45 protein-coding genes (2 of these 45 only partly in view) are annotated in these 57,671 nt (G+C 45.4%); 20 read left to right on the forward strand and 25 right to left on the reverse strand.

The window, feature by feature from the left end:
* Nucleotides 1–74, forward strand: partial view of a DEAD/DEAH box helicase gene (locus WG943_RS06055; protein ID WP_340407489.1) — the 3' portion only. Its footprint begins 1,273 nt before the window's first position; 74 of the gene's 1,347 nt are visible here — the last part of the coding sequence; its start codon lies beyond the left edge, outside the window; its stop codon occupies nt 72–74.
* Between the two features lie 298 nt (nt 75–372).
* Here the strand turns inward: WG943_RS06055 and WG943_RS06060 are convergent, their stop codons facing one another.
* Nucleotides 373–648 carry a YMGG-like glycine zipper-containing protein gene (locus tag WG943_RS06060; protein ID WP_340407490.1) on the reverse strand — a complete coding sequence of 92 codons (276 nt, stop codon included), beginning with the start codon at nt 646–648 and terminating at the stop codon, nt 373–375.
* Between the two features lie 289 nt (nt 649–937).
* Between WG943_RS06060 and WG943_RS06065 the strand changes: the two genes are divergently transcribed.
* The 3 genes from WG943_RS06065 (at nt 938) to WG943_RS06075 (ending at nt 3,948) form a co-directional block, all read left to right on the forward strand.
* A complete protein-coding gene (locus tag WG943_RS06065) occupies nt 938–1,462 on the forward strand; it encodes a GNAT family N-acetyltransferase (RefSeq protein WP_340407492.1) in 525 nt (174 codons plus the stop codon).
* A gap of 228 nt (nt 1,463–1,690) precedes the next feature.
* Nucleotides 1,691–2,899, forward strand: coding sequence for a multidrug effflux MFS transporter (locus tag WG943_RS06070; protein WP_340407493.1), 1,209 nt, complete (start codon nt 1,691–1,693; stop codon nt 2,897–2,899).
* Between the two features lie 68 nt (nt 2,900–2,967).
* On the forward strand, nt 2,968–3,948 hold the full coding sequence (locus tag WG943_RS06075) for a YpdA family putative bacillithiol disulfide reductase (protein WP_340407495.1): 981 nt from the start codon (nt 2,968–2,970) through the stop codon (nt 3,946–3,948).
* Here the strand turns inward: WG943_RS06075 and WG943_RS06080 are convergent.
* A complete protein-coding gene (locus WG943_RS06080; protein ID WP_340407496.1) occupies nt 3,945–4,850 on the reverse strand; it encodes a DMT family transporter in 906 nt (301 codons plus the stop codon). The two genes, WG943_RS06075 and WG943_RS06080, sit on opposite strands and share 4 nt — an antisense overlap.
* Before the next feature lie 182 nt (nt 4,851–5,032).
* On the opposite strand from WG943_RS06080, the gene WG943_RS06085 reads away from it, so the two are divergent.
* The 6 genes from WG943_RS06085 to WG943_RS06110 all read left to right on the forward strand — a co-directional run bounded on the left by WG943_RS06085 (nt 5,033) and on the right by WG943_RS06110 (nt 16,484).
* Nucleotides 5,033–6,076, forward strand: a complete 1,044-nt coding sequence (locus WG943_RS06085) for an AI-2E family transporter (protein ID WP_340407497.1) — start codon at nt 5,033–5,035, stop codon at nt 6,074–6,076.
* Between the two features lie 214 nt (nt 6,077–6,290).
* Entirely contained in the window at nt 6,291–11,822 is a 5,532-nt protein-coding gene (locus tag WG943_RS06090; protein ID WP_340407498.1) for an MBG domain-containing protein, read from the forward strand.
* A gap of 117 nt (nt 11,823–11,939) precedes the next feature.
* On the forward strand, nt 11,940–13,208 hold the full coding sequence (locus tag WG943_RS06095; protein WP_340407499.1) for a replication-associated recombination protein A: 1,269 nt from the start codon (nt 11,940–11,942) through the stop codon (nt 13,206–13,208).
* A 22-nt stretch (nt 13,209–13,230) separates the two neighbouring features.
* Nucleotides 13,231–13,434 carry a hypothetical protein gene (locus WG943_RS06100; protein WP_340407500.1) on the forward strand — a complete coding sequence of 68 codons (204 nt, stop codon included), beginning with the start codon at nt 13,231–13,233 and terminating at the stop codon, nt 13,432–13,434.
* A gap of 175 nt (nt 13,435–13,609) precedes the next feature.
* Nucleotides 13,610–15,370 carry a signal peptide peptidase SppA gene (sppA, locus tag WG943_RS06105; RefSeq protein WP_340407502.1) on the forward strand — a complete coding sequence of 587 codons (1,761 nt, stop codon included), beginning with the start codon at nt 13,610–13,612 and terminating at the stop codon, nt 15,368–15,370.
* A 298-nt stretch (nt 15,371–15,668) separates the two neighbouring features.
* Nucleotides 15,669–16,484: a purine-nucleoside phosphorylase gene (locus tag WG943_RS06110; RefSeq protein WP_340407503.1), complete on the forward strand. Its 816-nt coding sequence runs from the start codon at nt 15,669–15,671 to the stop codon at nt 16,482–16,484.
* Between the two features lie 107 nt (nt 16,485–16,591).
* Here WG943_RS06110 and WG943_RS06115 read toward each other — a convergent pair whose 3' ends face one another.
* The 9 genes from WG943_RS06115 to WG943_RS06155 all read right to left on the reverse strand — a co-directional run bounded on the left by WG943_RS06115 (nt 16,592) and on the right by WG943_RS06155 (nt 29,560).
* Nucleotides 16,592–17,401 (reverse strand): DUF4249 domain-containing protein, encoded by an 810-nt coding sequence (locus WG943_RS06115; protein ID WP_340407505.1) that lies wholly within the window; start codon nt 17,399–17,401, stop codon nt 16,592–16,594.
* Nucleotides 17,401–19,722 carry a TonB-dependent receptor gene (locus WG943_RS06120; protein ID WP_340407506.1) on the reverse strand — a complete coding sequence of 774 codons (2,322 nt, stop codon included), beginning with the start codon at nt 19,720–19,722 and terminating at the stop codon, nt 17,401–17,403. Before WG943_RS06120 ends, WG943_RS06115 begins: the two co-directional genes overlap by 1 nt.
* Nucleotides 19,723–19,898: 176 nt before the next feature.
* A complete protein-coding gene (locus WG943_RS06125) occupies nt 19,899–21,251 on the reverse strand; it encodes a TolC family protein (protein WP_340407508.1) in 1,353 nt (450 codons plus the stop codon).
* A 30-nt stretch (nt 21,252–21,281) separates the two neighbouring features.
* Nucleotides 21,282–23,156, reverse strand: coding sequence for a M61 family metallopeptidase (locus WG943_RS06130; RefSeq protein ID WP_340407510.1), 1,875 nt, complete (start codon nt 23,154–23,156; stop codon nt 21,282–21,284).
* A gap of 16 nt (nt 23,157–23,172) precedes the next feature.
* Complete coding sequence (locus tag WG943_RS06135; protein ID WP_340407511.1) at nt 23,173–23,628, reverse strand: DoxX family protein; 456 nt, start codon at nt 23,626–23,628, stop codon at nt 23,173–23,175.
* Nucleotides 23,629–23,768: 140 nt separating this feature from the next.
* The gene (locus WG943_RS06140; RefSeq protein ID WP_340407512.1) at nt 23,769–24,971 is read right to left on the reverse strand and encodes a hypothetical protein; all 1,203 of its coding nucleotides are present in this window, start codon (nt 24,969–24,971) and stop codon (nt 23,769–23,771) included.
* A 116-nt stretch (nt 24,972–25,087) separates the two neighbouring features.
* Nucleotides 25,088–27,508 (reverse strand): ABC transporter permease, encoded by a 2,421-nt coding sequence (locus WG943_RS06145; protein ID WP_340407513.1) that lies wholly within the window; start codon nt 27,506–27,508, stop codon nt 25,088–25,090.
* Nucleotides 27,477–28,190 carry an ABC transporter ATP-binding protein gene (locus WG943_RS06150; protein ID WP_340407515.1) on the reverse strand — a complete coding sequence of 238 codons (714 nt, stop codon included), beginning with the start codon at nt 28,188–28,190 and terminating at the stop codon, nt 27,477–27,479. Before WG943_RS06150 ends, WG943_RS06145 begins: the two co-directional genes overlap by 32 nt.
* 119 nt (nt 28,191–28,309) lie before the next feature.
* A complete protein-coding gene (locus WG943_RS06155) occupies nt 28,310–29,560 on the reverse strand; it encodes an efflux RND transporter periplasmic adaptor subunit (protein ID WP_340407517.1) in 1,251 nt (416 codons plus the stop codon).
* Nucleotides 29,561–29,865: 305 nt separating this feature from the next.
* On the opposite strand from WG943_RS06155, the gene WG943_RS06160 reads away from it, so the two are divergent.
* Both WG943_RS06160 and WG943_RS06165 read left to right on the forward strand, forming a co-directional pair.
* Nucleotides 29,866–31,251: a sigma-54-dependent transcriptional regulator gene (locus tag WG943_RS06160; RefSeq protein WP_340407518.1), complete on the forward strand. Its 1,386-nt coding sequence runs from the start codon at nt 29,866–29,868 to the stop codon at nt 31,249–31,251.
* Complete coding sequence (locus tag WG943_RS06165; protein ID WP_340407520.1) at nt 31,241–32,617, forward strand: sensor histidine kinase; 1,377 nt, start codon at nt 31,241–31,243, stop codon at nt 32,615–32,617. The genes WG943_RS06160 and WG943_RS06165 overlap by 11 nt, the downstream gene beginning before the upstream one ends.
* Before the next feature lie 150 nt (nt 32,618–32,767).
* Here WG943_RS06165 and trxA read toward each other — a convergent pair whose 3' ends face one another.
* The gene (gene trxA / locus WG943_RS06170; RefSeq protein ID WP_340407522.1) at nt 32,768–33,073 is read right to left on the reverse strand and encodes a thioredoxin; all 306 of its coding nucleotides are present in this window, start codon (nt 33,071–33,073) and stop codon (nt 32,768–32,770) included.
* A gap of 154 nt (nt 33,074–33,227) precedes the next feature.
* Complete coding sequence (locus WG943_RS06175) at nt 33,228–34,037, reverse strand: class I SAM-dependent methyltransferase (RefSeq protein ID WP_340407523.1); 810 nt, start codon at nt 34,035–34,037, stop codon at nt 33,228–33,230.
* Nucleotides 34,038–34,144: 107 nt separating this feature from the next.
* Between WG943_RS06175 and WG943_RS06180 the strand changes: the two genes are divergently transcribed.
* The 7 genes from WG943_RS06180 (at nt 34,145) to WG943_RS06210 (ending at nt 39,101) form a co-directional block, all read left to right on the forward strand.
* Nucleotides 34,145–34,471 (forward strand): hypothetical protein, encoded by a 327-nt coding sequence (locus WG943_RS06180; RefSeq protein ID WP_340407524.1) that lies wholly within the window; start codon nt 34,145–34,147, stop codon nt 34,469–34,471.
* Nucleotides 34,471–35,133 (forward strand): hypothetical protein, encoded by a 663-nt coding sequence (locus tag WG943_RS06185; RefSeq protein WP_340407525.1) that lies wholly within the window; start codon nt 34,471–34,473, stop codon nt 35,131–35,133. The genes WG943_RS06180 and WG943_RS06185 overlap by 1 nt, the downstream gene beginning before the upstream one ends.
* Entirely contained in the window at nt 35,130–35,909 is a 780-nt protein-coding gene (locus tag WG943_RS06190; RefSeq protein ID WP_340407526.1) for a sensor histidine kinase, read from the forward strand. Before WG943_RS06185 ends, WG943_RS06190 begins: the two co-directional genes overlap by 4 nt.
* Nucleotides 35,910–35,936: 27 nt before the next feature.
* Complete coding sequence (locus WG943_RS06195) at nt 35,937–36,356, forward strand: response regulator (RefSeq protein WP_340407527.1); 420 nt, start codon at nt 35,937–35,939, stop codon at nt 36,354–36,356.
* A 236-nt stretch (nt 36,357–36,592) separates the two neighbouring features.
* Nucleotides 36,593–36,892, forward strand: a complete 300-nt coding sequence (locus WG943_RS06200) for an HNH endonuclease (protein ID WP_340407528.1) — start codon at nt 36,593–36,595, stop codon at nt 36,890–36,892.
* 153 nt (nt 36,893–37,045) lie between these two features.
* Nucleotides 37,046–38,113, forward strand: a complete 1,068-nt coding sequence (locus tag WG943_RS06205) for a DUF6687 family protein (protein WP_340407529.1) — start codon at nt 37,046–37,048, stop codon at nt 38,111–38,113.
* Nucleotides 38,114–38,249: 136 nt separating this feature from the next.
* Nucleotides 38,250–39,101: a universal stress protein gene (locus tag WG943_RS06210; RefSeq protein WP_340407530.1), complete on the forward strand. Its 852-nt coding sequence runs from the start codon at nt 38,250–38,252 to the stop codon at nt 39,099–39,101.
* 89 nt (nt 39,102–39,190) lie between these two features.
* On the opposite strand, the gene WG943_RS06215 is transcribed toward WG943_RS06210, so the two are convergent.
* The 12 genes from WG943_RS06215 to WG943_RS06270 all read right to left on the reverse strand — a co-directional run bounded on the left by WG943_RS06215 (nt 39,191) and on the right by WG943_RS06270 (nt 55,711).
* Nucleotides 39,191–39,571, reverse strand: a complete 381-nt coding sequence (locus tag WG943_RS06215) for a hypothetical protein (protein WP_340407531.1) — start codon at nt 39,569–39,571, stop codon at nt 39,191–39,193.
* A gap of 60 nt (nt 39,572–39,631) precedes the next feature.
* Entirely contained in the window at nt 39,632–40,480 is an 849-nt protein-coding gene (locus WG943_RS06220) for a thermonuclease family protein (RefSeq protein ID WP_340407533.1), read from the reverse strand.
* Nucleotides 40,481–40,617: 137 nt separating this feature from the next.
* Nucleotides 40,618–44,040, reverse strand: a complete 3,423-nt coding sequence (locus WG943_RS06225) for an amidohydrolase family protein (RefSeq protein WP_340407535.1) — start codon at nt 44,038–44,040, stop codon at nt 40,618–40,620.
* 339 nt (nt 44,041–44,379) lie between these two features.
* The gene (locus WG943_RS06230) at nt 44,380–44,889 is read right to left on the reverse strand and encodes a hypothetical protein (protein WP_340407537.1); all 510 of its coding nucleotides are present in this window, start codon (nt 44,887–44,889) and stop codon (nt 44,380–44,382) included.
* Nucleotides 44,890–45,085: 196 nt separating this feature from the next.
* Nucleotides 45,086–48,739, reverse strand: coding sequence for an AAA family ATPase (locus WG943_RS06235; RefSeq protein WP_340407538.1), 3,654 nt, complete (start codon nt 48,737–48,739; stop codon nt 45,086–45,088).
* A 241-nt stretch (nt 48,740–48,980) separates the two neighbouring features.
* Complete coding sequence (locus WG943_RS06240; protein WP_340407539.1) at nt 48,981–50,210, reverse strand: exonuclease SbcCD subunit D C-terminal domain-containing protein; 1,230 nt, start codon at nt 50,208–50,210, stop codon at nt 48,981–48,983.
* Between the two features lie 118 nt (nt 50,211–50,328).
* Nucleotides 50,329–50,733: a hypothetical protein gene (locus tag WG943_RS06245; RefSeq protein ID WP_340407540.1), complete on the reverse strand. Its 405-nt coding sequence runs from the start codon at nt 50,731–50,733 to the stop codon at nt 50,329–50,331.
* 134 nt (nt 50,734–50,867) lie between these two features.
* On the reverse strand, nt 50,868–51,266 hold the full coding sequence (locus WG943_RS06250; RefSeq protein ID WP_340407541.1) for a rhodanese-like domain-containing protein: 399 nt from the start codon (nt 51,264–51,266) through the stop codon (nt 50,868–50,870).
* A 102-nt stretch (nt 51,267–51,368) separates the two neighbouring features.
* On the reverse strand, nt 51,369–51,674 hold the full coding sequence (locus tag WG943_RS06255; RefSeq protein ID WP_340407543.1) for an ArsR/SmtB family transcription factor: 306 nt from the start codon (nt 51,672–51,674) through the stop codon (nt 51,369–51,371).
* Between the two features lie 178 nt (nt 51,675–51,852).
* Nucleotides 51,853–53,361, reverse strand: coding sequence for a catalase (locus WG943_RS06260; protein ID WP_340407544.1), 1,509 nt, complete (start codon nt 53,359–53,361; stop codon nt 51,853–51,855).
* Nucleotides 53,362–53,569: 208 nt separating this feature from the next.
* Nucleotides 53,570–54,520, reverse strand: coding sequence for a YeiH family protein (locus tag WG943_RS06265; RefSeq protein ID WP_340407545.1), 951 nt, complete (start codon nt 54,518–54,520; stop codon nt 53,570–53,572).
* A 66-nt stretch (nt 54,521–54,586) separates the two neighbouring features.
* Entirely contained in the window at nt 54,587–55,711 is a 1,125-nt protein-coding gene (locus tag WG943_RS06270; protein ID WP_340407547.1) for a BamA/TamA family outer membrane protein, read from the reverse strand.
* 306 nt (nt 55,712–56,017) lie between these two features.
* On the opposite strand from WG943_RS06270, the gene WG943_RS06275 reads away from it, so the two are divergent.
* Nucleotides 56,018–57,671, forward strand: the 5' portion of a protein-coding gene (locus tag WG943_RS06275; RefSeq protein WP_340407549.1) for an amidohydrolase family protein. The gene runs 1,370 nt beyond the window's last position; only the first 1,654 of its 3,024 coding nucleotides appear in the window; the start codon lies at nt 56,018–56,020; the stop codon falls past the right edge of the window.

A 57,671-nucleotide genomic window follows, 5' to 3' on the forward strand; every position in this document is an offset into this window, starting at 1 on the left:
GACCCCGTAATGGTGGTGGCAACAGTGGCGGTAACCGTCGCTGGAACAATAGCAAGCCGAAAGCGAAAGTATAACTTGCTTTAAGTATAAATAAGAAGTCCTGCCGGTGCAAACTGGCAGGACTTTTTTGTCTGTCTAAATCAGAATTAGCAGGATTAGAAATGACGAACAGGATGGTTGGACCCCGCAGCATGCGCAGCTCCTGCGAGTGTCTGCGCTAACGGTCGTAGATGTATAGCAAATCAGACTCTTTCAGGTTTGTTAAATGCTGTTTGTTCATAAAAAAAAACTGCGCATCTTTCTAAATCCTGATTTATAAAAAGAAAAGAGACGCAGAATGTTGCGTCTCTATATTACTGATCTTAGTTTTTATTACCTGTTATTGCCTTGTTCTTTGTTTCTGTATTTGTCGTAACGTTTTTTATCCTTCTTTTTGTCTTTTTTGCGCCCAATAGCTCCGCCAGCCACTGTACCGGCTGCGGCACCTACTACAGCACCTTCAGTACCACCCACAGCGGCTCCGGTTGCAGCCCCGGCAGCGCCTCCTATGGCAGCGCCTTTTGCTTTACGGCTCCAACCTTCTCCTGTACAACTACCTAGTAGAAATACAGTAATCAGCATGTATGCTAATACTTTTATTTGATTCATAGTTTTAATGTATGGTTATATATAGTACGAGGTGTAACTTGTTGCATTTTTAGGAGTTATAGTGCGTGCTGCGCCTTTATAGTATAGTTGTATATATGATTATCTGTAGAAAAGGTTTGTTTGGAATTGTGGTAAAGGATGCAAATTGTTAAGTAATCAGTGCAACTACTTTATCCGGTTGCTTTGTACAGAATTAGCTAACTTGCAGCTACCTTTCAACGCATCAGCAGATAACCATTTTATGATTGCAGTTGAGCATTAATTTTTCTTAAAGCTTACTTCAGGCCCCATGCCAACAGTCAAAATCACAGCCTGCACCACCGCAGATATTCATATTTTACAAGATATCGCCATCAATTCCTACGGCGATCATTATTTATACTTGTGGCACGACGGCGGCATGTGGTATATAAACCGCTGCTTCAGCGATGATGCTCTAAAAAAAGAACTGGAAGACGAAAACGCTGCTTTCTTTCTGATTTATGCGGAGGAGGAACTGGTTGGTTTTCTGAAGCTAAACCTGCACAAAGAGATGGATAGCTATACTGCAGCGGAAGCAATGGAACTGGAGCGTATTTACCTGCTCAAAAGCGCCTCCGGTAAAGGTTTGGGCCGTATGGTACTAAACTTTACAAGGCAGTATGCACAAAAACTAGGCAAAAAAGTTATCTGGCTAAAGGCGATGGACAGCAGCAAATCAGTAGATTTTTACGAGCAGAATGGCTTTACGAAATGCGGCACTTACACACTAGACTTTGAGGCCATGAAAGAGGAATATCGGGGCATGTATGTGATGAAGCTGGAGTTAGACTAAACTATACTTTGCTTTCAGCCGCTGCATCAAAAATATTACAATGGTTAAACATTTAATGTATATACATTGTTAACTTTGATGTGCCTAAACTATCTGCTACAGAAATAGTAAAGGAGTTTGGGTAATCAATATAATATTAATGAATTGACCTGTAATATGTTACTTAAGCAGACCATAGTTACACTTTGGTCTGCTTTGTTTTTAGCCTTTAGCCAGGCTGTTTAATAAATGACTAAGAAACAACAAAACATTATCATACTTATACTTGGCGCCTTAGCTGCGCTGGGTCCTTTTGCCATAGACATGTACCTGCCGGGCTTCCCGGCAATCGCCAAAGACCTCCGCACCGATATATCGCATGTGGGCTTTTCGCTTACAAGTTACTTCATAGGTATTTCGGTGGGGCAGCTTATTTATGGCCCGTTGGTGGATAGATTTGGACGGAAGAAACCGTTACTTTTCGGGCTTACCTTATTTGTGGTGGCTGCCGTTGGCTGCGCCTTTGTACCAACAGTTGAATGGCTGATTGCCCTGCGCTTGCTGCTTGCCTTAGGAGGCTGTGTGGGCATGGTGGCAAGCCGTGCTGTAGTGCGCGATGTTTTTGCGGTGGAGGATATACCTAAGGCTTTTTCTATGTTGATGCTGGTGATGGGAGTAGCGCCTATTATCGCACCTACAATAGGAGGCTTTGTTACGGCACATTTTGGCTGGAGGTACATATTTGTGGTGCTTGCCTCCATTGGCCTGGCCGTGCTGATCCTGATCGTATTTATGTTACCCGAAAGTCGTGGCGCAGATAAAAGCATTTCGCTTAAACCTAAAAGTGTGCTAGGTGAATTTATGGCAGTGCTGAAGAATCCTGTTTTCCTGGCCTATGCGTTTGCTGTAAGTACGGCGCAGGCAGGTATGTTTGCATATATTTCAGGCTCTCCGTTTGTGTTTATGGAGATTTTCGGGTTAAACGAGACGCAATTTGGCTGGGCATTCGGGATGAACGCTTTTGGTTTTATTGCCGGTAGCCAGTTCAACAACCTGATGCTTCGAAAAAGAACTTCAGCCCAGATAACACTGAGTGCGGGTTCAATTCAGTTTGTAGTGGGAATGGTGCTGCTGTTAGGCAATTATTTTGGCTATCTGAGTGCCCCAGGCTCGCTTATACTTATCTTTAGCTACATGTTTTGCCTGGGTGTGTTGGGGCCAAATGCATCTGCACTGGCACTGGCACCGTTTGCCCGAAATGCAGGCAGTGCAAGCGCTTTAATGGGAAGTGCCCAAATGGCAACAGGAGCTATTGCATCTGTAATAGTAAGTACGTTCCACAACAACACTGCCATGCCTATGATGGGCGTTATGGCGGGCGCAACCGTTATAAGCTTAAGTCTGTTGATAGGGTTTAAACGTTACTCACGGCGTACGCTAAGTATAACTCAGGCATAAAGACACATTTTAGTAAGACTTAGCTGCACAAGGCAGGCGGTACAGGTAACAGCATAAAGATTTATACTTTGGACGAGACACTAGACATATTGATAGTAGGCGGCGGACCGATAGGGTTAGCCTGTGGTATTGAGGCGAAAAAAGCTGGTTTAAGCTACGTGATTATTGAGAAAGGCTGCCTTGTAAATTCTCTGTTCAACTATCCGCTGCACATGACTTTTTTCTCCACTGCCGACAGGCTGGAGATTGGTGGTTATCCGTTCCCGTCCATCCACCCGAAGCCAAACCGCATGGAGGCGCTGGAATACTACAGGCGTGTGTCCGATGTAAGTGAACTTAATATAGAGCTGTTTGAGGAGGTGCAAAGTATAAAACCAGTTGATGACGAAGTTTATAGCATAAGCACCAGCAAAGGAAAGTATAAAGCACGCCATATCATCATCGCAACCGGCTTTTACGATATACCAAACCTGCTGAACATCCCCGGCGAAGATCTGCCTAAGGTAAAGCACTATTACTACGACCCACACTACTTTTACAAGCAGAAAGTGCTGGTGGTAGGTGCCAATAACTCTGCTGCCGATGTGGCCCTGGAAACCTGGCGCAGAGGAGCCGAAGTGACCATGGTGATCAGGCAATCGGAGCTGCAAAGTATAAAATATTGGGTAAAACCCGATTTGCAGAACCGTATCGACGAAGGCTCCATTAAAGCATACTTTAACGCTACCTTAACAGAGATAAGAGAACAGGAGGTGGATGTACAAACACCTGAGGGTAAGGTAACTATTCCTAACGATTTTGTGATGGCCATGACGGGGTATCAGCCTAATTTTTCGTTTCTGGAAAAGATTGGAATTACGCTATCAGACGATGCCATGCGCCACCCCACACACAACCCCGAAACCATGGAAACAAACATGCCGCGCATGTACTTAGCCGGCGTGGTGTGCGGTGGTATGGATACCAGGGTATGGTTTATCGAGAACTCACGGGTGCACGCAGTTAAAATTGTGCAGCATATTCTGGAGCAGGAGCAGGTGAAAAGTTAGCTTTCCTGCTCTGTTAGCAGCTTTTGCTTTGTTCTGCTAACCAGATATACTCCCACAAAGATCATCAATGCATAAAAAGCCTTCTGAAGCGTAAACACATCTTTGCCAAAACCTACGGCAATAAGTATGGCTAGCACCGGCTGCAGGTAAATATACGCTCCCACCAACGATGGATTAGCGTAACGCAGTGCCCAGGTGTTAAACAGATAAGCAATAATAGTTACAGCCACTACCATAAAAAGTATGGCCAGCCAAATAGAATAAGGGAAGGCGCTATAATCCGGCTCCTGTAGCTGCTGCCACCCAAAAGGGATAACAATAATGGCTCCCACAGTAAAAATACGGCTGACAATGGTAATGGCTTTATACTTTTGCATCAGCGGCTTTACGAGCACCAGGTACATACCAAACGACATGGCATTCACAATGATCAGGATATCGCCCCAGATGTTGCCGGGTGTGCTGGCACTGCTGGAGGTGGAGATAAGCAGTAAGGCACCTACACACGACACAATAATGCCCGATACTTTTCGCCAGCCTACACGCTCTTTTAGAAGTATAGCCGAGAAGATTAGCACAATGACAGGCACTATTACCATCAGCAGAGCCGCGTTAATAGGAACGGTTAAGTTTAGGCCGGCAAAAAAGCACAGTTGGTTCACAGCGATGCCAGTAATGCCGCAAAGTATGGCACGCACATTATCTGCCCAACCCACAATTTTTTCCTTTACTACCATTCGGGCAAAAATTTCGAAAAAGATAGCCGCAGATACCACTCGTATTACAATCAGCCCAAAAGGCCCAACATACGCTGGCATTACCTCTTTGGCTATACTATAGTTACTTCCATAAATCAATGCCACTAAAAAAAGCGCCCCATGCACCTGCACCTGTCTGTTCATGGGGCAAAGGTACGTGCTAATTTGTTTTGCTCCGTATAAGGATGAAACTAATTGAGATAGCATCTAATATGGAATTTTTGAACAATATGCCGGTAACTGTAAGGCGTGCAATAGAGGTAATGGGCCTCTTTTTCCTTGGTTGGATAATAGTATTGGGCAATAATATTTTAGCGCCTATACTTATGGCATTCTTTATCAGTATTATGCTGTTGCCGCTTTATCGGTTCTTTTGCCGGCGACTTAAGTTTCCGGAGATGCTGGCTATTGCTGCAAGCTTGTTGGCTCTTATTATTGTTGGCGGATTAATTATTTGGTTTTTCTCATATCAGATCAGCAGCCTGGTTAAGGACTTCCCGACGATACAGAATAACGTAATGAACCACTTCACTGCACTCAGTGAGTGGGTTGGCCGGAACTCGCCATACTCTACAGAAGAGCAAATGGAGTTTATTAAAACACGTAGCAGTGGCTTGCTAAACTATGCAGGTGGACTTTTGAGTGGTGCAGCGCTTTCCGTAACCTCGGTGTTTGTTTTTGTGGCTTTACTGCCTATCTATATTTTCCTGATGCTGTTTTACCGTAACCTGCTGCTGCGCTTCGTGTTTTTTTGGTTTCCGGAGGAGTCTCACAGGCGTGTGGGGGAAGCATTGCATGAAATGCAGGCCATAATTAAAAGCTACCTGTTTGGCCTGCTGATACAGGTGAGTTACATGACCGTACTTCTAGGTGGCATATTGCTGATCATTGGCATTAAGCATGCTATACTCATCGGGTTAATCTTTGCATTCCTGAACCTGATACCATACGTGGGTGCCTTGCTTGGAAACATTATAGGCGTGTTGCTCACCCTGGCATCATCGGCGGAGCTTTGGCCAATTTTTGCTGTGCTGGGCACTATTGCCGGTGTGCAGTTCCTGGATAATAATATTCTGATGCCACGTATTGTAGGCTCTAAGGTTAAGATAAATGCACTGGCAACTATCGTAGGCGTTTTAGTTGGTGGAGAACTGGCAGGTATCGCAGGTATGTTTCTGTCGCTACCGATCATTGCCATCCTCAAGATCATCTTCGACCGCAGCAAAAGCTTTAGGCAATGGGGGGTACTGTTCGGCGACGAAAGACCAGACAAAAGCCCAATGAAGGTGCCGGCGCTGCGCAAGAAAAGCGAGGCGGTGCAGCAGCAGCTGCAAAGAGAGAACAAAGTTGAACCGCCTCATGAAGAGTGAAAACAAGTTAACAACATTAGCTGAAGACACAGGTTTGACATATGTTTTAAGCCGGGGCCTATGTACTTCTTGTATCATGTTATGTTGGTAGTATCCTCACTTTAAGTGTGATGTACGTTGCACTTTATGTGCTGTGACACCTGTTGTTATATTAAGATATTTATATATTTGTATGGATAACAATTTTATAATTCATACAAATAATGAGTAGCTTATGAAAACAACCTTTACACAGATTTTGAGGAGTATAAGGCCACTTCTGCTTTTATACTTTCTTTTTGCTTTTTCTTCTGCCCAGGCACAGTATAAGTACACTTATGCTGGCGAGATAGGAGCCATGCAGCAAGGCTTGGCTCAATTGAGTGGGCCAAGAGATGTGGCTGTAGATGCAAATGGGAACATTTTTATTGTAAATCATTCAAACCGAAGCATCTCAAAGTTTGATAGTAATGGTAAATTATTACTGTCTTTTGGAGGTTATGGAAGGCCTAATTACAGCGGTAGGGCTGAAGGTAAATTTGATAACTTAAACAGTATTGCTGTAGATCAGAATGGCTTTGTGTATGCAGCGGATGGTGCTAACAACCGGATACAAAAGTTTGATAATCAAGGTAACTTTATTCTGGAATTTGGAACTACGGGATCAGCACATGGGCAGTTTCAGCAGCCATTGGGTGTTTTTGTTGACAAAGGTGGCTTTTTATATGTTTCCGACTCTCAAAACAACCGAATCCAAAAATTTAATCTTCAGGGTAACTTTCTGCAAAGTATAGGAGGAACATCAGGAACAGATGGCTACTTAGACTTTCCTCAGGATGTAGCTGTTGATGCAGCTGGTAATATTTATGTAATGGGCGGTGGCTGGAATGCACATTGGGGGCATGTGAAGAAATTTGATAGCGCTGGTAATTTCCTGTCAAAAGTTGGAGAGGGTAGTTTTAGTGTTATCAAAAGCTTAGCTGTTGCTGCTGATGGTGCTCTTTTCGTTGGAGACGGGAGAGACAGTAATTTCCGTATTCAAAAGTTCGGCAGTGATGGCGCCTTTATCAAAAGTATAGTTGGGGTAACTCCTGATGCAACTTTTGGAAGCCCTGAAGGTATCACTCTAGACCCTTCTAACAACTTGTATGTAACGGATGTTGCGAGCAACAGGGTTTTAAAACTCAATCAGGATGGCCAATTAGGTTTGGTGTTGGGCGGTACCAATAATGGTAGTGGAAAGTTTGTCTATCCTGAAGGTATAACTGTAGATGCATCAGATGCCATCTATGTTACCGATAACAGCCTTGTTCAGAAGTTCGACAAAAACGGAAATTTTTTAATGCAGTTTGGTAGCCCTGGCACCGGTAACGGGCAGTTTAATCACGCTTCAGGAATTGCTGTAGATAAAAATGGTAATATCTATGTTGTAGATAGGTACAATAACAGAATTCAGAAGTTCAGCGCTACAGGTGTATATCTAAAACAATGGGGAAGTTATGGTACAGGTAATGGCCAATTAAATTTTCCAAGAGGAATTGCAGTTGATGCATCTAGTAACGTATATGTTGCAGATACGCAGAATGATAGAATACATAAATTTGACTCTGAAGGCAATCATATTATGTCTTTTGGCCAATTTGGTTCTAATAACGGCCAATTTGATGATCCATCAGGTATCCTTGTTAGTAAAGATGGACAATTATTGGTTGTTGATTTCTCTAGGGTCCAGAAATTTAGCCTGAACGGTAGTTTTATTCAAAGTTTTGGAGTAGATGGTAGCCAATATAATAGTATTGCAGAAGATGCATATGGTAATATCTATACTACAATCTATCAATATAGCCACAAGCTGCAAAAATATGATAGCAACGGTAATCTTCTAATAGAAACAGGCAAGCCAGGGATTGGGGCCGGTGAGTTTCACGAGCCTACAGGTGTTGCAGTAACCTCTGAAGGAAGGGTTTTTGTTGTCGATCAGAACAATAACAGAGTGCAGTATTATAATCGTGTAGGTGTTCCTGTTGTTAATATAAAACAGGGAACTACGGAGATAATTAACTATAGTAGTTACAATTTTGGAGACGCTGTTTTACCGAGCGGCACAAAAGAGGTAGTGTTCACAGTTAATAACAATGGTGCTGCTCCACTAGAGATAACAGGCATAAGTATTTCTGGTAATCATCCTAATGATTTTACTGTAGATCAAAGTGAGACAGTAACACCGCTGGCAGAGGGCGCATCAACTACATTTAAAGTTATTTTTAAGCCTACTGCAGCTTATTCCCGATCAGCTTCGATGACCATAACTACTAACGATGCAAACAGAAGCTCAATAGTAGTAAGTCTGGCTGGTAAAGGGGTAAAGTCCGATGCTGTGATAGAAAACTTTGAGAACATCACAAAGACTTACGGCGATGCACCTTTTGACTTGGCAGCAACTTCTAACTCAACAGGTGCGATGTCCTACTCTATGGTTACATCGTCCATAGCCATTAACATGTCCGGTGAAGGTAACAAAAGGATATCAATTATTGGTACTGGTACTGCTACAATCCGAGCCGTAGTTAATGGTGATGCTAATTATAACTATGCTTATAAAGACATCACTATTACAGTAAACAAAGCTAGTCAGACAATTACTTTGCAGTCACCTGGAGATAAAACATATGGGGATACTCCGATCAGCATACCGGCCAATTCCTCGGCTGGCTTAAGTATAAACTATACTATTGAAGGACCGGCAATGAAAACCGGCTTAAATTCAGATCCACAACTATCTTTCACCGGAGGGGGTACGGTGCGCCTGGTAGCGACACAGGCCGGTAACTCAAACTATCTGGCGGCTACTCCCGTTGAGTACACCTTTACTGTAGCTAAAAAAGAACTGGTGGCTACGGCTGATAACAAAAGCCGTCTTTATGGTTATTCAAACCCATCGTTAACAGTTACTTATAATGGTTTCGTTAATGGGGATAATTCAACTGCGATAACAACAGCTCCGTCAGCGACCACAACTGCAACTTCTGTTAGTGATGTCGGCACCTATCCGATCACCCTTTCGGGAGGCGAGTCCTCTAAGTACAGCTTCTCCTATCAGTCTGGCTTGCTAACGATAGCGAAGGCTTATGCTTCGGTTTCTATATCTAACATAGGGCACACGTATGATGGGCAGGCAAAACAAGTAACTGTACAAACTACCCCACAGGGATTAGCCGTTACAACAACCTACAATGGCTCCGAAACAGCTCCGTCAGCAGCAGGAACCTACAGTGTAGTAGCTACGGTGGTTGACAAAAACTATCAGGGCTCTTATACTTCTTTACTTTCCATTAGTAAAGCCTATCAAACAATTACTTTACAGTCGCTTGGTAACAAAACCTACGGAGATGCTCCGATAAGCTTACCTGCGACCTCTTCAGCTGGCCTGAATATTAACTATACAGTACAAGGGCCTGCTACTATCACCGGTACAGCAGCTAACCCACAGCTAACCTTAACCGGGACAGGTACAGTTTATGTGAGAGCTTCACAAGAGGATAACGGAAACTACCATGCGGCTACGCCGGTTGAGCGTTCATTTATTGTGGAGAGGAAGGTACTGTTGGTTAAGGCAGATGACAAGGAGCGGGTATTTGGAGAATCTTATCCGCAGCTATCAATCTCATACCAAGGTTTTGTATCGGGAGAGGGAGTTTCTGTTTTCACAGCTTTACCTTCTGCCTATACAGCGGCTACCTCTACCAGTGACGTAGGCACTTATCCAATAACGGTATCGGGAGGTCAGGCCGCTAACTATAGCTTAACTTACCAATCAGGTACGCTTACAATCACTAAGGCCCCAACTGCTCTTTCTTTAGCCGAACTAGAGCAGACGTACGATGGACAGCCAAAAGAAGTGATGGTTTTCGCGTTACCTCACAATGTTGCTAAAACGGTAACCTATAATGGTTCTGTAACAGCACCAACCGCTGTGGGGGAATACAATGTAATGGTTACGGTAATAGATAAGAACTACTACGGTTTTATTGCCGGAACTCTTCGCATCAACAAAGCTAATCAGACTATCGCCTTGCAGGCACCAGGCAATAAAACCTACGGCGATGCTCCGATTAATTTACCTGCCACTTCCTCTGCTGGCTTAACTATTGCCTACCAAGTTGAAGGAGCGGCTACGCTTGCAGGCACAGCGTCAAACCCACAGCTGACTTTAACTGGTGCAGGAACGGTTCGTCTGACTGCCACTCAGCAAGGTAACGCGAACTATAATGAAGCTACATCTGTAGAGCATACCTTTACCGTTGCTAAGAAGTTACTCGTAGTAATAGCAGAAGATAAAGAGCGCGTATACGGTGAGGCATATCCGCAGCTTTCAATTACCTACCAGGGCTTTGTTGCAGGCGAAAATTCATCAAAGCTACAAACACTACCGGTTGCTGCTACAGTTGCAACGTCTGCTAGTGATGTGGGTACTTACCCGATCACGGTAACAGGTGGGCAGGCAGCCAACTACAGCTTTACTTACCAAAACGGAACATTAACCATTACGAAGGCACCTGCTGCTCTGACCTTAATTGACCTGGAGCAAACCTACGACGGACAGCCAAAAGAGGTGACAGTGTTTTCCTTACCGAATAGCATAGCGCTTCGCATTACCTACAACGGTTCTGAAACACCACCGACTGCTGCCGGATCGTACAATGTTGCGGTAACGGTAACAGATAAAAACTATTATGGTGAAATTTACGGGACCCTTCGCATCAATAAGCTAAGCCAGTCTATAGCCCTGCAGGCTCCTGGTAACAAGACTTATGGCGATGCCGCTGTAAGCCTTCCTGGCACCTCTTCAGCTAATCTGAACATTAGCTACGCAGTAACAGGTCCGGCTGTGATTACGGGTACAGCAGCTAATCCGCAGCTATCCATTACTGGCACCGGCACAGTTCGTGTTACAGCCACTCAGGCTGGAAACGAGCAGTATACGGCAGCCTTACCGGTGGAGCATACCTTTGCTGTTGCTAAAAAGGAGCTGATTGTAAGGGCAGAGAACAAGAGCAGGGTATACGAACAGCCAAACCCGCAGCTAACGTATACGTACGATGGTTTTGTTAATGGTGAAAGCGCCTCTGTACTTGAAGTTGCTCCTGTTGCAGCAACAACCGCCACAGTAAACAGCGATGCTGGAGCATATCCTATAACACTTTCAGGAGGTCAGGCGGCAAACTATAATTTTGCTTACCAGGCAGCTACTTTAACCGTTAACAAAGCTGAGGCTTCGATAACAGTTTCTAACCTTGAGCAGCAATACGACGGACAGCCTAAGCAACTGACTATATTTACATTCCCTCAGGAGTTGCCACTCAAGGTAACCTACAACGGCTCCGAAACAGCGCCAACTGCTGCAGGGGTTTATGATGTTGTGGTAACAGTAGTAGATAAGAACTATTATGGCTCCATTACATCAACGCTCACAATTCTGAACTCTACCTCAATTGCTGATTTACCAGGAATAGCACCTAAGGTTATACTTTACCCTAACCCTACTACCGACGGTAAAGTAGCCATAGATGGATTGAAGCAATTTGGGAAGGTACAGGTAACAGTAACAGATGCCGCAGGCCGTAAAGTATGGCAAACCCAAACCACTACAAATGGAAATGGTACAGTTCTGTTGGATCTGGAAAGCAAGACAACAACTGGTTTATACTTTATTCAGGTATCAGATGCTCAAGGTAAACCTACAATTCTGAAATTTATCAAAAAGTAAACTATAGTTTAGGATACTGAAACAAAAAGGGCTGCGATTTCGCAGCCCTTTTTGTTTTGCGTTAGTTTCAGCACTTCACGGCCTTTTTTCGTAAATTAGGGTTTTTACAGAGAGCAGATGATTCACCCGAACATACCTTTGGCCGAGCGCATGCGGCCACACAACTTAGACCAATATTACGGACAAAAGCACCTGGTAGGACCAAACGGTATCCTGCGCCGCTACATAGAAGGTGGCGTGATACCAAGTATGATCTTGTGGGGACCTCCGGGTGTGGGTAAAACAACATTGGCTAATATTATCGCCAACCAGATGAAGGTGCCGTTTGTGGCCCTGAGTGCCATCAACTCTGGAGTAAAGGATATCCGCGAGGTAATAGACCAGGCGAAGAAGCGGCAGGGTACAGTACTGTTTATCGACGAGATTCACCGCTTTAACAAATCGCAGCAGGATGCCTTACTGGGCGCTGTAGAGAAAGGTACGGTAACACTTGTGGGTGCTACCACCGAAAACCCATCGTTTGAGGTGATCTCGGCCTTGCTGTCGCGCTGCCAAGTGTATATTTTAAAGCACCTAACCAAAGACGAACTGATAGAGTTGGTAGACAAGGCGCTGGCGCAGGACGAGTGGATGCAGTACCGTAAGGTGCGGGTGCAGGAGTACGAAGCACTGCTAACTATATCCGGAGGCGATGCCCGTAAACTGCTCAACCTGCTCGAGATCGTGGCCGAAGGTATAAAAGCCGATGAGGTAGTGGTAACAAACGAACTGGTAAAGCAGGTAGCGCAGCAGAATATCGTGATGTATGATAAATCCGGTGAGATGCACTACGATCTGGTTTCTGCTTATATCAAGTCTATTCGCGGCTCTGACCCGAATGCTGCTGTGTACTGGCTAGCCCGTATGATAGAGGGCGGCGAAGATCCTAAGTTTATTGCCCGCCGCTTATTGATCGCGGCCTCAGAAGATATTGGCTTGGCTAACTCAAACGCACTGCTTATGGCTACTTCCTGTTTCCAGGCGGTGCAGATGATCGGGTATCCGGAGGCAGAAATTATACTTTCGCAGTGCACGGTGTACCTGGCAACCTCGCCGAAGAGTAACGCCAGCTACAAGGCCATTAAAACAGCGCGCCAGCTGGTGCAGCAAACGGGCAATCTGCCTGTGCCGCTGCACATCCGCAACGCGCCAACCAAGCTGATGAAAGAAATTGGCTACGGCAACGATTACAAGTATGCTCACGACTACGAAGGCAACTTTGTGCAGCAGGAATTTATGCCACAGGAGCTAAGCAACACCGCTCTTTACCAACCTGGCAACAACGCCCGCGAACGCGACATGCTAAAGCAGCTGCAGGCGCAGTGGGGTAAGAAGTATAGGTATTAAGAAGTTAGAGCGTTTGGAATTAATGAACAGAATAGTATTTATACTTTCGATAGTACTGCTGATAGCATTTTACATTTTGTGGGTGCAGTCAGGGCACAGTTTTGGCGGTATTATTATTATCATCGGAATTATGGCGCTGGTATACTTTAGAAGACGCTACCTTAACATGAAACCGTATTGGGCTGGTAGTCTCAGAGATATTCCGAAATATTTTAAGTTGCCTTAATTCTTTAAATTTTACCTCTCAAATTTTCTAACTCAATTAAGTTAGTCTATAAAAAGCATAGGTTAGTCGAGAAGGGAAGAAGGTGTTGAACTATATGCGTTAATTTTGTTTATTGTATTGTGAGGTTACGTATAGCATCACATTTATCAAAGTATAACAAACACCTAAAAACTATATGTTGAATTTCCTGAAATATGTGCTGGCAACCATAGTTGGCCTGCTCATATTCTTCTTCATCAGTGTGCTCATACTGATTGGCATTGCCGCCAGCGCAGCTTCCGACGACGAAGTAAAAATCAAAGAAGGCTCTGTACTAGAGCTTAAACTGGATAAACCGATAAAAGAACGTGACCCTAAAAATCCGTTTGCAGAGCTCGGTTTCTCTTTTGGTGGCTTCTCCAGCTCTGATGGACTTGACCAGATTAAAGCAGCTATCCGCAGGGCTAAAACCGATGATAACATTGAGGGTATTTTCCTGAATATGTCGTTTGTAGATGCCGGCATGGGTAAGCTGGAAGAAATACGCAACGAACTGATAGACTTTAAAAAATCAGGCAAGTTTGTAGTTTCTTACACAGACCTATCGATGGAGAAGGCATATTATGTAGCTTCGGTTTCTGATAAAATCTATGTAAACCCGATGGGTACGATAGAGTTTAACGGCATGAGCTCAGAGCTGTTTTTCTTTAAGCGCTTGCTGGATAAGCTAAACATTGAGGCACAGATTTTTAAAGTTGGTACCTATAAAAGTGCCGTAGAGCCATTCTTCCTGGAGAAAGCAAGCGATGCTAACCGTGAGCAGTTAAACTCTTTCCTGAACTCTATCAACAATTACCAGTTGCAGAACATTGCCAAGGCTAGAAACATTGAGTTAGCTGAGCTGAAGAATGTGCAGGACAACCTGTTGGTGCGTAACCCAGAGGATGCCAAGCGCTACAAACTGGTAACAGACATAGGTTATTTTGATGAGGCCATTAGCTTTATAAAAGAGAAAACCGGCAAAGAAGAGAAAGACAAGCTGGAACTGGTACAGCTGTCAAAGTATAAAAAAGTAAAAGACAAGAACGCTAGCACCTCTAAAAACCGAATTGCCCTAATTTATGCAGAAGGTGATATTGTGGACGGTGAAGGTGACGAAGACAACATTGGTGGCCGCAAGTATGCCGATGCTATCCGTGAGGCTCGCATGGATGAGAATGTGAAAGCTATTGTGCTGCGCATCAACTCACCGGGTGGTAGTGCACTTGCCTCAGATATTATGTGGCGTGAGATCCAGCTGGCCCGCAAGGTAAAGCCGGTAATAGCTTCTATGTCTGATGTGGCTGCCTCTGGTGGTTACTACATGGCCATGGGTTGCGATACGATTGTGGCACACCCAAACACCATTACCGGAAGTATAGGTGTATTTGGTGTAATCCCGAACATACAGGGCTTCCTGAACGAGAAGATGGGTATTACCGTGGATCACGTAAGCACAGGCAAGTTCTCTGAAGCACCAACCATTACCCGCCCAATGACGGCACAGGAAAAGGAAATTGTGCAGAACCAGATCGACATGATCTACGAGACGTTTACAAGCAAAGCAGCACAAGGCCGTAACATGACGCAGGACCAGCTGAAAGAGTATGCCTCTGGTAGAGTATGGTCTGGTATTGAGGCGAAGCAGCGTAAACTAATAGATGTGCATGGCGGTCTTGAAACTGCTGTTGCCATTGCCGCTAAAAGAGCCGGTATAGAAGATGATTACCGTCTGAAGGAGCTTCCTGCACGTAAATCGTTTCTGGATGAGTTTTTAGGTGGCATGGGATCTCAGGTAAAAGAGCAGTCTATTAAAGCAGAGTTAGGCGAGCTTTACCCATACTACAAGCTATACAAGAAAGCTGAGAACCTGAAAGGCGTACAGGCCCGCATGCCGTACGAGCTAAGCATACAGTAATTTCGAATGGCTGATGGAGTGAACGAGTGAACAACTCAGCAGCTCTGGAGAAGTATAAAAAGCGCCTTTGGGTATAATACCCGAAGGCGCTTTTGCTTTTAGGGCTTGCTATTTTTTTGCAACTTGCCAGCCTATACTTTTAGCAGCTGGTTGCACGGGCTGACAAGTATAAAATGAAATGCAAAGCGTAAAGTATAAGGCATGATGAATATCATTTTAACTGTTAGATCAAGCTTGTTACTTCGCGCCGGCAAACACAAAATTTTATTCACTCATTTAGTTATTCAAAATTAAAGATATGATGCAGCTATTACAGGAGTCTACTAGCTATTTGCAGCACCGCATTGGTAACTTCTCTCCAGAGTTTGGAATTATACTTGGCACCGGCCTAGGCGCGCTGGTAAACGATGTAGAGATAGAGCACAGCATTTCCTATGCTGAAATCCCAAACTTCCCGGTATCAACAGTAGAGAGCCACTCTGGTAAATTGATTTTCGGTAAGCTGGCAGGCAGAGCTGTGGTAGTAATGCAAGGCCGCTTCCATTATTACGAGGGCTATACCATGGATCAGGTGGTGTTTCCGGTGCGTGTTATGAAGCTGTTGGGTGTTAAAAAGCTGTTTGTTTCTAACGCCTCTGGTGGCCTTAACCCAGCACTTAACACCAGCGACCTGATGGTGATAACAGACCATATTAACCTGCAGCCAAGCAACCCACTTTTAGGTAAAAACCTTGATGAACTGGGGCCACGCTTCCCGGATATGAGTGATGCCTACGATGAGAAAATGGTGCGCCAGGCGATGGTGATTGCCGAAGACGCAGGCTTTACTTTACAAGAGGGTGTGTATGCCAGCGTACCGGGCCCAATGCTGGAAACCCCTGCAGAGTATAACTACATCCGTGTTATTGGAGCCGATGCGGTGGGTATGTCTACGGTGCCGGAAGTAATTGCCGCACGCCACATGGGTATGCCGGTATTTGCTGTGTCTGTAATTACGGATATGGGTACACCAGACAGAATTAAAAAGGTGATTTTAGCGGACATTTTAGAAGCTGCTGCCATTGCAGAACCACGCATGACCCTACTGATAAAAGAGCTAATCAAGCAGCAGTAAGTATAACTTGTATTAAAGTATAAAAGGGCGGAGATAATGACTCCGCCCTTTCTTTTTCAGGCTTGTATTGCGAGTGGTTGTCTGTAATATACTGGCTGTGAAACAGTCTACTTAATAATAACCGTTTTACGGTGGTATGCTAAGTTGGTAAATATACCAATGCCTCCTTGAACCGATGATCTGATTTTAGAAGGTTGAGCAAACGGATTGCCATTGGCACTCTTGGCATCATCAACTGAGCCAAGAAAATCGTAGTACTGCTTTTCGATGTGGTACAGCGACACAACAATGGTATCGTTGCGGCTATAGTCATAAGCCGAGCCAATAGAGGTTCGTTTGCCGTCTGTTAAATCATCGTCCAATGTAAAATCGCGATCAGCTTTAGTGCTTGTTTTACCTATGTACGTAACATAACGGTAATAATTATTTACATTTGGCGCGTCCTGGAATGAAGTGAGCAGGTAAGCCTTTTCTTTGTCATTGAACTTCCATTCCACCTCCTCAATCGATACTGTTGGTAGTAGCTTGGTAAAACCTGTTACTTTCCGGCCTTTTTTATCAAAAACCTCTAAACCAAAGATATCTCCGGGTTTGCCCTGCATAATCTCAGTAGAACTATGGGTATAGTACTTGGTCCCATTCTCACCTATTTTCGGATTATAAGTTAGCTTAATGCGGCGGCCGTTATGTGTGATGAAAGCCTCTGCATCCGGCACAAGTGGCAACTCGGGGTCATCAAAATAAGATGCGCTTTCTGTTACCGCTAACTTAAAAGTTTTGCCTTGCTGCAGGTAACACTCCACTACCAGCTGGGGAGCGTGCTCCGGCAAAGCAACCTCAATGTCCTGTTCCAGGTCGCAGGCTGTGGCAAGTAGAAACACCGGCAGGAAAAAGTATATAGAGAGACTTCTTTTCATCAGAATTTAAAGTTGTAAGTTACAGATGGAATAATCGGGAACAGCGATACCTGTTTCGCCTGGAATTTCAGCGTTTGGCCTGAATCTTCATCTTCGATCTGATCAAAATACACAAAGTATGGGTTGCGCCTGTTGTAGGCATTGTACACGCTAAAAGTAAGGTCGGAGCTGCCGCGTTTTGGGTTTAACTTTAATACCAGCCCTAGGTCTAGGCGGTGGTTAGGTGCAAGCCGGAAACCGTTGCGCTCTGAGTAAATAGGCACCACAGAGGCCCGCTGCCCCTGTACATCCTGGAAAGCAAACCTGGCCACCGGCAACGAGTAAGCATTTCCGGTACCGTAGGTAAAGGCACCCGTCAGATTAATACGTTTACCCAATTGGTGCAGCAGTACTATACTCAGGTCGTGGCGGCGATCGTAACGTGTCGGGAACCACCTGCCGTCATTAATAACATCCCCAGGGTTTTCGCTGTCGAACTTGCGGTAGGTCCAGGATAAAGTATAGCCTATCCAGCCGGTTGTTCTGCCTTTTATCTTCTCGATATAAGCCTCATTACCGTAGCTTTTACCTTTGCCAAACAGAAACTCTGCCTCCAGGTCATCGTTCACAAACAAGTTGGCCCCATCACGGAAATCGATCTGGCGCTCCATCCATTTATAATATACCTCGTTGGTGAACAAGAACTTGCCATTACCAAACAGTTGGCTAATACCTGCTGCCACCTGCTGCGAGCGCTGAGGCTTTACATAGTCTGAAGATGGATACCAGATATCAGTAGGCAGCGAGGCACCGGAGTTGGCAACAAGATGCACGTACTGCATCATGCTGGCATAGCTTGCCTTTAGCGATGTATTCTCGGTAAGGTTATACTTGGCGGCCAGGCGTGGCTCTAAGGCAAAATATGTTTTACCGTTGTTAAAGCCTGAAAAGCGAAGGCCGTAGTTAAGCGACAGCTGTGCGTTTACCTGGTAATCGTCGGCGATATAAGCACCAAATTCGGTAGCAGTTAAGTTACTGCCTGCTCTAAAGGTTTGGCTATTGTCTTCTGAGTCGAAGTTAAGGCGGCCAATGGTAAAGTTATGCCGTGTGGCGCTGCCACCAAATTTAAGGCTGTGCCCACCAGACAGAAATAGGTCGAAATCGGTTTTTAAAGTATAATCCTCTATATCAGAACTGAGCGAAAAACTGAAGATGTCGATTTCGTTGTTGATGGTATACCTGTAGCTGGTGATGCCGGCAGAGGTGTTGCTGTAGAGCCTATCATTATACTTGTGTCGCCAGTTAAGTGACGCCATACTGTTGCCCCAGTCAAAACCAAATTTAAAGTCGTCGTCTTTAAATTTAAAAAAATCGCGGCCCCAGTAGCTGCTCAGCGTTAATTCGTCATTCTCGCCCAGCTTGTAATTAAACTTACCGTTCAGGTCGTAGAAATAGTAATCTGGTATGGGGTTATAGTCTGGTTGGTCTTCGCTCAAGCGGTTTATCTGGCGTGTAAAAACATCTACATACGTTCTGCGTCCCGAGATCAGGAAATTAGCTTTATCTTTTACAATCGGCCCGTCCAAAGTAAGGCGGGAGGAGATAAGGCCCAGGCCTCCGGTAGCCTGAATGCGTTCGTTGTTTCCTGATGTCATGTCTACATCTACCACAGAAGATAGCCTGCCCCCGAACTGTGCCGGAAAGCCGCCTTTGTATAGTTCTACGCTTTTGATGGCATCAGAATTAAACACGCTGAAAAAGCCAAACAGGTGTGAGGGGTTGTAGATCAAAGCATTGTCGAGCAATACTAGGTTCTGATCGGGGCCGCCGCCGCGCACGTAAAGCCCCGAGGAACCCTCGCCGCCAGACTGTACACCTGGTTTTAGCTGCAGCGTTTTGATAAGATCTACTTCACCGAACAAAGCCGGCAGCAGCTTTGCTTCCTTTGTAGTAAGCTTTTCTACGCTCATGCGGGTGTCGTTTAGCTTCTGGCGCAGTGTCAGGGCCTCGACCTCTACAACCTGAAGCTCGTTGCTGGCTGGTTCTAAAACAATGTTTAGTGTTTGATTACCTGTTACACTAATGTTACTGCTAAAGTCATTATAACCAATGTAGGAGGCCTTTAAAGTATAACTGCCTGCTGGCAACGACAAAGTATAAAAGCCGCTCTCGTTGGTAATAGTGCCCGTACCTGCACCAGGTATAGCAACAGTAGCTCCTATTAAAGCCTCACCGGTTGCAGCAGCACGCACATAGCCACTTAATGTATTATTTTGTGCAGCAGCAGGTAAAGCAAGAAACAGAAGTACCAGAAACGGCAGTAGTAAAAAAGGAAGGCGCATGTAAGGCGAAAGATTATTTTAGTTCGGCAAATTTATATAAACTAAACCTGATAATAAATTTAAAATCAATTTGTTAATGGAATATAACATTGCTGATATAGGTATTGTTTATAAAAAAGGGAGCCGCTCCTTTAAAGCAGCGGCTCCCTTTAGATAGATAGGTAATAGTTGTTTTTTTATCCTTGATAAAGCTCAAGTATTCTTTTTTTAAAGTAAAACTCACATTTGCTCTGTAGTAGTTCCGTTTGCGCCCGGTTTTTATTATTTAAAGATTCCATGTAGGCAAAAAAATCAATGGTACCCAGTTCGTAGCGCTTTTTAGCAGATTCAAACGCCTTTTCGGTATATTCTAGGTTTGCTATAACGGTATTATACTTTTCCTGAGCAGCCAGCACATCCTGGTATACTTGCTGTACGGTTAGGCGCAGCTGGTTCTGGCGTGCTGTCAGGTCGAGTTCGGCGTTGCGCAGGTCTATGCGTGCAGCCTGGGCATCAAACTGGCGGCTTAAACCATTAAACAGTGGTATACTTAAATTCAAGCCTACAATTTTCCGCTGGTTCAGGTCCAGCTGCTCGAAGTATGGAATAGTGCTGAAGTCGCCTTTGGCCGGATCTCTTAAAACGTTGCTGGTATAGTTGGAGCTTAGTATTCCTTCCAGCGAAAGGGTAGGAGAGAAATTACTGCGCACTACTTTCAGGTTGCTTTTTGCTGCCTCCAGTGATGCCGTAGATGATTTGATGGCAGGAGAGTAGCCAAGGGCACGTGCCATTATTTCCTGCTCTGCCGGCAAACTCATTGTTAGGTTCAGGGGTGTGGTTGGCGCCTGCAGTACGTATTCCTTACTACCCTCTGCGTTCATTTCCTGCGCCAGCTGCAGCATTGCGCGGCGGTAATTGTTCTGGAACGTGATCAGGTTCAGTTTTTCAGTGGCTATCTGGGCTTTTATCTGGTATACTTCGTCCTGGGCACGCACGCCGACACGTTCCAGCTTCTCCATTTTATCCAGTTGGCCCTCCAGCAGCTTTATTCTTTCCTGCACAATGGTAATGTTTTCGTGGTCGAGCAGGGCCTGCAGGTAATGGTTGGTAATATTGGTTTCGAGTTCTATTTCGGCTTGCTGCGCTGCAAAAGAGCTGGCTTCCGACTGCTGGCGTGCCCGTTTCAGCTCAAACAGTTTTGTAAAGCCATCAAAAAGCACCACCTGGCCGGCTAAGTATGGGAAGGAGGTAGTGGTGGTACCGTTCTTTACCTGTCCGGTTACGTTATCGAAAGTCTGGCCATTGATCTTGTTTACATCAGCGTTGGCAGACACGCTTGGCAGGTAGCTGAACTTGCTGCGGTTAACGTTAATGTCGGCTTTGGTGTAGTTATACTTTGCCTGGCGAAGGGCTACATTATGCTGACGGGCCAAATTAAGGCTTTGCTCCAGCGTAAGCACCTCTTGTGCCTGTACAGCTGTTGCCAAACTAAGGCATACAGCTAGCCCTCCCAGCTTTTTAAGCAGGGCTTTGGTTGATACTTTTTTCATAGTTTTACTTTGTACTTATATGGCTGTAATCTATACTTCGCTGTTTAGCCAGGCAGCACGAAGGGCTTTCTGCTGCTCGGTGGCATTGGGGTCTGGCTCAAGCAGGTGAATGGCCTCACGTTCTACCGCCACTACTTTGCCTTTCAGTTTCTTCTCTTTTACCTTGCCTCGCTTGTTTTTGCGGCCAACGGTTATGGTGATTTCCTCTCCGGGTTTCATGGCCTGCAGCGAGTCAGCAATAAGGTCGCGGATGTTCATAGGCGTAATTTCGGTGCCGTTGAACTTTAGCAGCTGGTCGTTTTCCTGAAAGCCCATTTGTTTGCCAAAAGCATCCATCTCGGTAGTTTCGGCAACTATTATCTTGCTGTTTTCCTGGTCAAAGCCTGGCGTAAAATTGCCGTAGGAGTTCATACTTTCGGTTGCTCTGGGCTGATAGATGATGCCTACTTTTTGTAATGTTTCTTCAAGGGGCAGGGGCTCCGAGCCTTCTACATGCCTGGCAAAAAAGGTTCTCATCTCCGGATAAGTCATTTCTGTAATCTTATCAAAAAGCTCCTCATCCTTAAATGCATTATCTTTTCCGTAGACTTCCGATAGTTCCAGCATCAGGTCGCGCAGGCCATACTCACCCTGGCTTCGTTCGCGCAGGTTTATATCCATAACCAGCCCGATCAGTGGCCCCTTCTGATACACGTTGCCATACTCTTTTTCATACTTTTCCAGTACCTGCGAACTCATCAGTGTAAATGGCAGTGTATCGTTGTAGTACTCCCGGGAGGTGGCAATGTATTCGCGCAGTTTACCCAGGTAAGTATCCAGGTCGTAAAGGTTTTCATACACCTGCACATGCGAGGCAAAATATTCTGTCACACCCTCGTACATCCACAGGTGCTTCGACATTTTGGGTTCTATAAAATCGAAGTTGCCAATTTCTTCTGAGTGAATGTTTAACGGCGTTACAATATGGAAGAATTCATGGGCAGCTACATCTTTTATGGTTGAGCTAAACTGCTCTGCCGGCATCTCCGGTAAAAAGTATACCGAGGAGTATGAATGCTCCAAAGCGCCATAAGATCCGGATTTACCAACCCGCTCTGGTACATAGATCAGGAAAGCATACTTTTCTACTGGTAAGGTGCCACCCAGGTATTTGCGTTGTGCATCTAGTATAGCACGCACGTTTTCGGCAATAGGCGCTGATGTTACCCGGCCAGACGGAGAGTATACCGAAACCAGTACATCTGTTTTGCCAATCTTCAGCACAGTGGTGTCTGGGCGATTGTACATCAGTGGTGAGTCGGCAAGCTCTACATAATTGGGCACCTGGTATGTATCTTTGGTGGCGGTGCTGGAGGTGGCAATTAGCGGTGTAGAGCCATAAAAACCCTGTGGTTTTGTAACGTTTAGTTCAAAGGGCATTTGCTTCATGCCATCAAAGTAGCCTACAAAACCAAACGTGTTTAGCAGGAAATTTTTATCTGCTTCTATGTTAGTGCCTCCAGGCTCAAAAACAGTGTTTTCCTTTACATCGGCGTCAAAGGTGTCGTCTACCCAATAGGTTATTTTTGCCAGCCTGTTTGCGTTGCTAATGCGCCAGCGGTTTGTGTCCAGCTGCTCTACTGCTAATGGATTGCCGTTTCTATCTAAGGCTTTAAAGTCGGTTACAAACCTGCCGAAGTCTGATACGGAGTAAGTGCCAGGCACTATTTTAGGCATATTGTAAACAATGGTGCTCTCTTTTAGCTGTGGCGCCTGCAGCGTAACCTGTACTTTATCATCCTTTACCTGCGTCAGGTCGATGGTGAAGTTATATTTGGCGCCTGCGGTTTGCTGTGCGGCAACGTTACCTGTAAAAGAGAGGCTCAGCCCTAAGCTCAGCAGCAGAAAAGTTTTCTTTATCGACATAGTTTGTTTTTTACAATCATGCATTAACCTGTAATGTACGATCTATACTTTGTGCTCGTTTCCGGTTTAGGTAAGCATCTATAGATACTGGGCCTGCTCCGTTAAAAAGAAAGTAAAATCCTACTGCAATTAACTGTGCAGCAGGGTAATATTGCTGAAACGACTGCCCAATATGCGCTATAAGTATGGCTGCTGTAAAGTTGATGATCAATAGTATTCCAACCCACCGTACTGCCAAACCCAACAGTAAAAGCAGGCCGCAGATAAACTGCACATAAACCGACACATGGGCCGCCAAAAGCGGAAAGGGTACTCCGCGCGTTTCCAGAAAATCTCTGAACTCCAGCATTCTCTCCCAATTAAAAACATTATCCTGCACCCCATAGATAATGAACACACCGATGGCAAATCGTATAAACAGTGTGCCGTAAGCGCGATGCTGTTTAAAAAAGGAGAATGTGCTGGCAGCCATTATGTATATTATTGTTTTTCAGGTGCTACTGCATCAAAGTATAAAGTATACTTATTGTATAATTCTTTACTCTAATGTAGCATTTTAGATAATCTATCTGCAGCTGTTTTCGACCATCGCCTTGTTTTTGTAGATGAATTCTACTTCAGTGCATCTATTGCTTTTCGGTATTCATAGTCGGAGTTTATTGTTTTGGCAGCTTTTTTATAGTCCTCGCGAAGGGCAGTTGCATTATCCGGAATTTTAGGGGCTATGTTGCGCAGCACCTTGCTCTTTTCGTAGTCGGAGCTTATAGTGGTAACTACCGGAAACAATGCCTGGTACTGCGCCTGCGAAAGTTGCTGCTTGCTTACAATGCTACTGATCGATTTACTTTTCTCATAATCGGAAGAGATGCTCCTGATCGCTTCAAAAGTAGCTTTGTAATTATCCGTAAAAAAGTTCTTTTGCCCTGCAAGCTGTTGTATTACTTTGCTTTTTTCGTAATCTGATGCTACCGATGTTAAAGTTTTAACAGCCATGCCTGCAGCCTTACTGCTTAAGTTGGGTACTTCGAGCAGGTGCGTAAGCGCTTTGCGCATTTCGTAATCGGATGATATTTTCTGGGTGGCCTGTAAGTAGGAAATAGCAACGTCATCTTTGGCTAAATCAGCGGCAGATACTTTTCTTAAGATTTTGCTTAATTCGTAGTCGGAGCTGCTGGTGGTCGCGGCATGTTGTAATGCCAGTTTCAAGTCAGAGGTAGGCAGATTGGGTTGTGCCATCAGGTAACTAATCATGCGCAGTTTACTGTTGTCGCTGTTTAGTTTATCGGCTTCGGCCAGTACTCCTTTGGCGCCACGTTTTTTGTACACATCCTGCACCATGGCTTCCAGACCAATACCTGTTTTGGTAATAATATCTGGCATAGCTTGTTGCAGCCACTGTTTGCCAGCTGGCTCGTAAGCCACTTGTTTGCCATTTACAAAGTATGTGCGGGAGAGTTGCCCGTTTTTATCACTCTCGATCTGTAGCTCCCGCTTCTCTCCATTCTCCTTTTTTAAGTAATGCAAATAACCCTTCGGTGCTATGCTCTTCACATCCTTAAAGTTATCGGTAAGTACAATGTTACCGTTATACTTTATCTCTACATGAGCCCCGTTGTTGATGTAAATGTAATTGCCTTTGTGTCCGTTTTTAGTGCTGGATACAATATGGCTTGTAGATTTTGACGCTGATTTAACCGTATCCTGCTGCAAAACCGGCTTCTGCAAGTTTATACTTGTTGGGTTTGCCATACTTATACTTGTGGCACATAAAAAAGCAGCTACAGTTGCGATAGATTTGCTGTACATATTTCTCATAGTTTTTATACTTACAGATGTAGATAGGTGTGCTAAGGTTGCCTCGGGGCGTACAGATTTCTCTGTACGCTTTACCAAAGCATTCACCTTAAACAAACAAATATTAAGTATAGCACTTACTGAGCCCGTAAGGCAGTAACAGGATCTAGTAAGGCTGCTTTCATGGCCTGGAAGCTCACGGTAAAAAGGGCAATTGTCATGGCGGTAAAGCCAGAGATCACAAAAATCCACCAGCTCAGATCTATGCGGTAGGCAAAGTCCTGTAGCCAGGTATTCATACCATACCAGGCAATCGGGCTTGCAAGTGCAATTGCAACCAGCACCAGCAGGGCAAATTCTTTAGAGATAAGCACTATAATGCTGCCCGTAGAGGAGCCAAGTACCTTGCGGATGCCGATCTCTTTGGTGCGCTGCTCTGCGGTAAAGGAGGCCAGGCCAAACAGACCCAGGCAGGCAATAAAGATCGTAAGGGCAGCGAAGTAGCCAAATACGGTCAGCATCTTTTCCTCGGCTTTGTACTGTCTGTCAAAAAACTCATCCAGGAAAAAATATTCCAGCGGGTGTTTTTGGTCAAACTCTCTCCACTGCTGCTCCACAAACTGTATAGTAGTTGCCTGGTTTTCGGGTGCAATGCGCGCCAACAGGTAACCAGGTGATTTAGGCGATAAGGCAATGGCCAGCGGCTTTACCTCTGAGTGCAGCGACTCCACATGAAAGTCTTTCACCACACCAATAATGCGAGTGGGCGTATCGGCAACAGCGGTATCTCCGGTAAAAACTTTCTTACCGATTGGATCTTTCCATCCCAGCCATTTTGCTGCAGCCTCGTTAATAATTACACCATGCTTTTCGTCTGTTTTAATGTCTCTGGAGAAGTTGCGGCCTGCTGTAAACTCAATGCCCATCAACGGCATAAAGTCATAGTCTACGGCCATAATATCAATGGTTTTCTCCACCATTTTGTCGCCCTGCTCTACCAGCATTAGCGTACGGTTCAAGGATTCGGAGGGGATACTATAGGTATTGGAAACCTGCGTGATATTTGGGTGCTGGAGTAACTTTTGCTTTATAAGCGGTAAACGCTCTACCAGGGTAGAGTCTCCGCTAGGAACATCTATTACCAACACCTGCTCTTTCTGAAAGCCCAGGTCGGCGCTTTTGAGAAAGCGCATTTGGGCAAACACTACAAAAGTGCCGATAATCATGATGAGGGAGATACCGAACTGAAGCACTACTAGAGCCTTTCGAAGTATTGCACTGGTGCCTCTGGGCGTTTTATCAGACTTCAGTACATCGGCAGGTTTAAAATGCGACAGGAAAAAAGCCGGATAGCTACCTGCCACAATACCTACCAGTAGCACAATGGCTAACAGCAAAAGTATAAACTCCCACTGAAGATAGAAGTTAGAGCTAAACTGTTTATCGGTAAGGGTATTAAAACTTGGAATAAATACCTGCACCAAGGCCAGCGCCAGCAGTACTGCTATCAAGGTAAGCAACAAAGACTCACCTAAAAACTGGCTAACCAACTGACTACGATCTGCACCTACTACTTTACGTAAACCTACCTCTTTGGCCCTTTTTGCAGAGCGAGCTGTAGCCAGGTTCATGTAGTTTATACTTGCAATCAGCAGCAGGAAAACAGCAACGGCACTAAAAATGTACACATAAGACATGTTGCCTATCGGGGAGAGCCCGTGTACATAGCGGTTATCGAAGTGAATCTCCTTTAGTGGTTGCACAAAGAAACTCATCTGCGCATTCAGCCTGTTCTCTTTTATCCAGGGATTAACCACACTGGCTGTTAAAGCATTTAATTGTTCCTGTACTCCTGGTATTTGTGCCGTACCAGGTAAAAGCAGGTAAGTATAATTGTTTAGGTTAAACCAAAAGTTCTTACGTTCTTCCTCAGACAAACCCTCGAATTGGGTGGCGCGGGAAAGTACGCCAGACGCCGCTATGTGAGAATGTCCCTCATCCATGTATACCCCTGTAACAGCATAAGAGTGCCTGCTAAACTGCAGTACTTTACCCATCGCCTGCTCTGCGCCTCCAAAGAGTTTCGTTGCCAGCTTCTCTGTCAGTACAATTGTTTTGGGCGCATCTAGGGCCGTCTTAGGATCTCCGTAAATAAACTTATAATCAAAAACGGTAAAGAAAGAGCTGTCGCCGGCAAGCAGTCTATCCTCTGAAAAGCTTTGGTTGTTGTACCAGATTGTTTGCTTGCGCAATTGCGAGAATTGTGTTACTGTTTCTACGCCTTCAAACTTTCTTGCCTCTGCTTCTAGTGGCAATGGGGTAACTGCAAAATTATCCTGCTGGCCCTCAAATACCACTTCGCCAACTACCCGAACTATACGATCTGAATTATCAAAATTACTTTCGTAGCTCAGCTCGTCCTGCACATACAGGAAGATAAGCATACACGACGCCACACCAATAGCCAAGCCAGTGATGTTGATGGCAGTGTATACCTTATTGCGGTACAGGTTGCGAAGCGCAATCTTAAAGTAGTTCTGCAGCATGTCGTCGTGCATTGATGTTTTCTGTCACGATCTGGCCATCAAACAGGTTTACAATGCGGTGTGCGTATTCGGCATCAGAAGGAGAGTGCGTTACCATTACTACGGTAGTGCCCGCATCGTTTAACTCCGAAAGTAAAGTCATCACCTCACGGCCGTGCACTGAGTCCAGGTTACCGGTTGGTTCGTCGGCAAGTATAAGCGATGGGTTAGATACGGTGGCACGGGCAATGGCCACACGCTGCTGCTGACCACCAGAGAGCTGCTGCGGAAAATGGCTGCGACGGTGAGCGATGCCCATGCGTTCCATAGCCTCCTGTGTCCTTTTTTCGGTTTCTGCTTTAGATACACCCAGGTAAGCCAATGGCAGCGCAATATTTTCCTCTACTGTCAGTTCATCAATGAGGTTAAAGCTCTGGAACACAAAGCCCAGGTTTTCTTTGCGCAGCTTAGCGCGCTGGCGCTCTGTGGCCCGGCTAATGTCATGGCCCAAAAACTTAAAGGAGCCGTCGCTTGGCGAATCCAGCATGCCCAGTATGTTTAGCAACGTAGATTTGCCGCAACCAGATGGCCCCATAATGGCCACAAACTCTCCTTTTGTAATCTTAAGGTCTACACCTGCCAGTGCAGTAGTCTCAACTGTGTCGGTTACGTAGCGCTTCTGCAGGTTATTAGTGTCAATTATCAGTTCTTCCATGTTTGTTCTGTGCTTAAGGTTGTAGATGTTTTTATAGTTTTATTTTGTACTAATGGTGTTGGGTTGTTAATTGTTGCTGCTGTTTACTCAGGGTTGAAAAACAATTAGTATTCAATAATTTATTTAAGCTCAAGTCTGTCGATGTCGCCGTAGCTGTCATAAGAGGACAGTACAATTTTTTCGCCGGGCTGTAAGCCGCTTACTACTTCGTAATAGTTTGGATTCTGGCGGCCCAGTTTAATATTGCGCTTCTCAGCATAATTTCCAGACTTATCTACTACAAATACCCAGTTGCCGCCTGTGCTCTGGTAAAAGCCTCCACGTGGTACCAGTACTGCATTGCCGCCATCGTTCAGGTTAAGTTTTAGCTGCAGTGTCTGCCCGCGGCGAACGCCCTCCGGTGCACCCTCTGCAAATTCCATATCCACCTGAAATGTATTGTTCTGCACCTCCGGGAATACCTTGGCTACTTTTACTTTATAAGTTTGGCCGTTAAAATCAAAGGTTCCTTCCAGTCCTGGGTATACTTTAGAGATATAATGCTGGTCTATTCTGGACTTAACTTTAAAGCCGTTCACATCGTCTATCTGGCCAATATTCTCGCCGGGTGCTTTAGACTCGCCTACTTCGGCCTTTAGCGTAGACAGCTGGCCGGTAATAGGGGCCACTACGTACAAGTTGTTCAGGGTATTGCGTGCCATTCCGATGTTTGCCTTCATGCGGGTAATAGACTCGTCGAGTTGCTTCAGGCGGTCATCCATTAGTTTAGCATCCTGTTTTACAGAGCGTTCGGCCAGTGTTTTGCGTTTGTTCAGGTAATTGTACTCGTCTTTAGAGGCTTCATATTCTTCCTGCGAGATCACCTTCTCAGCGATCAGCATTTTGTTGCGCTCATACTTACGTTTTGCCAGCGCCAGGTTGTACTCGATTTCGGCTAACTCATTCTCCTTTCTGATCAAGTCCTGCTTCATGATGATTTCAGAGTTCTGGCGTTCGTTCATCAGGTCGTACAGCTGTGTTTCGCGGGTCATAAAATCGATCTGAAGTGTAGTGTTGGATAACTTCAGAATCGTATCGCCTTTTTGCACAGTGCGGCCATCGTCAGTATAAATTTTGTCTACACGGCCTCCTTCGGTTATGTCCAGAAAAAAAGTGTTGAGTGGATCAACAGAGCCATCTACGGCAATAAACTCCTGAAACTTGCCTTCCTGCACATTGCCTATGGTTACGCGTTCGCTGTCTACATTTAATTTAGAGGTATGTTCTGCAAAAAGCATGTTGTAGATAATCAGCACCAGCACCAGTGCGCCGCCTGTTATCAGGGTTATTTTCTTGGGAGTATACTTTTTCTTCTCAATAACGCGATCCATAGCAGAAATTTAGTTCAGGATGTAAAGTTTTTCATAGTGCATAAACTATGTTGCCAATAAGTATGCCATTAATTATAAGTTGTTCATAATGAGTAATTTAAGAGTTAGTTTGTGCTATTATGTATTAATTTGTGTCCGTATCCGAACACTTGACTGTCTGCATGCGAACAGTGCAATATAGCTTACATAAGATAAAGAACCTCAGGTGTGATAACAGTAGAAATATACTTAGCTTGTGTTTTAGTGAATTCTGCAAAAAACTGTACATTTACATACTTTGGCATAACCCAATAACCCTACAAACTATGAGTAAAGTACCGTGTAAGATACTGATCGTTGATGATGAAGAAGACATACTGGTAGCAGGAAGGCTTCTGCTGAAGCAGCATTTTGCCACTGTACTTACTACCTCTGATCCGTATTATATTCCGGGGATGTTGCAGGAGCATGGGTTTGATGTAGTGTTGTTGGATATGAACTTTAGTACCGGTGCCACCTCCAGCAAAGAAGGTCTGCATTGGCTGAAACAGATACTTAACCTGTCGCCTAAAACCTCGGTTATACTGATGACTGCCTACGGCGACATTGAGCTGGCCGTGCGTGCACTTAAGGAGGGTGCGACTGATTTTGTACTGAAACCCTGGCAGAACGAAAAGCTCATTGCTATACTTAAAACCGCCTGCCAAAACAAAGCCGGAGCCACTTCTGGTAGCAGCGATGCAAGTATAAAATCAACCAGTACCACCTTTCATTACGATGAATTTATTGGCGTGTCGCCGGCTATGCAGCGGGTGTACCAAACCATTGATAAAGTAGCCGCAACTGATGCCAATGTGCTTATACTTGGTGAGAACGGAACCGGTAAAGAAGTAGCAGCACGTGCCCTGCACCGCAAATCCAAAAGAGCCGATAAAGCTTTCGAGAAAGTAGACTTGGGAGCCGTAAGCGAAACACTTTTCGAAAGCGAGCTTTTCGGCCATGCCAAAGGAGCTTTTACTGATGCCAAAGAAGACAGGGCAGGGCGTTTTGAAGCAGCTACTGGAGGCACACTGTTTTTGGATGAGATCGGTAACCTATCGCTAGGGCTGCAGGCAAAACTGCTAACATCACTGCAAAGCCGTCAGATCATCAGGCTGGGCACCAACAAGCCGCGCCCCATTGATATCCGCCTGATCTGCGCAACCAATATGCCGCTTTATAACATGGTACGGGAGGGCACTTTCCGGCAAGACTTGCTGTACCGGATAAACACTGTAGAAATACACCTGCCGCCACTGCGGGAGCGCCGCGAAGACATTGAGTTGCTGGCTAAACACTTTTTGCAAGTGTATAGCCAAAAGTATGACAGGGGAGGCCTTAAAATGGATGAAAGCACTTTGCGCCGCCTTAAAGAGTACCATTGGCCAGGCAATATCCGGGAGCTGGACCATGCCATTGAGCGTGCAGTTATACTTTGCGACGGTACCGAACTGCACCCCGATGATTTTTACCTGGCTACAAATGAGGGCCACTCAACAGTGCATCAGGAACTGCCAAGCGTAACCGACACCGACCATACTTTAGAGAGCCTTGAGAAATTAATGGTGCAGAAGGCGCTAGTAAAACACTCGGGTAATATTACGCACGCAGCCAAAGAACTGGGTATTACCCGCACGGCCCTTTACCGCAGAATAGAGAAACATGGGCTTTAGGGGTTTCCGGTTAAACCTGCTCTTACGCCTGGCGCTGCTGGTTATCGTAATTGTGGGCCTGCTGCTTGTTATCTATCGCACCGATTGGTACGTTACCGCCTTTTGCCTTTTGCTGCTGGCGGTTTTCCTGGTATACGACCTGGTATACTATGTAGAGCGTACTAACCGCGACATCAGCAGCTTTCTGGAGGCTATGCAGCACTCCGATTTTACCCAACGCTTTGCCACCCAAAACAAAAACTCCTCTTACCAAAAGCTTTACCAAAGTTTCAATGCCATCTCGGATGCTTTTATGCGAATTAAGGCAGATCAGGAGGCGCATTACCACTACCTACAGGCTATTGTAGAGCAGGTAAGCGTTGGTATACTTACTTTTGATGAGCAGGGTAATGTGCTGCTGGCAAACCAAGCGGTTAAAGATATGCTACATGTGGCATACCTACAGCATATACAGGCCCTGGAGCGAGTTAGCCACGAACTGGTGCAGGCAATTATACTAACTGGTAGCAATGAGAAAACTTTAGTAACGGTACAGGCTGGGCAGAACCAGCTACTCCTGAACGTGCATGTAACAGAGATGATCTCTCAGGGCCACAAACTCAAGATCGTAACACTGCAGAACATCCAGTCGGAGTTGGAGGAGAAGGAACTGCAGACTTGGCAAAAAGTAATCCGGGTACTCACCCACGAGATCATGAATTCCATTACTCCGGTAATATCCCTCACATCAACCATTGGCGGCCTGGTGCAGAACGAGGTAGTAGAAAAGTATAAAGCAGGAGAGGAGATTGACGAAGAAACACTGGAAGATATACAAGCCGGCCTTCAGACCATTGAGCGAAGAAGTGCCGGGATGCTAAGTTTTGTGCAGAATTACCGCCGCCTAATGCGACTGCCTTCCCCTGAGTTAAGGCCCTTAAAAGTTACAGATTTGCTGCGCAGCGTACACCGCCTGCTTCAGGCTGATATGGAAGCGCAGCATGTTTCGCTTAAAATGTACCTGCCCGATGATAAAGTGATGATTATGGGAGATGAGGAACAGCTGGAGCAGGTGCTGATCAACCTGATAAAGAACGGGATGGAAGCCTGCAAAAGTACAGCGGAACCGTGCGTAGAGGTAGTGGCTTACCTGCCGGAGCAGGAGCGTGATAAATTAAAAATTGATGTAATAGACAATGGTGCTGGTATTCCGGAGGATGTGCTGGATAAGATCTTTATACCTTTTTATACCACCAAAAAACAAGGTTCTGGCATTGGTCTAAGCCTATCCAAGCAGGTAATGCAGCAACACGGCGGAAGTATACGCGTTAGCACCAAACCTGGCGAAACAGTGTTTACGCTGCAGCTTAAGGTAATGAACGCATAAGCGGTTGAGTGAGTGGTTAAGTACAGCTTTGCTTATACTTTTAGCAGATGCTTAACCTATCTTATCACAAGATCTCCCAAGCAAATTTGGAATGTGCCACTTTTAGAAAATCCAGAAGGAAATTACATTAGCTCAATCACTGGTTCGAAATTAAACATACTGCTGTATAACCTGCGTCAGCTGCTGTGCGGGTATAGCTCCAGACTGTCGCCATACTTGCTGCCCTTTACTGAAAAGTATAAACGTTGGCACACCTTGTACTTTAAACTGCGCTGCGGCACTTTGATTACTATCTACATTTACCTTTATCACTTTCAGTTTGCCGCTGTACTGGCTCGCCACCTGCTGTATCACCGGGTTCATGGACTTGCAGGGACCACACCAATCGGCGTAAAAATCTACTAAAACAGGCATGCCTGGGCTGCTGATCAATTCTTTGAACGATTTTTTGGCCATAGTTATACTTTTAATTGAGGTTTATACTTGTACGGTAGCAAACATAAAACGTGTTGCGGATCAGGTTTTTCAGATTAAAGGATGAATAGGATTGCCTTCTTCAGTTAAACCTACACAATCAGATAGATCCCTGCAATCAGACTAAGCTCTTAAATTAACTATATTTCTTTCTGGCTTTGATAGAGTAGACCATTGGCAGCATATTTTCATAGCCCCGTATGCGCCAGAACCCGTCTTCGCCCTGCACCATGTTGGCAAAGCAGTTGTAAGGCGAGTAAGGGAACTCGTGCAGAAACTCCAGGTATATGCCACGACTGGTTAGAGCAGTCACTACTTCTCCTAGGCCATGGTTCCAACCATACTCAATGTGCTTAATAGGCGCATTTTTATCTGCATAGGTGCCTTCTGTTTCTGTTATAATAGGCTCGTGGGTGTTATGGTAAGGATATATGATCTTCCCAAAATTATCATCAAACATCCATAGCACCGGATGAAACTCAGCGATGTAAAATGTGCCACCCGGCTTCAGGAAATGATCAATTATAGCAGCCCACTTTTCCAGGTCAGGAAGCCAACCGATGGTGCCATAAGAGGTAAACACAACATCAAATTGCCCCTGCAGGTTCTCCTTCAGGTTATAGAGGTTGGAGCGCACAAACGTTGCATCTAAGTTCAACTGCGCATTCAGCGCCTTTGCCTGCTCAATTGCCTCATCTGAAATATCGATTCCGGTAACCTTTGCACCCAGCCTTGCCCAGGAAAGCGAGTCTTGCCCGAAGTGGCATTGCAGGTGCAGCATACTTTTGCCTGCAACACCACCCAACTCTGATAGTTCTATACGGTTAAGTGAAGACTGACCCGCTAAGAAGGCAGGCATGTTATAAAAGTCAGAGCTTAGGTGCACAGGTGTTTTCTGATTCCAAAGGCTACGGTTAGCCTCAAAATATGCTTCATAGTTTTCCATTGCTTTAAAGTTATAATTATTTGGAGTATAGGCATGACTTAGTGAAAATATTTTGAATGAATATGGAAATTACTATATTACCAAGACCAACCTTAAACAAAACAAAAATGGCAACATTCAACGGAACCGAGGGGGAACCGATTGATCTTGCGCAGGCTGCTGCATGGACGGCAAACTACCGCAACACTGAAGCTGAAAAATCAGCAGAGACAGTTATTAAAGCTCATTTCTTTGGTCGTGAGATTCTGCAAGAACTATTAAACCAAGAGGGCTGTGTAGGCATACGCATGTACTATGCCCTGGATAATGAAGGCCAGAAACAGCTTGTGCTGGTAGGGGCCGATGCGGATGGAAACGATATAGAAGAACTGGTGCTGGATGGTTCCAGAATATGCCCACCTAACTGCAGCGAAGGAGGTAACCTTAACGGATAATGGAATACTTTATCCAGAAAGTGTATCCATGGCTAATAGATATTTCTGCTTTTATCCCAGCTTTGCCTTTTATGGTAGGGCTTTACTTACTTCGTAAATGCGGTAACAGGTATTTCAAGCTAATTTTTCTTTTTCTGGTATTGGCTGTAACCACCGAAGTAGTTGCAGAAATAACAGTACGAATGAATACGACAAATAACCTGTGGATAAATCATGTATATACGCCTGTAGAGTTCATTATCGTTGCTCTGGTTTATTACCATAGCTTTAGTACAAAGGTTATCAGAAACGGAATACTTATTACCGCTGCTGCATTTGTACTTTTGTGTATTGGCGATGCTGTTTTGCTTGATGGGCTTACACAGATGAACTCGGCTGCACAGATGATTGGCAATGCACTGCTGATATCGCTTGCTGTTCTATACTTTTATAAAATTGCCAACGACCTGACAATTACCTACCTGGACCGCGATCCTGTATTTCTGTTTAGTTGTTGTATTCTAATATATAAAGCAGGTACTTCTATGTCGTATGGTATGTTTAACGCTGCCCTGCAAGAGTCTTATGATGCTGCCCGAATGGTACTAGCGATAATATTTATACTTAAGATTCTATTCTTTACCGGATTGGTACTTGTATTAAAAAGAGCAGCCAAAGTATGAAAACACTAGAACCTGTATTTATTATAACGCCTGTGTTGCTTGTGCTGGCAATCGGTATAATCCTGTTCGTGTTTTTGTACCAGCGCCGTATGCTGCAGCACCAGGTACAGCTGCGCGAGTTGCAGGAGCAAAAGCAAAAGCAATTACTAGATGCCACCTTGCAGGCCCAGGAAGAAGAACGCCGCCGTGTTGCCCGCGACCTGCACGATGATGTAGGAGCTACTCTGGCATTGGTTAAGCTGAACGTGCACCAGCTCGTAACTCCCTTAGAGGATAAAACCAGGGGGCTAGGCATAAAAAGAACACTTGATGATGTTATTGCCAATGTACGGCGTATATCGCATGGATTGATGCCAGTGGTGCTGGAGAAGATGGGATTACCTCAGGCGCTGGAAGCTATGAGACGCTCATTACCAGCCGAATCCGGTGTAAAAATGGAGCTTTTCTGTGAAGAAAACACTCGGCGCATGGAGCCTAAGGTGGAGCTGTCGCTGTACAGGGTAGTGCAGGAACTGTTGAATAACACACTAAAGCATGCTAAAGCAAGTAAGGTAAATGTGTGCCTTGAGTTCGATCAAGATTCGCTGCACCTAACCTATAGCGACAATGGTGTTGGGTTTGACTACCAAAAATTGGCAAGTTCTATGGAAAAAAGCAGTCAAGGATTGGGGTTAATGAACCTGCATGCAAGAATTAACCTACTAAATGGTACCTTTACCTATTATTCTGCCGAAAATTCCGGAACAAAAGCTGAAATTTCTGTTCCTATTTCTTAATTTTAAATAAATCTAAAGGCTTATATAATGGAGTATCAGCCACTTACACTTGCAGTTGCCGACGATCACACCCTTTTCAGGAAGGGGGTGCTGGAGATATTAAAGGCATACAGCGAAATTACAGTTATTGCAGATGCTTGTAACGGTGCAGAATTAATCGAGAAAATTGAGAGCACTTTACCGGACATCGTGATGCTGGACCTGGAAATGCCTGAAATGGATGGTATTGCAACGTCGCGTTATCTGATCAGCAAATTTCCGGAGGTAAAGATCCTAATTGTCTCAATGTATGGGGAGGAGTCTCTGGTTGAGAAATTGCTGGACGAGGGTGTACATGGTTACCTGCTAAAAAGTGCAGAACCCGACGAACTGCGTCATGCGCTGCAAATCCTGAAGAGCGGCAGGAACTACTATTCCCATGAAATAAGAAACAACATTTCTTTTTAAATATTTATAGTAAAAAGTATAGATAGCGAGTGCCGCAGCGGCGGCACTCGCTTTTTTGTTTGGTACATCTGCTGCCTTTATCTTATGCTTATACTTTGCCTGAGGGTTTTATACTTTTGAAAAAGCAAAGCAAGTGATAGATAAGCACTCAGAGTGAAATTGTATTTGCAGCACTAGATGCTTGCCTAAACCTGAAAGCCTGTCTGTTTGTATTTACTTAGAAAAGTAGAGTATAAATGGCAAAGAAAGAGTTAGAGTTGGTGTGTGAGTTGTGCAGGAGAGAGGTGCAAAGTTTATCCAGGCACCACCTGGTACCCCGTGAGGAAGGTGGTCGTTACGGCGCCACTGCCGAGTTATGTCAGCCTTGCCACAGCACCATCCACTTAACTATATCTAACCAAGAACTGGCGCAGCAATATAATTCCATAGAAGCCCTTCAAACTGCCGAACCACTGCAAAAGTATCTGAAGTGGGTAAAGAACAGACCAATAGAACGCATCTCTAACCGCAGAGGCAGAAGCAGGCGGAAAAAATAAAATCTGAGCGACTTTCTATACTTTAAATCGCATCTGAGAAATTTGCAGTAACATTATGCCTGTTGATGCTAAGGAGTTTGAAAGTATAGTTTGGTTTAAGCTTCTGTGTCATTCTTGCAACGTATTTCATACCTTTTCTGCGTAACTTTAAGCATGCAAAAGCGATTATACCTACCGTTTACCGAGCTAAAAAAGAATAAAGCTATTGTAGTAGATAGCGCACATCCTAATGGTTTCATGCTGTCGCACTGGAAAGGAGCACCTACACCAGCAAGTATAAAAGACGATACCAGCGCGGCCATTGTTCTGAACGCCATGCGCCAGAACCTGCCAGAACTGGAGCAGCCTTATGTAACAGCCAACCACTTTGATATAGATGGGTTTGTAGGCGTTTGGGCATTGCTTAACCCGGAAAAAGCGCTGGAGAATGAGGAGCTGCTGCGGCAAATGGCACTTATAGGAGACTTCAGGGAGCTGGACCTAAACCACCCGTTGGCAGGTGAGGCCCTAAAGCTGGTTTGCTGGATTAATGCGAAAGAGCGGGAGCTGTTCTACAGACCTTTCGAAGCTGATGAGATGGAGGAAAAGGAGGTACAGCAGTGTACTCAAAAATTTAACTACTTTTTGCGTGAGTTTGGGCAGGTGCTGCAGGACCCTGACTGGGAGAAAGGTGCCTGGGAAGACGAAGTAGCCAGTGTACTGTTAGGTTACCGTGATATGTATAAGCCTACTACTAAAATCACTCGCAAGCCGGAAATTGGTTTGGTTATCATCGAAACACCGCACCCTATACATTATTATGCGCTATTTAGCCGCACGCAGGGTTTTGATATGGTGCTGAGCTGCTACGAACGCAACCGATACGAACTGGAGTATAAGTATACTACCTGGGTAGATATTGCTTCCCGGCCTACTTTGCCACGTATTAATATGGCGCCGCTTGCCCAAAAGTTAAACCAGTTAGAACAATCTGGCCACCGCTGGACCTACGACTCCATCACAGAAACCGGACCAATACTACGTTTAAGTGGTGAGGATTTAAACCGTGCCGATACATACGCTAACGCGACAGAGCGTGAAATTTATACTTCTTCTATTCCGGTAGAGCAGCTAAAACAGGAAGTTATCTCATACTTTTTCAGCGCTTATCAGAATATCGAACCAAAGTATAGCTGGCCCTGGCAGGAGGTAAAAGAGCTAAATAAGCAGCCAAACAGTTAGTAGCTTACGTAGAAAAGCTGATTAAAACTTGCTTTAAGAATGATCTGAATCAGTTTAAAGCTATAAACTACACTATAATTTCGTGTATCTCGTATACATCGACAAAAACAGATATTGTAGCCACTAGTCGCCAAACATGAAAAAGATACTTTGCCCCACCGATTTTTCTAAAACAGCCAGCAGAGCCGTTGAGTTTGCCACCCACATTGCACAGCGTGCCGGTGCGCACCTCACGCTAATGCATGTGGTGCATTTACCTATAGTAGATACCTCTGAAACGGCTTTAGTAGCCAGCGAACTACTGGGCGAGCAGATGCGCGATGCCAATGAAAAGTTAAAATCGCTGTGCCGTCAGTTAGAAGAAACACACGGTGCCAACCGTGGCGGCAACTTTACCTGCGACTATGTTTTAAAAGAAGCATTGCTAACCGATGTAACCGAGCACCTTACAAAACATGAAGGCTACGACCTTATTGTAATGGGTACTACCGGCTGCGACAGCACCATGGAGGAGCTCCTGATTGGCAGTAACACAGAGGCAGTGGTAGAAGAAGTAAAATGCCCTGTATTATCTGTGCCCGGCACAGCAGAGTGGCAAGGGGTGAACAAAATAATTTATGCTACTGATTATGCACCAGGAGACACAGAGGCACTGGCTAAAGTAGTAGATCTGGGCAGCCTGTTCGGAGCGCCAATAGATGTGGTGCATGTAATAAAGGAGAGTACCCGGGAAGATTCATCAAAAGCAGCAGCTTTCAGGCAGGAGCTAGAACAAGCTTACCCTGGTGTACCCATGCGTTTTGAGGAGATAGTAAACAAGCATGCCGCAGAAGGATTGAAAGATTATTTTAACAGGGAGAACGGTAGTATACTTGCCGTGCTTCGCAAAGAAAAAGGCTTTTTGCAAAGCCTATTCTCACAAAGCCTTGCCGAGAAAATGACTTACCAGGCTGAGGTCCCGCTACTCGTGTTGCAGGGGCACAAATAATCAAAAAAGGCTCTTCTTTTACAGAAGAGCCTTTTTTGATTATTTCAGTATCTCTACATACAAACTGCTATAAGTATACTAACTAAGGCTTATGGTTGGCCTAGGCCGGTTTCTATTCTAACTGCGTCTTCGTCAAAAATATAGTCGAGGTCTTTCGCGCATTCCTGGCAGTTATAGCGGCCGTAATCTTCAACGGCTCTTGGTACAGTTACATTCCTGAAGGTGCCTTTGCCTTTGCAAGCTATGAGTACAGGGCAATCGTGTTTCATGTGAAAAACGTCTGCTGTTGCATTCTCACAAATCCAGACACGTTTATTAACCAGGTCCTCTGGTATCACGAAAAATTCAGGTGCAGGTCTTTTAGTTTCAGCTGTTGCTTGGACTGTTGCTTCCTGCTGTTCTGTGTTTTGCTGGCAGGCAAAGGTAGTTGCTCCCAGTATAGCTATAAACGCAAGGCTCTTAAGGTTCATGGTAAAAATTGTAATTAGGGTATTAGGTATGGCTTAAGCCTAAAGGTAAAAAAAGTACGGCTAATTGCTGCAGGTTTTATCTACACGCCTGCCGTACTCACGAATGGCTACAGCTTCTGTAACAGCTAAAGTTTCTGCTTTACAGCGCTTTAAAACAGAGCAATTCTTGTCGTAATGGTAAACAGCAGAGCCACTGCTGTTACACAAATACACCTTACGCTTCGTAGCACCTGCTGGGATAGGAGCATTGGCTGTTGATTTTGTCCTGGTGCTGCTAGTTTTATTTTTTCTGAAATCCCAAGGTGCAACAGGGTTAGGGTCTGCCCATAAACCACGCTTAAACCTGCGGGCATCTGCTTCTGCGTTTGCCAGGTTCATATCTTTAGAGTAGGCTTTATAGTGCCAAGCGTAGCCGTTCTTTATCAACTCTTCATTCAGGCTGCGGCCATCCGGAAGTATAATAGTACCCACAGTGCGACCATAACGGTCTTTACTATCCACAATGAGGCGGACGTTTTTATTAAATACCAGATCTGAAGTAAATTGCTTTGCACGCTGCCCATACGCCTGATTTTTTTCAGGGGTATCCACACCGTGTAATCTTATGGTTACTTCCTCGCCGTTTATAAGCAGCACGATGGTATCACCGTCTTTCACACCTACTACCTTGTCGCCTGCTGCTGTATTTGGTTTAGAGGGAGTGCGTTCACGCTCAGCTACCTCGGCTGGGTCATCGTATTCGGCAGTGGCAATATCCTGCTGTTGTGGTTGCTCCTCCTGCTGTTCTTCTTCCACTGCAGCCTGCTGTCTCTGCCTGAACTGTTCACGGCCTTTCTCTTTATCAGGCTGGCAGGCAATACTGCTTAGCGCAATGCTCAGTAGTAGCGGAAAGTATAAAAGCTTTTTCATGGAATGGGTGTTGTAAAAGTATAAAGTATAACAGAGGCCATACTTTATACAAAGATACTATACTTTGTAACGGGATGTAAAAGAAAAAGTCCTGCACCAAAACAGCGCAGGACTTTTTACTTAGGGAAATTTATTTTTTACTGCTGGATTCCAGGTACACCAACTGGTGTTGCGCTGTGCCAGTCGAAGTCTGGAGCCTTACGTTTGGTTGGCGCTAACTCGTCTAAAGTATTAGCATCATATAAACGGCCGTTGCGCATTACATACTTAATGGAGTTCGTATTGCGGATGTTCTCTAGTGGGTTTGCATCCATAATAACTAAGTCAGCCAGTTTGCCGCCTTCAATTGAGCCTAAGTCTCCTTCCAGGCCTAAGCTCTTGGCACCAAGTATAGTTGCAGTTTTAAGCGCATTCAGGTTGCTCATGCCTCCCGACTGGATAGACCAAAGTTCCCAGTGGTAACCAAGGCCCTGCAGCTGTCCGTGAGAGCCAACGCCAGCTAAACCACCTGCTTGTACCAATTTGTCAACAAACTCAGCGTGGCGATCGAAGATGTGCTCTTCTTTAGAGAACCAACCAGCTCTGCGTCTTGCCTTGGAATCCAGCTCAGACTTTGGCGTGAAGTAGTTCAGCTTTTTATCACCGATTACATTCTCAGTTGCATAGTAGTAGTTTTCAGCCCAAGGTCCGCCATAAGACACCAGCAGGGTAGGCGTATAAGCCATCTCTGTTTTAGCCACGAAGTCTACCACATCTTTGTAAAGCGGATAGATCGGGAAAGAGTGCTCATGGCCAGGGTAACCGTCAATTGCCTGGGTCATGTTCAGTTTAAAGTCGAGGCCACCTTCTGTAGTTGGTAACAGGCCCTGCTCTTTAGCTGCCATAATGATCCACTGGCGATGCTGGCGGTTACCTACCAGGTACATCTTAATAGTTTTGGTATTGTAGTACTCAGAGTACTGGCGCAGCACCTGCTTCGCGTGGTCTAGGCTTTTCAGGTTATAAGACCAGTAGCCAACACCAGGGCCAGTAGAGTATACTCTTGGGCCAACCATTTTACCTGCATCTACCATATCGGCATAAGTAAGCACGTCGGTAGTGGCAGTTTGTGGGTCGCGGGTTGTGGTTACACCATAAGCCAGGTTAGCAGCATAAATCCATACCTGGTTCGTATGCACTCCCCAACGTGGCCACATGTGTGCGTGTGTATCAATAAAGCCAGGCGTTATGGTTTTACCTTTCACATCTACCACATTAGTGCCTTTCGGTGCATTTAATGTACCAGTTGGGCCAACAGCTTTAATGCGGTTGTTCTCGATCAGGACGTCGCCGTTTTCGATCACTTGGTCACCGTTCATGGTAATAATGCGGCCACCTTGCAATAAAATAGTACCCTGCGGAATATCGCGCGCTACCTGAATAGCGATTTTCTGTTCTGTTGGCTTATAGCTTTCGTCTTTAGCCTCTTTCTTTTCTTCGCCTTCACCCTTTTTAGCTTCATCCGTTTTAGTCTCTGCCAGTGCTTTTTCGGTTTCCTTCTTCAGCTCCAGCTCTTCTGCTTTTGTTTTAGCCTCATCTAAGTTATAAGAGAAGAAACCGTTACCAATAGACCAATAAACTGTTTTGCCATCTGAAGACCAGCTTGGGAACTGACCACCGATCTCTGTTAATTTCCAGCTTGGGAATGCTGAACTAGCCACATCTGCCACAGATATACTCGGCGTATCGCCACCTTTAGCAGGTATGGTTACTACATAAATTTCGTTGTTGATCAGGGCCAGGGCTTTGTCGCCAACCGGGGCTTTGATAACCGTAGAAGCTGTAGATGGTTTTTGCTGTGGCTCACGCTCTTCCAGGTGCATGTTGTGGTTCATTTCCTCCTCGATCATGTCCTCAACAGAACCGAATGTAGTAATGCCTTTCACCTGCAGAAGCGATTTTTTGTCGGTGCCATCCCAACGGATAGAGATTAGGCCATCGCTGCCATTGTACAAATAAATACGATCGTCGCCTTTCACAAAGTGTGGCTTAGAACCCAGGCTTGCTTTGGCAATGTAATTAGTCTCTCCGCCTTTAGCAGATACCCAGTTAATGTTTAGTCTTGATGCAAATGCACCCGGACCTTCTGCCTCGCGGTAAGCCTGTGCAGATCCTTTAATAAATACGATCTTGCTGCCATCCGGCGACCAAACCGGGTCCTGGAAAACAGCCTTCTCTACTGTTACTTTCGTTGGTTTGCCTTTGCCGTTAGCGTTGATTTTGTAGATAGAACCACCTGTTTTCTCGTGCCACGTTACATAAGCCAGCTGCTTACCGTCTGGTGACCAGGCAGGTTGAGCCTCTGTATAGTCTACATCGGTTAAACGCTTAGGGGTACCGTTAGGATAATCCATTACATAAAGTCTATCCAAGGCAGTAAAGGCTAGTTTTTTACCGTCCGGCGACATAGCGGCATCCCTGATTTGGGTTACCGTCATCATCTTGTCATCCTTTATCGGAAATTTAAAATCCAGCTTAGGACCAACCTCAACTTCGGCATCTACCTGAAAAGGAATTTCTTTAGCAGAACCACCGGCTATGGGCAAGCTGTAGATCTTGCCGCCATACGAAGCAACAAGGTTTTTGCTATCTGGTGTAAACGACATGGCAGGCAATACACCCATCGGTGCAATAGATTCCTGCTCGTCGCGCTGAACGGGGTAAGCCAGCCATTTCTCTTCACCGGTTTTGATATTCTGAGCAACAAGGCCTGTGTGGTTATTATGGCGTGTACCATACACCAGCCAGTTTCCGTCCGGAGAAAGGGTAGGGGTAAAAGCTGAGCCGTAGCGCGATGTTCTGGTATCTACTTCACCGGTTTCGCGGTCGTAAGTGGCTAGCTGGTACTGTGGTAGTTGGGCGTTATAGTTCCAGGCACCGGTACGCTGCGAAAACCAGATATAGCGGCTATCTTCACCAAAAGCCGGCTCAACAGTTTTTAAATTATCTGGTTTGCTGATAAGTTCGGCTCCAGTACCTCCGTCTTTGTGGTACAGGTGCAGCTTTAGGTTACGGCGGCCTTTAGCGGCAACTAAATACTCTCCGTCCGGTGTCCACTCCGCAGACTGAAAGTTCTCGTTCTTGCTCTTGCTGATCTGCTTCGTTTTCTTCGTAGCCAAATCCATTGTCCAGATGTTATCTGCACCGTCTCTGTCAGAAACAAAAACGATAGATTTGCCATTCGGACTAAATCGAGCCTGCGTATCAAAAGACATACCTGTGGTAAGCTGCTCTGCCTTACCGCCACCTATTGGCAGCAAGTATAAATCGCCTAGCATATCGAATACCAGTTGCTTACCATCCGGGCTTATATCCAGCGATAACCATGAGCCTTCGGTGGTGTTGATTTTCACCTTGCGAGCACCCTCCAGCGGAAGGTCTTTTTTCTCTTTTTTATCCTTGTCCTTCTCGGTTTTGGCTGCATCCTGGGCCATGGCTGGCTCCAGCATTAAACCAAGCGAACAAAGTACCAGCAGCGACTTCTTCCACCGCTTTGAAGTACCATGTATGGGTAGGCTCATAGATTAAAGTTTATGTAGTTGATAGTTTAGTTTGATCAAGCTAATATAATATTTTGTATAATAATAGCAGCATTAAATAGATGAATGCCAGATTTTTGCAGGTGGTAAGTATAAATTTATAGATAAAGTATAAGTATAAATGGCAATGCCCTCTCTGGTAACATGCCTGATTACCGGAGAGGGCATTGCCGTAAATTGAGTTTGCTTACCAGAAAGGGTGGCTGTATTACTTACTAGAAGCAGACAAATCGTTGACGCTAATGGTTATCGGATTATAACCGCTGTTCGCTATAGGAATTAGGCCGTATACCGTTTCGCCTGGCATTACTTTGCGGTTAGCTACATATAACGCTGCAATTCCTCTAACAATCGTTTATTATCGGAGCTAGCACGAACTAAATTAAAAGCCGTAAGCCCAGGACCTAAAAATATACTAATCGGAAAAGACTCCTGTTTTACCATTCGGCCACCTATATATTCTTCGCTTGTGATCAGCTTGGCAGGAGTGAAAAGTAAATACAGCAAGTATATCGGAACGTCTTGTTTTAGTTGTCTTTGTGCCAGCTCAGGTGTCAAGGGAGTAAATTGATTTGAGCCAGCTACTAGCTTCACGTCCTGCGGAAGATCTATTACGCGATCGGTATTGTTAGTATATTTTACTGCCACAACCTGTACCAGGCTTTTCTTCTCTTTTTTAGCGTACTTCTTATTACCTGCTTCAGCTAGTAAATCATACTTATATTGTAACCCTACATTGCTACTTTCTACTTTAGCATGATAGTTAATACGTTCCGGGTTGATAGCGTGATAGCTAGAGGCACAACTGGTGGTAAGAAATGCTAGACCCAATAAAAGTCCTGATAGTTTTGTAAAGGTTGTTTTTATATAAACAAACTGGCTTAGAATATAGTTTTTGCGCAATACTTATACTTTACTAGTAAAGTATAAGTATGTCCTATGTTATTTTTTCGTTGACATGCTTGGAATAGGTGCACATGACACGCTAATGGTATTTGCTGTTCTGGATAGAGCATTGATTAATCTTTTACCAGTCCATAACCTCAATCTTACTAACCCCACCCGGTAGCCGTTGTACTTTTATCTGTGTGCTGATGCGCTCTTTCAGCGCCTCTACGTGAGAGATTATTCCGATCATCTTACCGCTTTGCTGCAGGTTCTCTAAAGTGGAAATAGCTGCATCTAATGTTTCAGCATCCAGTGTACCAAAGCCTTCATCTATAAACAGCGAGTTAATCTGTGTGCGGCGGCCGGCTAAGTCGGAGAGGCCTAGTGCCAGGGCCAGGCTAACTAAAAAGCTTTCGCCACCAGACAAGGTGTTCATAGGGCGAACGGCCTCTGCCTGATAAGTATCTACTATAAGCAGTTCCAGGTCGTCGGCAGAACTCTTCAGGATGCGGTACCGGTCGTTTAGCTTTTGCAGGTGGCGGTTTGCCAGTTCCACCAATCTTGCTAAAGTTAAACCCTGTGCAAACTTACTGAACTTGATACCGTCTGCAGAACCGATCAGGTCTGCAAGTTGAGCCCAACGCTGATATACTTGCTGCTGTGTTTTTAGCTGTATGGCCAGTTCTTTGTTCTTGTCTCGTTGTGCGTTATCCTGCTCCAGTATTTGCTGATGCCGGGCACGCTGGGCAATTAGATCTCGGGCCTTTTCAGCGTTTTCCTGGTGTTGCTGCTGCAGTATTTCTATACTTTCGGTTGTTAATTCCTTTGCCTGCAGTTGGGCCAGTTCCTGCGTTACATCGCTTATACTTTTACGGAGTTCGGTCAGGTGCTTTTCCGTTTGGGCTTTCAGGTTGGCTAATCGGTCAGCTTCATCGCGGTTTAGCAACATTTGGCTTAAAGCCTCAATGGTTTCGATGCCTTTCTGCTGCAGTACACGCAGTAGCCCTGTGCTTAACTCATCAAGTACTGATTTATTTTGCTGCTGTTTACTATGGCAATCAGACTTGCGGTTTCTGGTTTCTTGCAGCTCCTGCTGCTTGTGCTGCTGCTTGCTACGAGCTTCCTCTGCCTGGGCTGTTTTACTTTTTAGCTCACGCTGTGCCAGTTGGCGTTCTTGTTCAGGATTTTTATCACCAAACAAAGTATAACGCTCCGCCTTTAAAGATGTAAGTTGCTCGTGCTCTTCTTTTAACACCTGCTTTCGTTGCACTAGCTCTGCCTGTTTCTCCTGAACGCGTTCCTTCAGGTGCTTTACCTGCTCTCTGGCAGCAGTATATTGCTCTCGCATTGCCTCCAGCTGTTGCTGTTTTTGATAAAACGAATTAGCTAGTTGCTCCAGCTGTTGCTGTAACTGCTGACGTTCTGCAGTGGTATACTTCAAGCCATAGGTAGCGGCAAAGGACTCTGCTGTTTCGGTATGTGCCTGTAACTGCTCCTGCTCGTCGGTAAGTATACTTTGTAGCTTCTGCAGTTGCGACTGCTGCAGTTTTTCAGATTGCTGCAATTGCTCAAACCTGGCATGCGTTTGTACCTGCTGCTCACGGAGCTGCTGTAGGTGCTGGTTTATACTTTCCAGGGTACGGCTTAGGGTACGGGCCTGTGCCAGTTGCTCCTGCAGTACATGCACCGAGTCTTGTTGCGCTTTTAGTAATGAGGCTAGTTTATCTTTTTCAGCAATAGCTATACTTCGCGGTAGTCCATCCAACAGCTGCTTAAAAGTATGCTGCAGGCGTTCTAGTTCTGTTTCTGTCTCAGCTTTAGTAATGGTGTCTAGTTGCTGCTTCTGCACAAGAGAATCCAAAGCTAACTGCAGTTTATTTATACTTTGCTCCAGCTCCTTTACCAGCACTTGTTGCTTATCGCGTTTCTGCACTTCCTCCGGAAGGTCAAAGGTATAACCGTTTTCAGCGAAAGGGTGGTGGGTAGAGCCGCAAAGCGGGCATGGTTCATCCTGCGTTAACATATGGCGAGCCTCCTCATATTGCTGAATCTGCTGTTGCAACGTTACGAGTTTTTGCAGCGCTTCCAGGTGTTCTTGTGCCTGCTTATACTTTGCCTGCGCCTCCTGTAGCTGCTGATTCGTGTCCTTAACCTGCTGCGCATGCTGTGCCAGTTGTATGTTTATACTTTGCTGTTTTTGCTGATGCCCTTCATGCTGCTGTGCCAGCTCCAGCATACGCTCATACTTTGCCACCAGGGCCGGTTGTGTTTGCGCCGCCTGCTCCAGCTCGTCCATACTTTTAGCGGCAAGTATAGCCTGTAGCTGCGCCAGCTTTTCTTCTTTTTGCTGCTGATGTGCTGTTTGCTGTGCCTGCTGCTGTGCCTGATTCTCCTGTAGTTTTCCCAGTTGCAGCAATGCGTGCTCACGTTGTTGCCTTAGCTCCTGTTGTTCTTGTTGGGCACGTTTAATGCGCTGCTCCGCTTCCTGCAGGTCGCGGAGGGTGGTTTTAAACTCGGGCAAATTGTCTTTCAGGTCCTGTAGTTTAGCGTTTTGTTCTAGCCACGCTTTTATACTTGTAGCCTCTTGTGTCAGTTTTTCAAGCTCCTGCTGCTTGGTTTGCAGTTGCGTCTGCTCTAGCTTCAGTCCGTCCTCAAAAGCAACATAAGCCGTTTTATTTTTAGTGTACGAATCACGGATAGTATTAAGCTGGTAGTCAAGTCTGTTTACTTCTACCAGTGTTGGCTCCAGTTTTTGGAGTGCCTGCTCCTGCTGCTGCTGTACTTTAGATGCCTCTAGGGCTAACTGGCCGGCTGCCTCTAGTTCTGTTTCTAGTACCGGAATACGCTTCTCCAGCAACTGCAGCTGCTCCTGCGCTTCCGCTACTTTTCCGTTTATACTTTTGATCTCGGCCAATTCACCTACGAACTGGTGTGCCTGCTCATGGTGCTGCAGTTTCAGGAAATCAGGTTGCAGACTCTCTAATTTCTGCTCCTGAGCCTGCAACGCCAGCTGGTGCTGTTGTTGCTTAACCTGTAGGTTGGCAATTTGCTTTAACCATTGCACCTTTTCCTGAAGCGAAGTTAACTCAGTGGTAAGTATACTTTCCTGCGCTGCTATCTCTCTTATACTTTCTTTGTAAGCCTGTAATTGCTCCTCCGTCAGAAGCTCTACGTTTTGCAGCCTGCTCTCTAGTGCCTCACGTTTCTGCCGCTCAGCCTTTGCCTTTTCATATGCAAATTTTGATATCTCGGAGTAGATGCCGGTATCAGTAATCTTCTCTAATAAACTGCTGCGCTCACTGGAGTTGGCCTTTAAAAAGCGGGCGAAATCTCCTTGCGAGAGCATCACTGAACGCAGAAACTGGCTGTAGTCCAGGCCGCATAGCTCTGCCACCTTCTCCGGTACCTGGCTTGGTTTCAGGTCGAAAGGCTTCTCGTCTTCGAGGTCGCAGAGCTCCATGTGCACCGCCTGAATTTTACCATCCACCTTACCACGGCTGCGTCGGATTTGCCATTTGCTGCGGTAGCGTTTGCCATTTGCCTCAAACTCTACTTCCGAGGTACTCTCTGCTGTGTGGCGCGTCATCAGTTCGAGTGGCTTTTCTTCATTGTGGCGGTGTACTCTGCCGTAAAGTCCTACTGTAATGGCATCCAGAATGGTGGTTTTTCCGGCACCGGTTGGTCCTGTAATGGCAAATAAACCTGCCTCGGCCAAAGGACTTTGGTCAAAGCGGATTTCGTGCTCTCCTTTAAGCGAGTTCAGGTTCTGGAAACGTACAGCTAGGATTTTCATTTTTACTGGCTTAGGGCGTTTGACTCAAGTATCTGGATACTTATTAATTCAATATTTATTAAAGACCTCTCAGCGTGCGCAGCGTCTGGGGACTTTTGTGAGTTAGAAAGTTAATGAGTTTGGGAGTTAGAAATTTAATTAACTCACTTATCCACTCATCCAAGTTTGTTTCCTCCGTAGCCTGTAACACGCTCGCAGGAGCTGCGCACGCTGCGAGGTCTTTGTAACTCTCAAACTTAAACTAACTCTCTGACTCGTCTTGCATCAGCTCCAGCAACTCCGAGAAAGTAGCTAGTAACTCCGTATGGTCTGAATCCGGGTAGGAACTTTGGCATCGTTTCAGGAATACTTCCTTTTCGCTGAGGATGTGCAGGTCGGCTTCTTCCTGAACCTGTTGCTCTAATGTTTGGCGGCTTTTCTGGATGATCGGTGGCCTGTGGATGAGCAGTTGCAGGTCAGCTTCTTTCAGCTTCAGAACCTCCTCTAGTTGCTGGTTCAGGTCAGGGAGGGGAGCCTCCAGTTCTACCTGCAGTTCGGCCCAGGCTTGTAAAGTATAAGCGCTGTTGTCGTAGAGGGCAATCTGTTTTTTTACCTTGTCAAGAGGGCCTTTAAAGCGAACGAGTTTGCGGCAGCATGGGATTTCCAGCTCACGCAGGTCAGTTAGTTTGCCCTCTTTAAAATCAAGTATAAAAACTACTTTAGTGTCGGATACTTCGCTGAAGCTAAGCGGAATAGGCGAGCCGGAGTAGCGAATATGGTGTGTTTTGTTTACCTGCTGCGGACGGTGCAGGTGGCCAAGCGCTACGTAATCAAACTCCTTCGGGAATTGGTCTGCCCCGATCTGCCCCAGGTTACCCACATGTATCTCTTTCTCGCTTTCAGATGCCGAGCCACCGGCTGCGAACAAATGCCCCATAGCCACTACCGGTATACTTTGCATTTTGTACTGCTGTGTGTGCGGCACAAAGGCGTGATAATGGTTGGCAATACCCTGCTTTATGCGCTGTTCACGCTCTTCGGTTGTTTCGCCGGGTAAAGAAAGGCGCACGTCGCGGTCGCGCAGGAATGGCACGGCACATACTATAAGCTGCAGTTCTCCCTGCTCGTTGCGTAGCTCAATCAGTTCATCTAACGGATCTGGAGAGGCACCACCAATAACATGAATGTTAAAGTACTCGAGTAATTCTTTAGGAGCATTTAGCGTGGAGATGGAATCGTGGTTGCCTCCAGTAATAATGATGTGGCGGCAGCAGGTGGCGCATACTTTCCTCAGAAAGTCATAGTATAGCTTTAAGGCTGTGTTGGATGGTGCACCGCTATCAAATACGTCGCCGGACATAAGCAGTACCTCTACCTGCTCCTGCTCAATGGTTTGCAGCAGCCAGTTCAGGAAGTGCTGGTGTTCTTCGTTACGTTCGAGGTTAACAAGGCGCTGGCCCAGGTGCCAGTCTGAGGTGTGTAATACGCGCATACTTCTTCATCTCCAATTCCGATTAAAGATACATCAGAATATAGGGATATTGCAAACGCAACTCGAAAAAATGTGACGAGAATTTACCTATTATGATGAAAGGTGCTGTGTGAGCAGACTATACCTTTTCTTTCTCTCTTGCCCAGGCAAATGCGTCCTGTTCGTTGCCAAAGCTTTTAACTTCAAATTTGGTTACACCTAAAGCCTCGGCACGGGTTACAACCGACTCTAAAGCTATCTGATGAAAAACACTTTCAGGCAATATCCTGGCTAGCTTCTTAAGTGCTGTTTGAGAAAGCAGTTCGTAAAAGGTAGATGATAGCCAATCTTTTGCAGTTGATGGGATAGCGCCAAGGTGCTGTGCATTCGCAACAGCATGCTCTATATTTGTTTCGCGCAGTGCTTCATAGAGCTTCAAACCTCCTGCTTTAATTTCCTGATCACTTACAGGTCTGTGCCACCTAGACTGAAGCAAGTTACCTTCGATGTCCACTTCTATAGTATAGAAATCGGACGTGTACATAGTTCTAAATGACATAGATTGGATAAAGTGAAACAAAGATACAATTATTAACTTCAAGGTAGCATATAAGCGCACATTATATAAACGTTACCTACTTAAACCAGTACAATTATGTACTTTTATGCGTTTAGTGTTTAATTCTTAGTATCACCTTCGGTTGGCAAACCGGCTTGCTTCAGGGTATTGTAGCCGCCAATATTGTAAATGTGTTTAAAACCGGCTTCGCGCATAAGTTCGGCGGCTTTACCGCTCCTGTTGCCAGAGGCGCAGTACAGATAATATGTTTTGTCTTTATCCCAGCTCTTCAATTCACGGGCAAAGTCTCCGTTTCGGTAATCTACGTTCTCAGCACCCTCTAAATAGCCACCAGCAAACTCTTCCTGCGTACGCACATCCAGCAGTACAGCGCTGCTGCTCATCTTTTGCTTTTTAAACTCATTAGGTGTTAGCTGCTTCACCTTAGCAAGGTCCTGCTGTGGCTCGTTGCAACTTAAAAAAAGACTGGCAAGGATGCTTAATAGAACCATTTTCATAATGCTTAGTAATTTCTAGCTTTAACGTAATGTATATAACAAAGATAATGTTCGTAGCTGATAAATCTGTACTATAAAGATGCTTTCTGCCTGGTACAGGACTTAAAAAGTCCTGCAGCCATGTATGCAGCTGATTATACTTGTAATTGTGTTATCTGTAAGAAAATAAAAAACTCTTTTACCTTCACGCTGGGTATCAACAATGCCTTTATCGCGCATATTGGTAAGGTGGTGCGACAACAGCGACTGCTCAATGCTTAAAACCTGTTGTATCTCTGACACAGTCAGGCGTTCGCGTTGTTCCAACAAATCTATAATGCTTATGCGAACAGGGTGCGCAACGCATTTTAATACGTAAGCGGCTCTCTCTAGCTTCTTCTGATCAACCCGCACTTTTAAAATACTCATGCTGTAAATTATGTATTCGAAATAATACATGAACATGACTTCATGTATCAAAAGATGTTACAATGTACAGGCGCTTATAGTTCCAACAACAGTAAGTGGAGCAGCTGGCTTAGAGATAAAAAAGAGACGCCAGCTAAGCTGGCGTCTCTTCAGGTAAAGTAAACATTCACTACTTAATTTAATTCTGGTGTACATTGCCTACAGCATGCTGGGTTATATCTACACCTAAGCCTTGTGCTATGGCTATGCCAAGAGCAATGTCTGCACGGAAGAAGTGGCACAGCTGGCGGTTAATGATCAAGTATCTTTTCTCTCCGCTGATGCCACTCATAGAACCAATGATGTTTTTGATGGTGCTTTGCTTTTCTTCTGGTGTCATCAGGCGGAACAGGTTGCCTGGCTGGGTGTAGTGGTCGTTTTCGCCTTCTTCGTTTCTGTCGTACCAATCGGCAACTACGTTCTGGCCCAGGTTCTCGGCCGGCTGCTTATACTTTTCGTCGGCATAAATATTGTCGAAGCTGTTCGGATAGTAGTTCGGGCTTTTGCCACCGTTGCCGTCCATGCGCATGGCACCGTCGCGTTGGTAATTGTTGGTGGCAAACGGGCAGCGATTTACAGGAATCTGCTCATAGTTGGCGCCTAGTCTGTAACGCTGCGCATCCGGATAACCCAATATACGGCCCTGCAGCATTCTGTCAGGAGAGAAAGAGATCCCATCTACCACATGCGCAGGAGCAAATGCAGCTTGTTCCACGTGGGCAAAGTAGTTGTCAGGGTTCTCGTTCAGCTCCAGTATTCCCACATCTACCAGCGGGAAATCTTTCTGCGACCATACTTTGGTCACGTCAAACGGATTCCATTTATAGTTTTCGGCTTCTTCTTCAGTCATGATCTGTACTTTAAGCGCCCAACGTGGATAGTCTCCTTTGTCGATGGCTTCAACCAAATCGCGCTGCGCCTGGTCTGGGTCTATGCCTTTCATGCAGGTTGCTTCTTCGTCGGTAAAGTTCTTGATGCCCTGCAGCGTTTTAAAATGAAACTTCACGAAGTGGCGCTCATTGTTGGCGTTGATGAACGAAAACGTATGGCTGCCGAACCCGTGCATGTGGCGGTAAGAGTATGGTGTGCCACGGTCACTCATCAAAATCATAACCTGGTGCAGACTCTCCGGGTTCAGGCTCCAAAAGTCCCACACCATGGTGGCGCTTTTGGTATTCGTATAAGGGTCGCGTTTTTGGGTGTGGATGAAGTCCGGGAATTTTTTTGGGTCTTTTATGAAAAACACTGGGGTATTGTTGCCTACTAAATCCCAGTTGCCGTCTTCAGTATAAAACTTTAAAGCAAAACCACGTGGGTCGCGCTCGCTGTCGGCGCTGCCTTTTTCGCCGCCTACAGTAGAGAAGCGCAGAAATACACGTGTCTCTTTGCCAATTTCGCTGAATACTTTGGCTTTGGTATACTTGGTAATGTCGTGGGTAACCGTAAAGGTGCCGTAGGCGCCGGAGCCTTTGGCATGCACGACACGCTCTGGTATGCGCTCACGGTTAAAGTGCGCCAGCTTCTCATGAAGTATAAAATCCTGTAAAAGTATAGGACCACGCGCACCTGCAGTCTGGCTGTCTTCATGCTCATAGTATGGTTTACCGGATGCCGTAGTAAGTCGGGTGTTTCTCTCTTTTTCGCTCATGGTCAGGTATAGATTCGAGTTTCTTTTCTTGATGGCTCAAAAGTATAGGAGGTTGCATTATCAATCAAATTGATTGTTTTTATGATTTGATAGGTGTTGTCTATGATTGCTTTTGCGTTTCTTGAGTTATCCTTTGAGCACTCTGAGATTAAGACAAACCGCTAAGAACACGAAGAATACGCTAAGGACGCAAAGAAAGAAATAAAGGCTAACCCAGGAAGTATATCACCAACAACGAAGAGAAGGCCACCAGTACCCAAAGTATAAAACCTTGGTAAAAAGGCCTTGCGCTAATGCTGCGGATGGTTACCATGTTCAGGTTTGCGCCAATTAAGAAGAGGGAGAGGAGTAATGCTTTTTTTGCGGCGAAAAGTATAAAGGGAGAAACCATTTTAACTGCCGGCACAAAAGTAATCAGGACAGAGGCAAGTATAAACAGCAGGATAAAAGTTGGGATAGATACCTTATTGCTTTCCGTCTTAAACAAGAAACCCGACACCAGTACCAGCGGCACGATCCAGAGGGCACGGGTTAGTTTTAGGGTAGTGGCTAATTGCAATGCTTCGTCGCCGTAGCGGCTGGCGGCCCCTACTACAGAGCTGGTGTCGTGTATGGCAATGGCAGCCCAAAGGCCAAACTGCTTTTGCGTAAGCTGCAGCGAGTGGCCAATCTCCGGGAAAATGAACAGGGCCAGTGCATTAAGTATAAACACAATACCCAGAGCCACCGAAATTTCTTTAGTCGATGCTTTAATGGCCGGTGCAACAGCAGCAATGGCACTGCCTCCGCAAATAGCCGTGCCTGCCGAGATCAGGTGCGTTAGTTTTGGGGCAATACCAAATGCCTTACCCAAGGCTAAACCCAGTACCATTGTTAAGGCAAGAGATACAAATGTATAAATTAAACCGCTTAAACCTGTCTCTGCTACCTGGTACAGGTTAATACCGAAGCCCAGACCCACCACAGCTGCCTGTAAAATATACTTAGATCCTTTTGATGAGGCAGCAGGAAAAGGGTTTCCCACCATCAGCCCAACAGCCAGCCCGGCCAGCAGCGCCAGCGGAGAAGTAAACAGCGGCGTGAAAAGCAGCAGCAGTATCAAAAGTATGAATACCAGTTTTTGTATGAGTGGGGAAAACCGGTATTCTATTGCGGACATGGTACTTTGGGTTGTTTTACGAGGTATGCAAACTTAAGCTTTTATACTTTGCGCACAAACCTGTTTTTAAAATGCCTCGCCTATCACGATGTAAAAGTTCGTGCCTTCACGCCCATAGCCAACATCGGCCCTAATGTTCAGTTTCTGTTCTTGGTTTAGGGCATAACGAACGCCGCCGCCAACGCTGTATTTAAGTGTGTTAAAACTTACATCAGAGGTTTTAGCAAACACATCGCCGAGACTGGCAAATGTGGTCATCCCAAACCGTTTGTACACCGGAAACCGGTATTCTACCTGTGTTCCTGCGAAATTCTGATCTAAAAAGCGGTTACGTGCATAGCCTCTTAATATTCTGTCGCCGCCTGCTGTTGCCATTCGTAGTAAGGGAGTGTTGCCAGTATTTATGTTGATGAAGGTATTGCTGCCCAGCACATGGTTTGGCCTAAGCATAAAATACTTACTAAAGTTGAGGCTGTAGTTGCTATAATCGAAATCGCCGCCCACTATACTTCCGTAACTGTAAGCTGCTGCCTCCAGAAAAGCACCGCTGCTGGCAAATGAAACGTTGTCTCGGCTATCGAACAAAAATATAGCACCAACACCGCTGTTAAAACCACCTCTGTAGCCGGGTACTTGCTCTGTTAAAAGTATACTTGTGCCCGACTCTTCGCCGGCATGCAGCTCAAGGTTGTAATAATTCGTAAACTGGAAATCAAGCCCTGCAAAAGTATACTTTCCTGCTTTTTTCAAAGCGCCTAAACGAGCATTTACCAGTTCGTACTCATACTTTTCATCGTTCGTTTTTGGTGTGTTGTTGCCAATGCCATAAAAGCGATCGACATACGTTCGGTGTCTCAGTTCGCCGCGTAGCAGGTATTTTTCTTCTCGTGTAAATACTGACCATTCCAGCTGCTGGTCTGTCTGCTTGTTTAAAGTATAATCAACTAAAATGCGGGCTGTAGAAAGGCGGGTGTAGGTAGCATCTAGCTTGCTCTTAAGCTGCATATAACCAATAACTGCTGCGCCAAATCCTAGTCTTGTGTCGGGTGTGTAATAGAGTACGGGTATAGGAATAAAACCTTTCTTAATCTGCTCATCCGGAAGTGTTGCAGCGAGTGTATCTGTCTGGGCCTGAGCAGGCAAAAGTGCCACTGCAATTTGCAGCATAAACAAGAGTAAAATGCCTTTCATATGAAGCAAAGTATAAAATGGGAAGCTTTTCGCTGTTAGCCTGAGTAGCTGCAATATAAGTGGCTGAAGCCCAGTAAATATACAAAATATTTTATACTTCGGTAGCAGGTGCTTTTAAGCCTTTTGTTAAAATTACAGTCTATAGTATGGAACTTAATTTAGTGTACAAACACTATTTATAGTTGGATATTATCTTTAATTGCTGAATCACAATATTTTATACCTTATAAATTAGTAAATTCAGGTATAGATTTTATCTTTGAGTATCCACAACTATTCTAACTAAAACCACCTTAACTAAATCGGATGAAAAAAATCTTAACCATTGCAGCTTGCCTTGCTTTTGGCTCAAGCTACGTGATGGCGCAGGAGACTTTTCCGCGCAATGGGGTATATGATGAACGCTCCGGACTGGTAGCGCTCACCAACGCCACCATCCACACAGATTACAAAACCACCATCAGCAATGCAACCCTGCTTATCCGCAATGGAAAAGTAGAGGCTGTTGGCACTAGTGTAAAAGTGCCTGCAGGTGCTGTTACCATCGATGCCAAAGGCAAGCACATTTACCCGGGTCTGGTAGATATGTTCACCAGCTACGGAATGCCAGAGGTGAAAAGTGAGCGTGGAGGATGGGGATCGCCGCCTCAGATGGAATCTAAGAAGCAGGGCGCTTACAACTGGAACCAGGCGGTACGTCCGGAGACAAATGCTGTTGAGCTTTTTAAGGTTGATAAGAAACAGGCCGAGGAAATGCGCAAGCTAGGCTTTGGCTCTGTGTTGGCCGTGCACCGCGATGGTATTGCCCGTGGTACTGCCACATTGGTAACTCTTGCCGATAACAAGCGCGAAAACGAAGTAGTGGTACTGGATAAAGCTGCCGGAGCGCTTTCTTTTGATAAAGGCTCTTCGTCGCAGGATTACCCTGGCTCACTGATGGGTGCCATTGCCCTGTTGCGCCAGACCTACCTGGATGCCCAGTGGAATACACAGAACCCGGCCAGGGAGCAGAACATCTCTCTTACGGCCTTTACTGCTGCAAACAAGTATCCGCAGATATTTGAGGTAAACGGCAAACTGGACGTATTGCGTGCCGATAAGGTAGGCGACGAGTTTGGTAAGCAGTATATCATAAAAGGCGGCGGCGATGAGTACCAGATGATCAAAGAGATCAAAGCAACCAACGCCCCGATCATACTTTCGCTTAACTTCCCGGATGCCTACAACGTGGAAGACCCATTTGATGCGCGCCGTGTGCCATTGGAGGCCATGAAGCATTGGGAAATGGCGCCTGCAAATGCCGCTTTACTAAACAAAGCCGGTGTAACATTCGCCTTTACAGCAGCCGACCTGAAAGATAAAAAAGATTTCTTGCCTAACCTGCGCAAAGCCATACAGTATGGCCTGAGCGAAGAAGAGGCTTTAAGAGCACTTACTGCCACTCCTGCCAAGTTACTGAACGCCGAAAGCAAAGTAGGTAGCCTGAACAAAGGCATGCTTGCCAACTTTATCATTACCAGCGGTAACCTGTTTGCTGCAGATAATATCATACTTGAGAGCTGGGTACAGGGCAGCCAGTACAAGATCTCAGAAATGCCATCTGACTACAGAGGTGTTTATACTTTGAAAATGGCACAGCAGCCGGATCGGAAACTGATGATCTCGGGTACTGCCGAAAAGCCTGAACTGAAAGTTATTGCAAAAGATACTGTTACGGGTAAAATTACTTTTAACGGTAACCTGGTAACTCTTTCTTTCAACAAGGATAAAAAGAGCAAAGAGAGCATCCGTTTAAGCGGTTGGTTACAGGACAAAAACCTGCAAGGCGAAGGCCAGTTGCCTGACGCCTCTTCTGTTAAATGGACAGCTACCTTCTCGGAGGCTATGAGCCAAAAAGCGAAAAGCGACAGCACTAAAGTTGCCAAAGCACCACAGCTGGGTAATATGATTTATCCGTTCC

The sequence above is a fragment of the Pontibacter sp. H249 genome (assembly GCF_037892465.1).
Taxonomy (GTDB): Bacteria; Bacteroidota; Bacteroidia; order Cytophagales; family Hymenobacteraceae; genus Pontibacter.

Excerpts from the sequence above, each read along its gene's own strand:
- WG943_RS06060 (WP_340407490.1), bottom strand. The coding sequence starts at position 648 with ATGAATCAAATAAAAGTATTAGCATACATGCTGATTACTGTATTTCTA.
- WG943_RS06065 (WP_340407492.1), top strand. The coding sequence starts at position 938 with ATGCCAACAGTCAAAATCACAGCCTGCACCACCGCAGATATTCATATT.
- WG943_RS06070 (WP_340407493.1), top strand. The coding sequence starts at position 1,691 with ATGACTAAGAAACAACAAAACATTATCATACTTATACTTGGCGCCTTA.
- WG943_RS06080 (WP_340407496.1), bottom strand. The coding sequence starts at position 4,850 with ATGAACAGACAGGTGCAGGTGCATGGGGCGCTTTTTTTAGTGGCATTG.
- WG943_RS06085 (WP_340407497.1), top strand. The coding sequence starts at position 5,033 with ATGGCATTCTTTATCAGTATTATGCTGTTGCCGCTTTATCGGTTCTTT.
- WG943_RS06090 (WP_340407498.1), top strand. The coding sequence starts at position 6,291 with ATGAAAACAACCTTTACACAGATTTTGAGGAGTATAAGGCCACTTCTG.
- WG943_RS06095 (WP_340407499.1), top strand. The coding sequence starts at position 11,940 with ATGATTCACCCGAACATACCTTTGGCCGAGCGCATGCGGCCACACAAC.
- WG943_RS06100 (WP_340407500.1), top strand. The coding sequence starts at position 13,231 with ATGAACAGAATAGTATTTATACTTTCGATAGTACTGCTGATAGCATTT.
- sppA (WP_340407502.1), top strand. The coding sequence starts at position 13,610 with ATGTTGAATTTCCTGAAATATGTGCTGGCAACCATAGTTGGCCTGCTC.
- WG943_RS06110 (WP_340407503.1), top strand. The coding sequence starts at position 15,669 with ATGATGCAGCTATTACAGGAGTCTACTAGCTATTTGCAGCACCGCATT.
- WG943_RS06115 (WP_340407505.1), bottom strand. The coding sequence starts at position 17,401 with ATGAAAAGAAGTCTCTCTATATACTTTTTCCTGCCGGTGTTTCTACTT.
- WG943_RS06120 (WP_340407506.1), bottom strand. The coding sequence starts at position 19,722 with ATGCGCCTTCCTTTTTTACTACTGCCGTTTCTGGTACTTCTGTTTCTT.
- WG943_RS06125 (WP_340407508.1), bottom strand. The coding sequence starts at position 21,251 with ATGAAAAAAGTATCAACCAAAGCCCTGCTTAAAAAGCTGGGAGGGCTA.
- WG943_RS06130 (WP_340407510.1), bottom strand. The coding sequence starts at position 23,156 with ATGTCGATAAAGAAAACTTTTCTGCTGCTGAGCTTAGGGCTGAGCCTC.
- WG943_RS06135 (WP_340407511.1), bottom strand. The coding sequence starts at position 23,628 with ATGGCTGCCAGCACATTCTCCTTTTTTAAACAGCATCGCGCTTACGGC.
- WG943_RS06140 (WP_340407512.1), bottom strand. The coding sequence starts at position 24,971 with ATGAGAAATATGTACAGCAAATCTATCGCAACTGTAGCTGCTTTTTTA.
- WG943_RS06145 (WP_340407513.1), bottom strand. The coding sequence starts at position 27,508 with ATGCACGACGACATGCTGCAGAACTACTTTAAGATTGCGCTTCGCAAC.
- WG943_RS06150 (WP_340407515.1), bottom strand. The coding sequence starts at position 28,190 with ATGGAAGAACTGATAATTGACACTAATAACCTGCAGAAGCGCTACGTA.
- WG943_RS06155 (WP_340407517.1), bottom strand. The coding sequence starts at position 29,560 with ATGGATCGCGTTATTGAGAAGAAAAAGTATACTCCCAAGAAAATAACC.
- WG943_RS06160 (WP_340407518.1), top strand. The coding sequence starts at position 29,866 with ATGAGTAAAGTACCGTGTAAGATACTGATCGTTGATGATGAAGAAGAC.
- WG943_RS06165 (WP_340407520.1), top strand. The coding sequence starts at position 31,241 with ATGGGCTTTAGGGGTTTCCGGTTAAACCTGCTCTTACGCCTGGCGCTG.
- trxA (WP_340407522.1), bottom strand. The coding sequence starts at position 33,073 with ATGGCCAAAAAATCGTTCAAAGAATTGATCAGCAGCCCAGGCATGCCT.
- WG943_RS06175 (WP_340407523.1), bottom strand. The coding sequence starts at position 34,037 with ATGGAAAACTATGAAGCATATTTTGAGGCTAACCGTAGCCTTTGGAAT.
- WG943_RS06180 (WP_340407524.1), top strand. The coding sequence starts at position 34,145 with ATGGCAACATTCAACGGAACCGAGGGGGAACCGATTGATCTTGCGCAG.
- WG943_RS06185 (WP_340407525.1), top strand. The coding sequence starts at position 34,471 with ATGGAATACTTTATCCAGAAAGTGTATCCATGGCTAATAGATATTTCT.
- WG943_RS06190 (WP_340407526.1), top strand. The coding sequence starts at position 35,130 with ATGAAAACACTAGAACCTGTATTTATTATAACGCCTGTGTTGCTTGTG.
- WG943_RS06195 (WP_340407527.1), top strand. The coding sequence starts at position 35,937 with ATGGAGTATCAGCCACTTACACTTGCAGTTGCCGACGATCACACCCTT.
- WG943_RS06200 (WP_340407528.1), top strand. The coding sequence starts at position 36,593 with ATGGCAAAGAAAGAGTTAGAGTTGGTGTGTGAGTTGTGCAGGAGAGAG.
- WG943_RS06205 (WP_340407529.1), top strand. The coding sequence starts at position 37,046 with ATGCAAAAGCGATTATACCTACCGTTTACCGAGCTAAAAAAGAATAAA.
- WG943_RS06210 (WP_340407530.1), top strand. The coding sequence starts at position 38,250 with ATGAAAAAGATACTTTGCCCCACCGATTTTTCTAAAACAGCCAGCAGA.
- WG943_RS06215 (WP_340407531.1), bottom strand. The coding sequence starts at position 39,571 with ATGAACCTTAAGAGCCTTGCGTTTATAGCTATACTGGGAGCAACTACC.
- WG943_RS06220 (WP_340407533.1), bottom strand. The coding sequence starts at position 40,480 with ATGAAAAAGCTTTTATACTTTCCGCTACTACTGAGCATTGCGCTAAGC.
- WG943_RS06225 (WP_340407535.1), bottom strand. The coding sequence starts at position 44,040 with ATGAGCCTACCCATACATGGTACTTCAAAGCGGTGGAAGAAGTCGCTG.
- WG943_RS06235 (WP_340407538.1), bottom strand. The coding sequence starts at position 48,739 with ATGAAAATCCTAGCTGTACGTTTCCAGAACCTGAACTCGCTTAAAGGA.
- WG943_RS06240 (WP_340407539.1), bottom strand. The coding sequence starts at position 50,210 with ATGCGCGTATTACACACCTCAGACTGGCACCTGGGCCAGCGCCTTGTT.
- WG943_RS06245 (WP_340407540.1), bottom strand. The coding sequence starts at position 50,733 with ATGTACACGTCCGATTTCTATACTATAGAAGTGGACATCGAAGGTAAC.
- WG943_RS06250 (WP_340407541.1), bottom strand. The coding sequence starts at position 51,266 with ATGAAAATGGTTCTATTAAGCATCCTTGCCAGTCTTTTTTTAAGTTGC.
- WG943_RS06255 (WP_340407543.1), bottom strand. The coding sequence starts at position 51,674 with ATGAGTATTTTAAAAGTGCGGGTTGATCAGAAGAAGCTAGAGAGAGCC.
- WG943_RS06260 (WP_340407544.1), bottom strand. The coding sequence starts at position 53,361 with ATGAGCGAAAAAGAGAGAAACACCCGACTTACTACGGCATCCGGTAAA.
- WG943_RS06265 (WP_340407545.1), bottom strand. The coding sequence starts at position 54,520 with ATGTCCGCAATAGAATACCGGTTTTCCCCACTCATACAAAAACTGGTA.
- WG943_RS06270 (WP_340407547.1), bottom strand. The coding sequence starts at position 55,711 with ATGAAAGGCATTTTACTCTTGTTTATGCTGCAAATTGCAGTGGCACTT.